Annotated in this window: 51 protein-coding genes (1 of these 51 only partly in view); 27 read left to right on the plus strand and 24 right to left on the minus strand. The window is 61.8% G+C overall.

The genetic code is table 11. The features are described from left to right. Window positions 1-756: the 5' portion of a polyamine ABC transporter substrate-binding protein gene (locus HBH25_RS20705; protein ID WP_168085829.1), read on the minus strand. Its footprint begins 273 nt before the window's first position; only the first 756 of its 1,029 coding nucleotides appear in the window; the start codon lies at window positions 754-756; the stop codon falls past the left edge of the window. Between the two features lie 205 nt (window positions 757-961). Beyond that, a complete protein-coding gene (gene ribBA, locus HBH25_RS20710; RefSeq protein ID WP_168085830.1) occupies window positions 962-2,074 on the minus strand; it encodes a bifunctional 3,4-dihydroxy-2-butanone-4-phosphate synthase/GTP cyclohydrolase II in 1,113 nt (370 codons plus the stop codon). A gap of 73 nt (window positions 2,075-2,147) precedes the next feature. Between ribBA and HBH25_RS20715 the strand changes: the two genes are divergently transcribed. The 3 genes from HBH25_RS20715 to HBH25_RS20725 all read left to right on the plus strand — a co-directional run bounded on the left by HBH25_RS20715 (window position 2,148) and on the right by HBH25_RS20725 (window position 6,073). After that, the gene (locus tag HBH25_RS20715; RefSeq protein ID WP_168085831.1) at window positions 2,148-2,435 is read left to right on the plus strand and encodes a DUF1330 domain-containing protein; all 288 of its coding nucleotides are present in this window, start codon (window positions 2,148-2,150) and stop codon (window positions 2,433-2,435) included. 245 nt (window positions 2,436-2,680) lie between these two features. Continuing rightward, on the plus strand, window positions 2,681-4,735 hold the full coding sequence (locus HBH25_RS20720; RefSeq protein ID WP_168085832.1) for a TonB-dependent siderophore receptor: 2,055 nt from the start codon (window positions 2,681-2,683) through the stop codon (window positions 4,733-4,735). A gap of 168 nt (window positions 4,736-4,903) precedes the next feature. After that, entirely contained in the window at window positions 4,904-6,073 is a 1,170-nt protein-coding gene (locus HBH25_RS20725) for a GGDEF domain-containing protein (RefSeq protein ID WP_168085833.1), read from the plus strand. Here HBH25_RS20725 and HBH25_RS20730 read toward each other — a convergent pair. The 3 genes from HBH25_RS20730 to HBH25_RS20740 are packed head-to-tail and all read right to left on the minus strand — an operon-like array spanning window position 6,068 to window position 9,033. Next, entirely contained in the window at window positions 6,068-6,385 is a 318-nt protein-coding gene (locus tag HBH25_RS20730; protein WP_168085834.1) for an AtuA-related protein, read from the minus strand. The genes HBH25_RS20725 and HBH25_RS20730 overlap by 6 nt on opposite strands. Then, the gene (locus HBH25_RS20735) at window positions 6,385-7,737 is read right to left on the minus strand and encodes an acyclic terpene utilization AtuA family protein (protein ID WP_168085835.1); all 1,353 of its coding nucleotides are present in this window, start codon (window positions 7,735-7,737) and stop codon (window positions 6,385-6,387) included. Before HBH25_RS20735 ends, HBH25_RS20730 begins: the two co-directional genes overlap by 1 nt. Further along, window positions 7,738-9,033, minus strand: a complete 1,296-nt coding sequence (locus tag HBH25_RS20740) for a CitMHS family transporter (protein WP_168085836.1) — start codon at window positions 9,031-9,033, stop codon at window positions 7,738-7,740. 130 nt (window positions 9,034-9,163) lie between these two features. Between HBH25_RS20740 and HBH25_RS20745 the strand changes: the two genes are divergently transcribed. From HBH25_RS20745 to HBH25_RS20760, 4 genes are all read left to right on the plus strand, one after another. Further along, window positions 9,164-10,057, plus strand: a complete 894-nt coding sequence (locus tag HBH25_RS20745; protein WP_168085837.1) for a LysR family transcriptional regulator — start codon at window positions 9,164-9,166, stop codon at window positions 10,055-10,057. A gap of 216 nt (window positions 10,058-10,273) precedes the next feature. Then, complete coding sequence (locus HBH25_RS20750) at window positions 10,274-10,900, plus strand: glutathione S-transferase family protein (RefSeq protein ID WP_168085838.1); 627 nt, start codon at window positions 10,274-10,276, stop codon at window positions 10,898-10,900. Between the two features lie 242 nt (window positions 10,901-11,142). Beyond that, window positions 11,143-12,516 (plus strand): AAA family ATPase, encoded by a 1,374-nt coding sequence (locus tag HBH25_RS20755; protein ID WP_168085839.1) that lies wholly within the window; start codon window positions 11,143-11,145, stop codon window positions 12,514-12,516. Between the two features lie 5 nt (window positions 12,517-12,521). Continuing rightward, the gene (locus HBH25_RS20760; protein WP_324616918.1) at window positions 12,522-13,238 is read left to right on the plus strand and encodes a retron system putative HNH endonuclease; all 717 of its coding nucleotides are present in this window, start codon (window positions 12,522-12,524) and stop codon (window positions 13,236-13,238) included. A gap of 31 nt (window positions 13,239-13,269) precedes the next feature. On the opposite strand, the gene HBH25_RS20765 is transcribed toward HBH25_RS20760, so the two are convergent. Next, window positions 13,270-14,019: an SDR family oxidoreductase gene (locus tag HBH25_RS20765; RefSeq protein WP_168085841.1), complete on the minus strand. Its 750-nt coding sequence runs from the start codon at window positions 14,017-14,019 to the stop codon at window positions 13,270-13,272. Next, the gene (locus HBH25_RS20770; RefSeq protein ID WP_178089084.1) at window positions 14,012-15,208 is read right to left on the minus strand and encodes an MFS transporter; all 1,197 of its coding nucleotides are present in this window, start codon (window positions 15,206-15,208) and stop codon (window positions 14,012-14,014) included. The genes HBH25_RS20765 and HBH25_RS20770 overlap by 8 nt, the downstream gene beginning before the upstream one ends. A gap of 134 nt (window positions 15,209-15,342) precedes the next feature. On the opposite strand from HBH25_RS20770, the gene HBH25_RS20775 reads away from it, so the two are divergent. The 8 genes from HBH25_RS20775 to HBH25_RS20810 all read left to right on the plus strand — a co-directional run bounded on the left by HBH25_RS20775 (window position 15,343) and on the right by HBH25_RS20810 (window position 25,531). Continuing rightward, a complete protein-coding gene (locus tag HBH25_RS20775; protein WP_168085842.1) occupies window positions 15,343-16,230 on the plus strand; it encodes a LysR substrate-binding domain-containing protein in 888 nt (295 codons plus the stop codon). Window positions 16,231-16,643: 413 nt separating this feature from the next. Then, entirely contained in the window at window positions 16,644-17,525 is an 882-nt protein-coding gene (locus HBH25_RS20780) for a nucleoside-specific channel-forming protein Tsx (protein ID WP_168085878.1), read from the plus strand. Window positions 17,526-17,547: 22 nt separating this feature from the next. After that, on the plus strand, window positions 17,548-17,961 hold the full coding sequence (locus HBH25_RS20785; RefSeq protein ID WP_168085843.1) for a cytidine deaminase: 414 nt from the start codon (window positions 17,548-17,550) through the stop codon (window positions 17,959-17,961). A 21-nt stretch (window positions 17,962-17,982) separates the two neighbouring features. Continuing rightward, window positions 17,983-19,248: a NupC/NupG family nucleoside CNT transporter gene (locus HBH25_RS20790; RefSeq protein WP_168085844.1), complete on the plus strand. Its 1,266-nt coding sequence runs from the start codon at window positions 17,983-17,985 to the stop codon at window positions 19,246-19,248. A gap of 31 nt (window positions 19,249-19,279) precedes the next feature. Further along, entirely contained in the window at window positions 19,280-20,605 is a 1,326-nt protein-coding gene (gene deoA / locus HBH25_RS20795) for a thymidine phosphorylase (RefSeq protein WP_168085845.1), read from the plus strand. 14 nt (window positions 20,606-20,619) lie between these two features. Further along, window positions 20,620-21,654 carry a purine-nucleoside phosphorylase gene (locus HBH25_RS20800; protein ID WP_168085846.1) on the plus strand — a complete coding sequence of 345 codons (1,035 nt, stop codon included), beginning with the start codon at window positions 20,620-20,622 and terminating at the stop codon, window positions 21,652-21,654. Between the two features lie 998 nt (window positions 21,655-22,652). Further along, window positions 22,653-24,818, plus strand: coding sequence for a PA5441 family protein (locus HBH25_RS20805; RefSeq protein WP_168085847.1), 2,166 nt, complete (start codon window positions 22,653-22,655; stop codon window positions 24,816-24,818). Continuing rightward, window positions 24,815-25,531: a DUF3142 domain-containing protein gene (locus HBH25_RS20810; protein WP_324616919.1), complete on the plus strand. Its 717-nt coding sequence runs from the start codon at window positions 24,815-24,817 to the stop codon at window positions 25,529-25,531. Before HBH25_RS20805 ends, HBH25_RS20810 begins: the two co-directional genes overlap by 4 nt. Before the next feature lie 69 nt (window positions 25,532-25,600). Here HBH25_RS20810 and HBH25_RS20815 read toward each other — a convergent pair whose 3' ends face one another. The 5 genes from HBH25_RS20815 to ehuB all read right to left on the minus strand — a co-directional run bounded on the left by HBH25_RS20815 (window position 25,601) and on the right by ehuB (window position 30,061). Next, entirely contained in the window at window positions 25,601-26,848 is a 1,248-nt protein-coding gene (locus HBH25_RS20815; RefSeq protein ID WP_168085848.1) for a DUF1835 domain-containing protein, read from the minus strand. 189 nt (window positions 26,849-27,037) lie between these two features. After that, the gene (locus HBH25_RS20820) at window positions 27,038-27,823 is read right to left on the minus strand and encodes an amino acid ABC transporter ATP-binding protein (RefSeq protein ID WP_168085849.1); all 786 of its coding nucleotides are present in this window, start codon (window positions 27,821-27,823) and stop codon (window positions 27,038-27,040) included. After that, complete coding sequence (ehuD, locus tag HBH25_RS20825) at window positions 27,816-28,466, minus strand: ectoine/hydroxyectoine ABC transporter permease subunit EhuD (protein ID WP_168085850.1); 651 nt, start codon at window positions 28,464-28,466, stop codon at window positions 27,816-27,818. The genes HBH25_RS20820 and ehuD overlap by 8 nt, the downstream gene beginning before the upstream one ends. A 10-nt stretch (window positions 28,467-28,476) precedes the next feature. Beyond that, window positions 28,477-29,136, minus strand: a complete 660-nt coding sequence (gene ehuC / locus HBH25_RS20830) for an ectoine/hydroxyectoine ABC transporter permease subunit EhuC (RefSeq protein ID WP_168085851.1) — start codon at window positions 29,134-29,136, stop codon at window positions 28,477-28,479. Window positions 29,137-29,188: 52 nt separating this feature from the next. Then, entirely contained in the window at window positions 29,189-30,061 is an 873-nt protein-coding gene (ehuB, locus tag HBH25_RS20835; RefSeq protein WP_168085852.1) for an ectoine/hydroxyectoine ABC transporter substrate-binding protein EhuB, read from the minus strand. 336 nt (window positions 30,062-30,397) lie between these two features. Here ehuB and HBH25_RS20840 point away from each other — a divergent pair, with 336 nt between their 5' ends. Beyond that, a complete protein-coding gene (locus HBH25_RS20840; protein ID WP_168085880.1) occupies window positions 30,398-32,314 on the plus strand; it encodes a methyl-accepting chemotaxis protein in 1,917 nt (638 codons plus the stop codon). 62 nt (window positions 32,315-32,376) lie between these two features. On the opposite strand, the gene HBH25_RS20845 is transcribed toward HBH25_RS20840, so the two are convergent. The 3 genes from HBH25_RS20845 to HBH25_RS20855 form a co-directional block, all read right to left on the minus strand. Beyond that, the gene (locus HBH25_RS20845; RefSeq protein WP_168085853.1) at window positions 32,377-32,796 is read right to left on the minus strand and encodes an organic hydroperoxide resistance protein; all 420 of its coding nucleotides are present in this window, start codon (window positions 32,794-32,796) and stop codon (window positions 32,377-32,379) included. 152 nt (window positions 32,797-32,948) lie between these two features. Next, window positions 32,949-33,422 carry a MarR family winged helix-turn-helix transcriptional regulator gene (locus HBH25_RS20850; RefSeq protein ID WP_168085854.1) on the minus strand — a complete coding sequence of 158 codons (474 nt, stop codon included), beginning with the start codon at window positions 33,420-33,422 and terminating at the stop codon, window positions 32,949-32,951. Between the two features lie 144 nt (window positions 33,423-33,566). Continuing rightward, window positions 33,567-33,980 (minus strand): response regulator, encoded by a 414-nt coding sequence (locus tag HBH25_RS20855; protein WP_168085855.1) that lies wholly within the window; start codon window positions 33,978-33,980, stop codon window positions 33,567-33,569. A gap of 186 nt (window positions 33,981-34,166) precedes the next feature. On the opposite strand from HBH25_RS20855, the gene HBH25_RS20860 reads away from it, so the two are divergent. The 8 genes from HBH25_RS20860 (at window position 34,167) to HBH25_RS20895 (ending at window position 41,480) form a co-directional block, all read left to right on the plus strand. Further along, complete coding sequence (locus HBH25_RS20860; RefSeq protein ID WP_168085856.1) at window positions 34,167-34,607, plus strand: GNAT family N-acetyltransferase; 441 nt, start codon at window positions 34,167-34,169, stop codon at window positions 34,605-34,607. 582 nt (window positions 34,608-35,189) lie between these two features. Continuing rightward, the gene (locus HBH25_RS20865) at window positions 35,190-35,939 is read left to right on the plus strand and encodes a GNAT family N-acetyltransferase (protein WP_168085857.1); all 750 of its coding nucleotides are present in this window, start codon (window positions 35,190-35,192) and stop codon (window positions 35,937-35,939) included. Window positions 35,940-36,134: 195 nt separating this feature from the next. Then, window positions 36,135-36,911 carry a transporter substrate-binding domain-containing protein gene (locus HBH25_RS20870; protein ID WP_168085858.1) on the plus strand — a complete coding sequence of 259 codons (777 nt, stop codon included), beginning with the start codon at window positions 36,135-36,137 and terminating at the stop codon, window positions 36,909-36,911. 41 nt (window positions 36,912-36,952) lie between these two features. Next, entirely contained in the window at window positions 36,953-37,630 is a 678-nt protein-coding gene (locus tag HBH25_RS20875; protein ID WP_168085859.1) for an amino acid ABC transporter permease, read from the plus strand. Continuing rightward, on the plus strand, window positions 37,627-38,361 hold the full coding sequence (locus HBH25_RS20880; protein ID WP_168085860.1) for an amino acid ABC transporter ATP-binding protein: 735 nt from the start codon (window positions 37,627-37,629) through the stop codon (window positions 38,359-38,361). The genes HBH25_RS20875 and HBH25_RS20880 overlap by 4 nt, the downstream gene beginning before the upstream one ends. Window positions 38,362-38,383: 22 nt before the next feature. Further along, on the plus strand, window positions 38,384-39,643 hold the full coding sequence (locus tag HBH25_RS20885; RefSeq protein WP_168085861.1) for a cysteine desulfurase-like protein: 1,260 nt from the start codon (window positions 38,384-38,386) through the stop codon (window positions 39,641-39,643). 17 nt (window positions 39,644-39,660) lie between these two features. Further along, window positions 39,661-40,533, plus strand: coding sequence for a MurR/RpiR family transcriptional regulator (locus HBH25_RS20890; protein ID WP_168085862.1), 873 nt, complete (start codon window positions 39,661-39,663; stop codon window positions 40,531-40,533). A 50-nt stretch (window positions 40,534-40,583) separates the two neighbouring features. Continuing rightward, window positions 40,584-41,480: an allantoinase PuuE gene (locus tag HBH25_RS20895; protein ID WP_168085863.1), complete on the plus strand. Its 897-nt coding sequence runs from the start codon at window positions 40,584-40,586 to the stop codon at window positions 41,478-41,480. Between the two features lie 132 nt (window positions 41,481-41,612). On the opposite strand, the gene HBH25_RS20900 is transcribed toward HBH25_RS20895, so the two are convergent. The 6 genes from HBH25_RS20900 to HBH25_RS20925 form a co-directional block, all read right to left on the minus strand. Further along, on the minus strand, window positions 41,613-42,017 hold the full coding sequence (locus HBH25_RS20900; RefSeq protein ID WP_168085864.1) for a type II toxin-antitoxin system PemK/MazF family toxin: 405 nt from the start codon (window positions 42,015-42,017) through the stop codon (window positions 41,613-41,615). A gap of 3 nt (window positions 42,018-42,020) precedes the next feature. Then, window positions 42,021-42,311: a hypothetical protein gene (locus tag HBH25_RS20905; protein ID WP_168085865.1), complete on the minus strand. Its 291-nt coding sequence runs from the start codon at window positions 42,309-42,311 to the stop codon at window positions 42,021-42,023. Window positions 42,312-42,441: 130 nt separating this feature from the next. Then, window positions 42,442-43,176: an SDR family oxidoreductase gene (locus HBH25_RS20910; protein ID WP_168085866.1), complete on the minus strand. Its 735-nt coding sequence runs from the start codon at window positions 43,174-43,176 to the stop codon at window positions 42,442-42,444. A gap of 164 nt (window positions 43,177-43,340) precedes the next feature. Beyond that, window positions 43,341-44,000, minus strand: coding sequence for a cytochrome b (locus tag HBH25_RS20915; protein ID WP_229631993.1), 660 nt, complete (start codon window positions 43,998-44,000; stop codon window positions 43,341-43,343). A 16-nt stretch (window positions 44,001-44,016) separates the two neighbouring features. Continuing rightward, complete coding sequence (locus HBH25_RS20920; RefSeq protein WP_168085867.1) at window positions 44,017-45,195, minus strand: trans-sulfuration enzyme family protein; 1,179 nt, start codon at window positions 45,193-45,195, stop codon at window positions 44,017-44,019. Beyond that, complete coding sequence (locus tag HBH25_RS20925; protein ID WP_168085868.1) at window positions 45,192-46,568, minus strand: pyridoxal-phosphate dependent enzyme; 1,377 nt, start codon at window positions 46,566-46,568, stop codon at window positions 45,192-45,194. The genes HBH25_RS20920 and HBH25_RS20925 overlap by 4 nt, the downstream gene beginning before the upstream one ends. A gap of 151 nt (window positions 46,569-46,719) precedes the next feature. Between HBH25_RS20925 and HBH25_RS20930 the strand changes: the two genes are divergently transcribed. After that, entirely contained in the window at window positions 46,720-47,226 is a 507-nt protein-coding gene (locus HBH25_RS20930) for a P-loop nucleotide/nucleoside kinase family protein (RefSeq protein ID WP_168085869.1), read from the plus strand. On the opposite strand, the gene HBH25_RS20935 is transcribed toward HBH25_RS20930, so the two are convergent. Further along, on the minus strand, window positions 47,223-47,741 hold the full coding sequence (locus HBH25_RS20935) for a hypothetical protein (RefSeq protein WP_168085870.1): 519 nt from the start codon (window positions 47,739-47,741) through the stop codon (window positions 47,223-47,225). The genes HBH25_RS20930 and HBH25_RS20935 overlap by 4 nt on opposite strands. Before the next feature lie 268 nt (window positions 47,742-48,009). On the opposite strand from HBH25_RS20935, the gene HBH25_RS20940 reads away from it, so the two are divergent. Then, window positions 48,010-48,669 carry a haloacid dehalogenase type II gene (locus HBH25_RS20940; RefSeq protein WP_168085871.1) on the plus strand — a complete coding sequence of 220 codons (660 nt, stop codon included), beginning with the start codon at window positions 48,010-48,012 and terminating at the stop codon, window positions 48,667-48,669. Window positions 48,670-48,677: 8 nt separating this feature from the next. On the opposite strand, the gene HBH25_RS20945 is transcribed toward HBH25_RS20940, so the two are convergent. Both HBH25_RS20945 and HBH25_RS20950 read right to left on the minus strand, forming a co-directional pair. Then, window positions 48,678-49,817, minus strand: a complete 1,140-nt coding sequence (locus HBH25_RS20945; RefSeq protein ID WP_168085872.1) for a metallophosphoesterase — start codon at window positions 49,815-49,817, stop codon at window positions 48,678-48,680. A 113-nt stretch (window positions 49,818-49,930) separates the two neighbouring features. After that, complete coding sequence (locus tag HBH25_RS20950; RefSeq protein ID WP_168085873.1) at window positions 49,931-51,205, minus strand: MFS transporter; 1,275 nt, start codon at window positions 51,203-51,205, stop codon at window positions 49,931-49,933. A 311-nt stretch (window positions 51,206-51,516) separates the two neighbouring features. On the opposite strand from HBH25_RS20950, the gene HBH25_RS20955 reads away from it, so the two are divergent. Further along, window positions 51,517-52,053, plus strand: a complete 537-nt coding sequence (locus tag HBH25_RS20955; RefSeq protein WP_168085874.1) for a glyoxalase superfamily protein — start codon at window positions 51,517-51,519, stop codon at window positions 52,051-52,053. Window positions 52,054-52,325 lie beyond the last annotated feature (272 nt).

Genomic DNA, 52,325 nt, shown 5'->3' on the forward strand with positions numbered 1-52,325 from the left:
CATTACCAGGTTCTGTTTCCAGCTCACACCCACCGGCGCGCCGTCCTGCTGCAGGGCGTAGACACGGCCGTTCCAGAACTGCCCCAATGTGGCTTCTCCCGAGGCCAGCAACTGCTGGGATTGTGCGCCGCCACCCCACCACACAATGTCGGGCTTGATGGTATCCAGCTTTTTGAACGCACGGTCCAGGTCCAGCGGGTATAGCTGGTGAGCGGGTACGCCATCGGCCAGCAGCGCCAGCTCCAGCACACCTGGGCTTGGCCATTTGTACAAGGCGCGCTTGCCAGGGTATTTCGTGGTGTCGAAGAGGGCGGCCCAGTCCTGAGGTGCTGCAGCGCCGACCTTGCCTTGGTTGTACCCCAGCACGAAGGAGAAGTAAAAGGAGCCTACGCCGCGCTCGGAAACGAAGCGTGGGTCGAGGGTGTCGCGTTGGATCACCGAGAAGTCCAATGGCTCTAGCAACCCCTCAGCGGCCGCACGCAAGGCGAAATCCGCTTCCACGTCCACCACGTCCCACTGCACGTTGCCACTTTCAACCATGGCCTTGAGTTTGCCGTAGTCCGTAGGGCCGTCCATGACCACTTTGATGCCGCTGGCCTTGCTGAACGGCGTGGCCCAGGCGTCGCGCTGGGCATCTTGGGTGCTGCCACCCCAGCTTACGAAACTCAGGGGCTGATCGGCTGCCGTTGCCAGGCCTGCGCCCGAGGCCAGAATGGCCGCAACGTACGTCGCTATTGCTCGTTTTTTCAACACCATTGTGACGCCCTCGCTTTGTTGTCGTTATGCGGGCTGGAGCAGCGCTCCTTCAGCTTCCCGCTGGTGGGGAGCAGTGTCTTTTCGGTCCGGCAGGCCAGGCTGAAACAGGCGTCCACGTGGGCGCCGAAGCACAGAATACGTCGATCGATTCAGCCTGGAATGTCATATTATGGTATTCCAAACTTTGCGCAAGGGGCGTGTGGTGTCATACGGGTGAATAAGGCAAGGTTTCCACCACTTCCAGATCGTAGCCGGCCAGGCCGTTGTATTTGATCGGAGGGCCCAGGTGGCGGACTTTGCCTACGCCCAGATCCTGAAGGATTTGTGCACCGGTGCCCGTTTCTGAATAGCTGCGCACTACGCCAGGCGCATAGCGTTTGGGAGGGCAGGTCAGGTGAGGGACCCGTTCCAGCAGCGCCTGGGAGGACTCGTGGTTAGCCAGTATCACCACAACGCCGTGCCCAGCCTCGGCCACTTTTTGCAGGGCTGCCCACAGGGTCCAATGGGCAGGCCCGGTATACTCGGCACCTACCAGGTCCCGCAGAGGGTCGATCACATGGACCCGAACCAAGGTGGGCTGGGCCTTGACGAGATGACCCATGACCATGGCCATGTGAACGCCCCCGGTAATGCGGTCTTCATAGGTAACCAGGCGGAACTCGCCGTGCACCGTCGCCAGTGCCCGCTCGCCGATCCGGCTCACCGTGTGTTCGGTGCTCAGCCTGTAATTAATCAGCTCGGCAATGCTGCCTACCTTGATACCGTGCTTGGCCGCAAACGCTTGCAGTTCAGGGCGACGGGCCATGCTGCCGTCATCATTCATGACTTCCACGATGACCGAGGCCGGGGTAAAGCCAGCCATGCGGGCCAGGTCGCAACCTGCTTCCGTATGCCCGGCGCGGGTCAGCACCCCGCCATCCCGCGCTCGTAAGGGAAATATATGGCCCGGCTGGACAATGTCCTCGGCCTTCGCGTTCGCGCGTACTGCTGCGGCCACAGTGCGGGCACGGTCTGCGGCGGAAATCCCTGTCGTCACACCTGCGGCGGCTTCGATGGAAACGGTAAAGGCTGTACCAAAGCCGCTGCCATTGTTAGGGACCATCTGCTCAAGGCCCAGGCGCTGACAGTGTTCTTCGGTCAGGGTAAGGCAGATGAGCCCTCGGGCTTCTCGGGCCATGAAGTTGATAGCCTGCGCGTCACAGCAGTCGGCTGCGATCAGCAGGTCGCCTTCGTTTTCCCGGTCTTCGTCATCCACCATCAGCACCATTTTACCGAGGCGGTAATCATCGAGAAGAGTGTCTATGCTGTCGAAAGGCATGGCAGTTCCAGCGTGGCAGAGGGGCTGTCTAATGGTATACCATATTCCAAATTAAACCGCACAGGCGCACCCCATGAAAGGCTATTGGATCGCACAAGTCGACGTGACTGACCCCGAGCAATACAAGGAATACACAACCCGTGGCCCCATTGCCTTTGCCAAATACGGCGGGCGTTTCTTAGCGAGAGGAGGCCGTTCTCAGGCCATGGAAAACGGGCCTGCCGCCCAGCGCGTGGTGGTGATCGAGTTCGACAGCTACGAGCAGGCGGTGGCGTGCTACAACTCGCCTGAGTACCAGGATGCCCTGGGTTACCGCGAAGGGGCAGGGGTGGCGAAGATTGTGGTGGTGGAGGGGGTATAAAGCAGTTAGTGGGACAGCTAATAGGTCCGTGGTATGAATTGACGGGCCTCAGCTTTCAAAGGATTAAATAGGGCAACGGCGCTGCATAGGGCAGATGTGAAAAAAGTGTAAAAATATTCGCTAACGTATCTAGTTCTCATTCACATTTTGTTTCAGAATCGCGGCCTACCTTATCGCCCCTGAGACCCGCGCCCTTGAAACCTTGCCTCCGTGCCACTCTACTGCTTGCAGGTGCCTGCAGCGCCATGCCTATGGCATTCGCTGCCGATGATGACATTGTCACCTTGCCCACCACTCAGGTTCAAGATTCCTCTGCACAGGACGAAACTGAAACCGTGGGCTATCGCGGCGCGCCGTCTTCGAGCACCACCAAGCTGGGGATGACCAAGAAGCAGACCCCTCAGGCCATCACCACCGTTACTCGGCAACAGATGGACGACTTCAAGATCAACGGGATCAAGGACGCTCTGCGTTCGGCGCCGTCGGTCACGGTGGAGCAGAGCGAAAGCGACCGTACCGAGTTCACCTCGCGCGGCTTCGACATCACCACGTTCGAGTACGATGGCGTTGGCATGCCGTTCTCGCAGTTCACCCTGATCGGTGAGCAGGACCTGGCCGAGTATGAGCAGATCGACGTGCTGCACGGCGCCAATGGCTTGATGAGCGGCACCGGTAACCCGTCGGCCACGGTCAACTTTGTGCGCAAGCGCCCAACCCGGGAGTTTCAGGCCCAGGTCGGCACCAGCGTGGGTTCGTGGGACAGCCGCCGGGTAGACGTGGACGTGTCGGGCCCGTTGACCCCAACCGGCAACGTGCGTGGGCGCTTTATCTATGCCCATGACAAAGGCAATTCATGGATGGACCGCTACAGCCACGAACGAAACGTAGCCGCCGGGCTGCTAGCGTTCGACCTGAGCGAGCGCGATACCCTCACCGTGGGCTTCTCCCAGCACAACAGTGATTCCAACGGCAGCACCTGGGGTAACCTGCCCCTGATCGATGACAGTGGCAACCCCATCCACTATAGCAGCCGCAGTTCCAACGTAGGCCAGCCCTGGACCTACTGGAACATGCACACTCAGCGGGTGTTCGCCGAGCTGACCCATGCCTTCGACAATGGCTGGAATGCGACCCTGACGGCAACCGGCATCGCTGAGTACCAGGACACCAACATGTTCTACGTGGCTGGTGTGCAGGATGACGACGCACTGGTGTTTGCGGCGGACACGTCCAGCAAGGCCCACCAAGTGGTCGGCGAGGCCAAAGTGTCGGGCCCGTTCACCCTGTTCGGGCGCGAGCACTCGCTCACGTTGGGCGCCAGCTACGGCCGTACCCACCAGACCGCTCGCGAATTCGATGCTGTAAAGGGCGGCTATTACCACACGTCTTTTGCCGGCATTCTCGCAGGCCAGTCCGCGCACCCCGCGTTCACGTTTACCAGCGACGGCAACACCCAGAACTTCGAAGACTCCCAGAAAAGCCTGTTCGCCGGCACACGTTTCAGCCTCACGGATGACCTGCACTGGATTGTGGGCGCGCGCATGCTCAGCGCCGATGGTTCTGGCCTGAGCTACGGTGCTGCCCATGACACCCGCGAGCACGGCAAGGTCACGCCCTACACCGGCCTGGTGTACGACCTGAACAAGGAATGGGCGGTGTACACCAGTTGGACCAAGATCTTCACCCCCCAATATGTGGTGGGCTTCGACAATGCGCTGCTGGACCCCATGGAGGGCAAGAGCGTAGAGGCAGGCGTGAAAGGCAGCCTGATGGACAACCGGCTGGACCTCACCGCCGCCGTGTTCAAGACCACCCAGCAAAATGTGGGCGAATACGCAGGGTTGTCAGGTGGCCAGAGCGTGTACAACGGCGTGGACTACAAAAGCCACGGCATCGAGCTGGAAGCCTCTGGCGAAGCCTACCCCGGCCTGGACCTGCTGGCCGGCTACACCTATGTGCGCATCGACGACGAAGACGGCGAGCACACCCGCAAGTACGTGCCCACCCACAGCTTCCACGGCCTGGCCAGCTACCGCCTGCCCTGGCTGCCCAAAGCCCACGTAGGTACCCGCGTGAGCTGGCAGAGCGGTATCGAGAACACGGCCAACAGCGACATTCGCCAGAATGCCTATGCCGTAGTGGACTTGCTGACCAGCTACGACATCGACAGCCACTGGAGCACCGCCCTGAACTTCAACAACGTGACCGACCGCAAATACCTGCGCTCGCTCTACAGCCAGACCGCCAGCAGCTATGGCGAGCCGCGCAACCTCACTGCTTCAGTGACCTGGAAGTACTGACGGTACCTGCACCTACCTTGGCCTTTCGTCACAGGGTCCAGGTAGGTGGCCAGGACAAACGCGGAAATACTGGCACATAGACATCTATTCGACGATTACCCCTCTGAAAACCCCGCCTGAACGCTTACACTGCGGCTTTTAAGCCCAACGCTATCAGGCACGCCCTCCATGCTGCTCGACCCCCCAACCCTGTTAACCCTGACTGTTGCCCTGGCGGCTGCCGCTGCGCTGTACCTCGGGCTGGAGTGGCGCACCGTGCGCCAGCCGTCGCTGCTGTTCTGGAGCGCAGGGTTTGCCACCATCACCGTAGGTTCGACCCTGGCGCTGCTGCGCCTCACCGGGCTGCTGACCTTGGGCATCTGGTTTGCCAACGGCCTGCTGGTGGTGGCTCACTGGTTGTTTCTGCTGGGCGTTGCACGGTTCACATGCACGCGTTTATCTCGGGCCTGGTACCTGATCTTTGCGGGCTGGTGCGCCTTGTTGCTGCTCCCCAACGCACCGTGGTGGTCCAAGCTCATGCTGGCGGCCAACTCTTCTCTGGTAGCTGTGCTGATGCTGCGCGCCAGCACACTATTGCGCCCCCACGGCCGCTCTTTGAGTGAAGGGGCCGTGCAACTGCGCTACGTGTTGCTGGGCCATGGTCTGTTCTACGGCCTGAAGGTAATCATTGCCCTTGCGCCCGGCGCCCTGATCGACCTGGCGACCTTTGGGGGCTTGATCATTCAGGTGTCTCTAGTGGAAGGGGCGATGGCGATCATGCTGATCGCTTTGTCCATGACGGGTACCGAGCGCTATCGCCGGGAAACCCGGATGGCCCGAATCGCGGCGCATGACCCACTCACAGGCTTGTACAACCGGCGAGCGCTGGACACGCAGGCGCCCGCGCAACTAACCAAGGCCAGCGATGCCAACCCAGGCGCCATGCTGCTGATCGATATTGACAATTTCAAGCTGGTGAACGACCTGTTCGGCCATGCTGCAGGTGACCGGTTGCTGGTAACACTCAGCCAGTTGATCCGCACGGTATTGCCGGAGGGTGGCCTGGCAGCACGTTTGGGCGGTGATGAATTCATTTTGCTGTGGCAGCAGGCTTCGCTTGAGCAGGTACTGGCCGTGGGCAACCGGTTGCGCGACCAGTTCAACCAGGCCGCGCTGCAGGCCCATGCCACCCCCGCAGCGGTGACCCTGAGCATTGGCGCCAGCCAGTTTCTATCGCCCCCGGCCAGCCTGGCGGCCTTGATCGAAGAGGGCGACACCGCTTTGTATGCGTCCAAGCGAGGCGGGCGAGACACGCTTCGCCTCGCGGGCGCCATCCCTGAGCCTGAACGCTCGCTATAACTTCAGGGCCAGCAACGCCGCGCCCAGGGTTTTGCCGTGGGCGTCCAGCGCCAGGGAACGGGTCACCCCGCCCTTGAGCATGCCCGGCAGCACGAAATTCAGGGCATTGAGCTGGGGCAGCTCGTAGCGTTTCACCTGGGAAGCGGCTGAACCCAGCAGGCCCTTGAAATGTGCGGCCACCACCTCCGCCGTCACCCGCTCCCGGAGCAGGGCGTAATCCTCGGCGCGGTAGGCAATGACCGAGATATTGGACGTATCCCCCTTGTCACCCGTGCGTGCGTGGGCCAGGTCGGCCAGCGTTGATACCTTCATCAGGACACCTCTTCAATCCGTTCCAGCGTCACGGCCGAGCGTGGCAGCAGCAAGGACGCCACCGCCACAACCTGACGCACCTGTTTGCTGGCACCACCGCCGCCGGCTGGGCCATTGGTGTACAACGTTTCCACTTCATTGCCGATCTGCACCGCCTGGTCTTGCGTCGCGCAGCGGGCAGTGACCCGAAGGCGGACTTCGCTGGGTTCGCAGCCACCAGCCAACGTCTCGCCATAGAGGGCATTCATGCCGATCAGGTCTACCCGAACCTCACGCGTAGGCACGCCGATCAAACGAAGCCGCTCCTGGACAATGTCCCCAGCCAGTTGGGCGCGGGCTACGGCATTGGGACCGCCATAGGCCATTTGCCCGTCACCGATCCAGCCATCCAGAAACCCTACTGATACCTTAAGGTACTCAGGCCTGGCCTGGCCCGATGCGCCAAACGCCAGCACCTGGTTCTCACCGGTCTCCCGGAAGTCCACCGCACTGAAATCTGCGCTCACATCCGGTGTGAGGTAGCACGCCGGGTCGTGCACTTCGTACAGCACCTGCTCAGTGCAGGTCGCCCGGTCGATACGCCCGCCACTGCCGTGCACCTTGCCAAGGGTAGCCTGGCCACTGTGCTCGACCTGGGCGATGGGAAAGCCCAGGCGGGCCAGGTCAGGTACGTTCTTGCGGCCAGGGTCGGCAAAATAGCCGCCGGTGATCTGGCCCGCGCATTCCAATAGATGGCCGGTCAAGGTGCCTTGGCCCAGCCTTGCCCAGTCATCCGGCGCCCAGCCAAACTCGAACATCTGTGGCGCCAGGAACAGGGACGGGTCGGCCACACGCCCGGTGATCACGATGTCGGCGTCCGCTGCCAGCGCCTGAACGATGCCGTCGGCACCCAAATAAGCGTTGGCCGAGATCAACCGGTTGCCCAGGTCGGCCAGGCGTTGGCCATTGTCCAGCCTGAGCTCAGGGTCGGCCTGTAATGCGGCCAATACGTCATCACCGCGCAGGGCCACAATACGAAGGCCGGTAAAGCCCAGGTACGTGGCCAGCTCGGCCACAGCCTTGGCCGCCTGGGCCGGGTTGGCCGCGCCCATGTTGGTGATCACCCGCAAGCGGCGCCCGCGCGCGGCCGACCCATGAACGAACGGCAGCACCCGGCGCATGCGCTCCAGTAGCAGGGGGTCGTAGCCGCCTTTGGGGTTGCTCAGCCGGTCCAGCTGGGCGAGGGCGATGGTGCGTTCAGCCAGGCACTCGAACACCAGGTAGTCCAGGTCGCCTTTTTCAGCCAGCTCCACCGCAGGCTCGATACGGTCGCCGGAATAGCCGGCTCCACAGCCAATTCTCAGGGTTTTCATTCAGAACACTCCCAGCAGCAGGGCCGTCAGGGTCATCAGCACTGAGGCGGCGAACAGGAACGGGATGGTAAAGCGCTGGTGGTCGGCCAGGTCGATCTTGCACAGGCCCACCAGCAAGAAGGTAGCCGGGGTGAGCGGGCTGACCGGGAAGCCGGTGGTGTGAACACCCAGCAGGGAGGCCTGCGCCACTTGCAGGGGGCTGATACCTAGCGAACGCCCCACTTCTGCGATCACCGGCATTACCCCGAAGTAGTAGGAATCCGGGTCGAACAACAGGCTCAGTGGCATGGAGATAAAGCCCACCACCGCCGGAATCAGTGAGCCATGGCCCGGCGGTATAGCACTTACCCCCACTTCGGCCATGGCCTTGAGCATGCCGGTACCTTGCATGATGCCGGTGAATACCCCAGCAGCCAGCAGGATACTGGCCATGGTAAGGGCGGTTTTGGCGTGGGCGTCGATGCGCGCACGCTGGGCGTCCACATTGGGGTAGTTCAGGCACAGGGCCAATACCGTTCCCACCATAAACATTACGACCGGGTCCACCCAGCCCGCGATCATCACGGCCATCACCACCACGGTCAGCACCAGGTTCGCCACAAACCGCGTGGGGCGGCGCAAGGCCTCTTCCTCCGAAGTGAGGGTGCGCTGTGGCATTACCTCACTGGCCGGCATCCCGGCACCCAGGCCAAGGCGACGTTCCTCGCGCAGCCCCAAACCCCAGGCGCAGGCGAACACGAACGCAAGCCCTACCAGTTGCACCAGGATCAGCGGCTGGAACAGCTCGCTCACAGGCACATGCAGGGCTGCCGACGAGCGCAGCACAGGCCCTGTCCATGGCAGGAAGTTGACCCCGGCCGCCATGGCTGCCACGCAGGCCAGAATGCGCTTGTCCATGCCCAGGCGGGTGTACAGGGGCAGCATGGCCGGTACGGTCACCAGGAAGGTCACTGCGCCGGAGCCGTCCAGGTGTACCAGCAAGGCCAGCAGGGCGGTACCAAACACAATGCGTGTAGGGCGGGTGCCCACCGTCTTCAGAATGCGGTCGATGATCGGGTCCAGCATGCCGGCATCGGTCATCACGCCGAAAAAGAGGATCGCGAACACGAACATGCCTACCACCGGCGCCACATTCTTGATGCCCGTAATGATAAAGGCGCTGGTCTGAAGGCCGAAGCCAGTAAGCAGGGCGGCAATGATCGGCAGCGCGATCAGGGCCACCAGTGGGGACAGGCGCTTGCTCATCACAGCCACAAGCAGGCAGACAATGGTCACGAGACCGGCGAACGCGAGCATGGCAGCTCTCCGTAAGGCCTTGCGGGCGCTGGGCTACCGAAGGCTGGTTTATTGTTGTGTGCCGAGTATTGGAACGCCACTGCCATGTTGTAAATTGAAATATGCAACCCGGCACGTTCGAGAAAACAAAATGAAAAACGCGCTCCAGTCCATTCGTGCCTTTGTCACCGTGGCTCACGCAGGCCACTTCGCCAAAGCCGCCGCACAGCTTCACCTCTCGCCCTCGGCACTGACCGTGCAGGTTCAACAGCTGGAGCAGTGGCTGGGCGTGGCCCTGCTGGACCGCGGCCCTCGCCACCTGGAGCTGACCGAAGCCGGCCGCCAGAACCTGCCGCACATGGAGCAACTGCTGCTGGACCTGGACAACCTGGTCGCTAGCAACCGTGACCTTGCGGCGCTCAGGCGGGGAACGGTTGAACTGGCGGCCTTGCCCTCGCTGTGTTCCAGCCTGCTGCCCGTGGCCCTCAAGCATTTCGGCCACCTTCACCCCGGCATTGAGGTACGCCTGCGCGATGTGGTCGCGCAGCAAGTGGAAGACCAGGTGCGCGCCGGCAGTGTGGATTTCGGCCTCAGCGTGGCGCCCCGAAGTGCCGCTGGGCTCAGGTTTGAACCGTTGCTCGTGGACCGTATCTGCCTATTGCTGCCGCTGGACCATCCGCTTAACGATGGCCGGCCTCTTACCCTGGCACACCTGGACGCGCAGCCCATGATCCTGACCGGGCGCGATAGCAGTGTGCGCATGCAGGTGGAGCGGTTGTTCGAGGACCGCCACTTGCGGTTGCATCGTCAGATCGAAGCCAACTACATGTCCACGGCCATCGCCTTGGTACAGCAGGGGCTAGGCATGACCCTACTGCCAGAGTCCGCCGTGCAAGGGCACGAAACCCTGGCCTGTATCCCCTTGGAGGAACCGGCGTTGAACCGGTGTATCGGCATTATCACGCGCAGTGAGCGAGCCCTGGGGCCCGCGGCCGAAGCGTTGGCTGAGCTGTTGAGCACTCATGCGGCGGCTGTAGGCGCTTAACCTTGCCGTGCGTAGAAGGGTATAGGACTAGTTACAGCCGAAGGCGGAGGCCGGGCATCTGTGAGCACTGCGGTGCGGCGGCTGTCCAGTTCGCCCGCTGCGCCCGCGCTGCGCGAACGCCCACAGGGGTTTCTGCCGTGCGTGGGCAGGAAGCAGCAACACGGGCTCGGGCTCACGCTGTTCTATGCTTGAGGTTTTCACGCCGGAGTGACCTCCATGTACACACTGTTTGGCGCAAATCGTTCGGGCGCTGTGGCCATCGAGGCGGCGTTGCAGCAGTGTGAGGTTCACTACGAATGGGTAGCTGCCAGTTCATGGGAACAGGGCCCAGGCACGGATTGGCTCAAGCGGGTCAACCCGTTGTGCCAGGTGCCTACACTGCTCACGCCCGAGGGCGAGGTGCTGACGGAAAGTGCCGCCATCCTCATAGGGCTGGGCTTGAAATACCCTGGCTCCGGCCTGCTATCGGCCCATGGCCCCACCCGTGCCCAGCAGATACGCAGCCTGATCTTTATTGCCAGCAACTGTTATTCGGCCATCGGCGTGATCGATTACCCGCAACGGTGGTTACCGGCGGCGGACGAGGCCACCTTGGCCCTGCTGGCAGAAGGCGCACGCCAGCGCCTGCATCAGCAGTGGGCCGTGTTTGGCGACCTGTTTACCAGCGGTGACGGTTGGCAACCTAAAGCACCGGGCGGGCCGGAACTGCTGGCAGCGGTGGTGACCCGATGGAGCGGTACACGGGAGTACTTGGCTAACGTGCGGCCAGCGTTTCTTGAATCGCTGGAAGCCATTGACCGGCATCCTAGCTTGCCGGGTGTGCTGGCGCGGCGTTGGGTGTGAGCACGCGCTGTTTAGTGATGTTGCCAAGATGAAGCCAGCGTTGTTTCATCAGCCTCGGCCGCATCTTTCCTGTCTGGGGTTTCCATAGCTGCGGTTCAATGCATAGGGGTAAGGCACCATGGGTTAGCAACGCGTAACGGACTTTATGTAGCGTTTTCACGTTTTGGCTTTAGTATGCTCTCCATCGCAATTTTCAGGCGCAACCATATGCTGGGTCGAGTCAAAAAACTGGGGAAGGCACTGTGAAACTTCATAAGTTGCGGCTACGAAACTATCGCTGCTTCAGTGAATTTGAAATCGATTTCGACCCAGGCTTGACCATTCTGATCGCCTCGAACGGTGGGGGTAAAACCACTGTGTTGGATGCGGCGCGGGTGGCGTTATGGCCATTCGTAAAGGGGTTTGACCTGGGCAGCCAGACTGGCAAGTCGGCAACGTTGCAGATAGAAGATGTACGGTTGGCCCTGTTTGATAGTGCAAACATGGAGCCCCAGGCGCCTGCGGTGATCGAAGCCTGGGGAAGCCGCTGGGAGAACGATCACATCCATTGGCAGCAAGTACGCGAAAGCGTGAGAAAAGCGACGAATACCCGGGGTGATGAGGGAACCAGAACCCTCACCGCTTATGGCGCATCGTTGCAGGCAAAGGTACGCGCCGATGCCTTCACCGTGCTGCCCATGGTCACCTATCTAGGCACCTCCAGGCTGTGGTTCGAAGGTCGCTTCACTTCAGCCGCGGCGCAGACAACCCTCGACAAGGAAGAGTTCTCGAGAACATCGGGCTATCTCAACTGTTTGTCTTATTCCTCAAGCTTCAAAACCTTCACGGCCTGGTACAGCTGGATATACCGCAGCTACCGCGAGAGCCAGTTGATTGCTCTAGAGCGCGGTAGCAATGCCCTTGAAGCTGGGCAGCGTTTTGAAGACGTGATTGCAGCCGTCAAAACGGCCATTGATACCTTGATAACAGAGCCCACCGGCTGGCGCGGTCTGGAATACAGCGAAAGCCACCAGCAGCAATTGGTCATGCGCCATCCGCAGCAAGGCGTGCTGCCTGTAGACATGCTCAGCGATGGGCTGCGCAACGCAATAGCAATGGTTGCAGATCTAGCCTTCCGAGCCTGCAAACTCAACCCGCACCTTGGTAAACGAGCCCCTTTGGAAACGCCCGGCGTTGCGCTTATCGATGAAGTAGACATGTTTCTGCACCCCTACTGGCAACAGACAATAATAGGCGCGTTGCGCACCGCGTTTCCCATGATGCAGTTCATTGTGACGACTCACAGCCCGCAAGTGCTTAGCACCGTGAAGCGTGAAAACATCCGAGTCATAGGGGAAAATGGCCGAGGTGGAATGATCGCATCACAGCCCTTGGCAATGACGTACGGTGAACCTAGCCACAGAGTGTTACATGCCGTGATGCAGGTAGACCCCCAACCCCCCGTGGACGAGAAACAGGCGTTGCAGCAGCTCACTGAATGGGTTGACAAGGGGCGTTATGATGAAGCGCCTGCAGTTGCTTTGATGAGGCAACTCTTAGAAGCGTTGTCTGAGCACCACCCTCAACTGCAACGGCTGCAAAGAAGCATCAGGCGACAAGAGGCACTGAGAGGGTGAGGTCGGTGCGGAAAACAAGCGCCGGCCCCTTTCAGTTGGCACGGTCACATGCCGAGCCGCCTCTAGATGGCGCGGCTGCCACCAGCCGCTGGAAAAGCTTTGGCTACAAAGCTGAGGTGTTAAGTTGTCTGCTCCAAGAGCAATATGCGCTGTGCTGCTATAGCGAAATTCGAGCATCTGAAGTTGGCTTGGGCTTTCATATAGAACATGTGGAGAACAAATCCCAACGCCCAGCTCGTACTTTTGACTACGCAAACCTTGCCGCAAGCGCATTGAGCAGCGAAAACGACCTTAATGCATTCAAGGCCATGCGCGCTGAGGTATTTGGCGGCCATGCGCTAGGCAAATCCAAGGGTGTGGACATGGCTCGTTTTATTTTCTGTCATCAAGCGGACTGCTCGCGCTTTTTTACCTATCTTTCTGATGGCCGCGTGGTGCCTGCAGATGGTCTTGTAACGGCCGATGTGGACCGGGCCAGGTACACGATAGAACTGCTTAATTTGAACAGCCCCTATCTGCTAACCCTGCGTCAGCAGTGGTGGGAAGAACTTGAAAGCGTCATCGAGGCACACATTACCCACGATATGGACCTTCAGTGCTTGGCCTGCATAGATCTCGTGCCGCGCAATGAAGTGCTGAGTCCATTTTTCAGCATCACGCGTGCAGTATTTGGTAGGGTTGCAGAGGACGTACTGACCCGTTATGCGCCTGAACTGCTTTGAGTTCAGTAACCAAGTCGCTACCCCAATCACTCTACTTCCCCCCCGTCACATCCAAAAATGTCCCTGTAACAAACGAAGCTTCGGCACTGGCCAGCCACAGCACGGCCTGTGCCACTTCTTCAGGCTGGCCACCCCGGCCCATGGGGATGGAGTCCTTCACCCGGTCCACGCGCCCGGGTTCGCCGCCGCTGGCGTGCATGTCGGTGTAGATGTGCCCTGGCCGAATACAGTTCACCCGTATGCCTTCGCGGGCGACCTCTTTGGCCAGGCCGGTGGTAAAGGTTTCCAGGGCCCCTTTGGAAGCGGCGTAGTCCACGTATTCGTTAGGGCTGCCCAGCCGAGCGGCGGCCGAGGAGAGGTTGATGATCGACCCGCCCTGGCCCTGGTGCCGTGTGGACATGCGCTTGACGGCTTGCTGTGCGCACAGCATGGGGCCGATGGCGTTGACGGCGAAGATCCGCTGCATACGGTCGTGGGCCAGGTCTTCGAACCGGGACTGGCGGGCCAGCACCCCTGCATTATTGACCAACACGTCCAGGCGGCCGAAGGCCTGGTCGACGGCCGCGAACAGTGCGTTGATCTCTTCTGGCACGGCGTTGTCGGCGCGCACCGCCAGCGCTCGGCCACCCAAGGCGTGGATATCAGCCACTACACCTTCAGCCGCCGCCGAGTCCGACACATAACTGATCGCCACGTCATACCCGCGTGCGGCGGCGAGCCGGGCGGTGGCGGCGCCAACACCGCGGCTGCCCCCGGTAATCAACATCAGCGGGTTATCCATTTAACGCACTCCTGGTCGTGAACGCCTGCGCGGCCTGTAGCGCTGGGCGCAGCAGCAACACCAGCGGCACAATCACCCCGGCGGTGGCAGCGGTTACCAGCAGGCCGGTGGTCTGGCTGCTGTGGTCGGCGACGGCGCCGTAGAAAATGGGGGCGATACCACCGGCACCGATTACGCTGGTATAGAACACCGCGAACGCCCGGCCCGTATCGCCGTCGCTCAGTTCTGGCACCGTGCCGTAGAGGATAGACGAGGTGCCGTTAAGCACGATACCCAGCAGCGGCAGCACCACCAGTGTGGCAGGCAGCGATGTGTACAACGTGGCCACGATCAACAGGGCCGTTGCGGTTTCTGTGAGCATCACACCGCCCACCACACCCAACCGTTCCCCAAGCCAGCCACAGGTGGCCTTGCCCAGTGCCCCGCCTATGAACAGGAGTGCCAACGCTATGCCCACCGTGGGCGAGCCACCACCTAACCCCTGGATTAGAAAGGGAAGGAACAGCAGGTAACCCATACGGGTGGCGGTATCCAGCGCTCCGATCGCAGACAGCAGCCCAAAGCCGCCCCGGCCACCTGGCGCAGCCCTTCGTTTAGCCACGGGATGCACAGGTGTCGCGGGCGCCAGGGGCACCAACACGGCTGCGACCATCAGCCCCAGCAGTGCCATAAGCCCCAACACCGGGCGCCACGCCATCAGCGGCAGCAATAGCGCCACCGCCGCTGGGACAATGGCCTTGCCCAAGTCCCCCGCGAAATTGTAAAGCCCCAATGGGCGACGTGCGTCTTGGCCGTAGGTATCACTGACCAGCATCGAACCACGCGGGTGCTGGATGCTGGACCCTACCCCTGCGAGAGCCAGCCCAACGCACAGGCCGATGAAGCCCAAGGGCAGCGCCATCATGGCCAGGCCGGCCGCCGCCACCAGGGTAGACAGCACCAGTGCTGCACGGGAGGACACCCTGCGCAGGGCACGGTCGGCCGGAATCTGCAGGCCACCCATGGTGCCATAGTAGAGCGCCCTCACCATTGCCAAGGCTGCGTACGACAAGCCGAATTCAGCCTGCCACAGTGGCAGGAAGGCGTAGAGGCCATCGGTATAGCCGTCATGCAGCGCGTGGGCCAGGCAGGCACCGCCTAAACTGCGCCTTTTGCGAGTGTTATCCGGTGTGGGGGCGGGGGTAGGCAAAGGTGTCCTCCGTGGGATGATCTTGTATGCCGCTTGAGGCCGTCACTGCACGTAAAAGGCTATACCGGTGAGCGACCCTGCACTAGAACCTTTAGAATCACGGGTACCGTTCCTTTTTCTCACGGGTGACTGCCATGCGTGACCTGCCGCCGCTTAATACCTTGCGCGTTTTTGAAGTGGCGGCCCGAGCGGCCAGCTATGCCGAAGCGGGCGCTGAGCTGCGCATTACCCACGGCGCCGTCAGCCGCCAGATCGCTACCCTGGAGCACTGGCTAGGGCATCGCCTGTTCATCAAGGAGGGGCGGCGCATGGTTGCCACACCCATGGCCAAGGTGCTGGCGGAGGAGGTGCGGCTGTCCTTTGATCGCGTTGCCGCAGCGCTGCAAGCCTGTGGTCGCCCCAACGTGCGCCGTCTTCTCAGGGTCAGCGCACCTACCAGCTTTGCCATGCGGTGGCTGATTCCACGCCTTCCAGCCTTCCATGCCGCTAACCCTGAGACCGAAGTGGTGGTCACCACCGTCTCTACGGTGCTGGAAGCGCTGCGCGGTGGCGTGGATGTGGCCATTCGTCGAGGAAGTACGGGGCACCACGCGTGGCCAGGCCACCAAGTGATTCCGGTGCTGCAAGAGGCCGATACCCTCATCATGAGCCCCGCGCTGTTCGCGCAGCGGCCAGTGCTCACACCCGCTGATGTGGAAGGCCATACCTTGCTGGCCACTGAAACCCGCGCAGGCGAGTGGCAGCACTGGCTTGACGCGGCAGGGCTTCACCACCTGGTAAGCCACCCTCGCCAAGTGTTTGACCACTTCTTCATTACCCGTCAGGCCGTGGAGGACGGCTTGGGCATTGGCATCGGCCCTGTGCCGATGCTGGACATCGACCTGGCCAGCGGCAAGTTGGTTGCGCCCCTGCCTCATATACGAGTGGCGCAAACAGGGTATGTGGCAGTAGTGCCTCATCACGGTGATGAATACTGGATCATGGACTTTGTGCAATGGCTTGCTGCCCAGTCACACCCCTGATGCAGAGCGTCTGTGAGTGAGGGAAGATTGAATGGCCAGCGCTCCCAAACCGCGCACGCTGCACAGATCGGGTGCTCTGAAGTGGATCAATTGGTCAGTTTCTGGCATTGTCGGCGCCCAAGCCAATGAATCCAAAGACAATAATCACATGGCATACAACCTGCTAACTCAATGCCCAGCTTTCACTCACCCAGCTGAATATCCGCGCCAGAGAGCGGTTTCAAGGCAGTGAGTGGTCGTTCCCTTCGAGGGAAATCGCCCAGCTACGATGGTGTTTTTCCACCGATATGTATCGGTAGCGAACGGCTGCGCGTGTAGAAAAACTAAAACAGTGAAGGAGCAGGGCAGTGGCGTTGATCAAAGGACGTAAACAAGCAAACGTTTGCCTGGGGCTGGGTTGGGCACTGTGTGCAATGGCTGCCAGTGCAGCAGAGCCGCCTGCCGGTGGCACCGACAGTGCGCAAGGGGAAGGGTTGAGCTACGAAGTGTCACCCCCTGTAGATCAAACCAAGGCCGCCCCCTGGTACAACCAGAACCTGACCTTGATTGGCAGCAAGGACATCAGCTTCGGCCCGCGCCCCAACGATGACATCTACCTGGAGTATGAATACTTCGGCCGCAAAGGGCCGTTCGAGCTCTACGGCTACATCGACGTGCCAAAGATCCTGGGCATCGGCAACAGCCACGACAGCGGCGCCTGGGACAAGGGCTCCCCCCTGTTCATGGAACATGAACCACGCATTTCCATCGACGAGTTGACCGGCCGCAAGCTGGGCTTTGGCCCCTTCAAAGAGTTTTACGTGGCCTTCGACTGGATCTACGACAACGGCCATAATCGCGACGGCCGTGCCAACACGCTGTACAGCGGTTTTGGTACAGACATCGAAACCCATAGCCGGGTGAACCTGTCGGCGAACCTGTATGCACGCCGCCAGTGGGAAAACTATGGCGCGGCGAATGAAAACTCCTGGGATGGCTACCGTGCCCAGCTCAAGTACATCGTCCCTATCGATAAATACGACAATGGCGCCTCGTTGACCTACATCGGTTTCACCAATTTCGATTTCGGTTCCGACCTGCATGACCAGGCCGGCCCGGCCCGAACAGCCAATGCAACTGTGGCCACCAACGTACTGCTGTATTCCTTCACCCACCTGCGCTTCATGGCCGTAGGGCGCTACTTCCATAATGGCGGCAACTGGAAGGATGGCACCGAGCTGGACTTCGGCGACGGCCCGTTCAAAGGGCGTTCCGATGGCTGGGGCTATTACTTCGGCGTGGGCTACCAATTCTGAACCGCATTACAAGAGAAACCCCATGACAGACCAACACGTGCACGACCATCAGCACTTGCTTGATGAAGCTCGGCTGGCGGCGCAAGCCACCTATTCACCGTACTCAAGCTTTCCGGTAGGTGCGGCCCTGCTCACCGCGGAAGGGGACGTGGTTCGAGGCTGCAATGTGGAGAACATCTCGTACGGCCTCACCAATTGTGCCGAACGCAGCGCGCTGTTCAGCGCCCTTTCCCAAGGTGCCTTGCCGCGCACCTTCAAGGCTATGGCGGTGTATGCGCCCAAGGTGCCACTGATCAGCCCCTGCGGGGCCTGTCGCCAGGTGCTGCTGGAATTGATGGCGCCCGATGCCGTGATTGTGTGCCAGGGCAGCGACCCGGCTGCTACGCGTACCTGGACGCTCGACCAGCTGTTGCCCGGCGCGTTCAACGCCTTCTGACCTTTCAACGGAGCCCCTTACATGATCAGCCTGCTAGGCATTGTTGTGCTTGTTCTGATTGCCCTGGCGTTGTCCAGGCGACGCCGTGCCATCCAGTGGCGCACGGTAGGCGGGGCCTTCCTGATTCAGGTGGTCATAGGCGCCTTTGCGCTCTATGTACCCTGGGGGCAGAGTGTGCTGGCCAGCCTGGCCGGGGCGGTGTCATCCCTGCAGTCCTACGCCAACAAAGGCATCGACTTTATGTTCGGGGGGCTGGGTTCGCCGCACATGTTCGAGGTGTTTGGCAGTGGCGGCTTTGTGTTCGCGATCAAGGTGCTGCCGGTGATCGTGTTCTTCGGCAGTTTCATTTCGGTGATGTACTACATCGGCGTGATGGGGTGGATCATCCGTATCGTGGGCGGCTTCTTGCACATCGTGCTGCGCACCAGCCGGGTCGAATCCATGGCGGTGACCTCGGCCGTGTTCATCGGCCAGTCTGAAGTGCCCTTGGTGGTAAGGCCCTTCATTGCCCAAATGACCCGCTCGGAGCTGTTCGCGGTGATGGTGGGCGGGTTTGCGGCAGTGGCGGGTTCAGTGCTGCTGGGCTATGCCGGCCTGGGGGTGGACCTCAAGTACCTCATCGCCGCCTGCTTCATGTCCGCACCTGGTGCCTTGCTGATGGCCAAGCTGATGGAGCCGGAAACCGAAGAGGTGGTGGAAGCCCAGGCACTGGACGTGCTGGACGACAAAGCCAGCAAACCGGCGAATATCGTGGATGCTGCTGCCGAGGGCGCCCAGGTTGGGTTGCGCCTGGCCATGGCCGTGGGCGCGATGCTGCTGGCCTTTATCGGCCTGATCGCCTTGCTCAACGGGCTGTTGGGCTGGGCCGGGGGGTGGGTAGGTTTTCCGCAGCTCACCCTGCAACTGGTGCTGGGCTACCTGCTGGCGCCGGTGGCCTTCATCATCGGTGTGCCGTTGAACGAGTGCGTGCTGGCGGGCGGCTTCATTGGCCAGAAGCTGATCCTCAACGAGTTCGTCGCCTATGCCGACCTGGGCAATTACCTCACCGCAGAGCGGGCAGCCGCGGCCAACGTGCCGCTGCTGTCGGTGCACACCCAAGTGATCGTGACCTTTGCCTTGTGCGGCTTTGCCAACCTGTCGTCCATCGCCATCCAGCTGGCCGGCTTGAGCGGCATTGCGCCTCAGCGCCGGCACGAACTGGCCAAGCTGGGGTTGCGGGCCATGGTCGGTGGCACATTATCGAACCTGATGAGCGCCGCCATCGTGGGCTTTTTCATTTCGCTGTAAACCCTTTCCAAAAACAACAAGGAGGCATGCCATGTGGATGGCGCAGGAAGTGATAGCCCGCAAACGCGATGGCCAAGTGCTGGACGCTGGCGACATCCAGCGTTTCGTAGCAGGGATTGCAGACGGCAGTATCGCGGACGCACAGGTGGGCGCCTTTGCCATGGCAGTGCTGCTCAAAGGCATGGGGTTGCCAGAGCGCATTGCCCTGACCCAAGCCATGCGTGACTCAGGCGACCGGTTGCAGTGGGACCTGCCAGGGCCTGTGGTGGATAAACACTCCACCGGGGGCGTGGGCGACCTGACCAGCCTGGTGCTGGCGCCCCTGCTGGCGGCCTGCGGCTGCTATGTGCCGATGATCTCCGGGCGGGGCCTTGGCCACACCGGTGGCACCCTGGACAAGCTCGAAAGCATTCCTGGCTACGACTGCAACCTGCCCACCGAACGCCTGCGCCAAGTGGTCCGGGACGTGGGCTGTGCCATTGTCGGCCAGACCGCCCAACTGGCCCCGGCAGACAAGCGCCTGTACGCCATTCGTGACGTGACCGCCACGGTGGAATCCATCGACCTGATTACCGCCTCCATTCTGGCCAAGAAGCTGGCGGCCGGGTTGCAGGTACTGGTCATGGACGTAAAGACCGGCAATGGCGCCTTCATGCCCACGACGGCGGCTGCCACGGAGCTGGCACAGAGTATCGTGGAGGTGGCCAATGGTGCCGGAGTAAACACCTGTGCGCTGGTGACCGACATGGGCCAGCCACTGGCCCGTAGTGCCGGTAATGCACTGGAAGTGGCCGAGGCTATCGCCCTGTTGAAAGGTGAGGTGCGCAGCGACCGTTTGTGGCAGGTGACCCTGGCCTTGGCTGAGCAGGCCCTGGTAATGGCGGGCCTGGCGACGGACGGTGCGGCTGCGCGTCAGCAATTACTGGCAGCCTGGCACAGTGGCGCGGCCCTGGAGCGCTTCGCTCGCATGGTGGCGGCACAGGGTGGGCCGCCCGACCTGTGCGACCGCGCCGACACGTATCTGCCGCTGGCCCCTGTGCGTTTTCCCGTCTGGGCTCAGGCCAGCGGCTATGTGGTCAGTATCGATACCCGCATCCTGGGCATGGCCGTAGTGGCCTTGGGCGGTGGCCGGCTACAGGCCAACGCGGCCATTGACTTGGCCGTAGGCTTCAGCGAATTGGCCTTGCCCGGCGACCGGGTCGGCGAGCAACGGCCCTTGGGCTGGGTCCATGCCGCTACCCGAGAGCATGCCGAAGCGGCCGCCAATACCCTGCGTGCCGCCTACCGGCTGGCTTCGGCCCCGGTAGTGCCCAGCCCCCTTATTCATAAACATGTTACTTCGCACACACCTCTCTAAGGAGCAGAGACCCTATGTCACGCGTAAACCACTTTACCCTTGCTGCATGCACTGCACTGGGTGTATTGGCCCATAACGCCCAGGCGGCAGACGCACCGCCCGTGCAGCCCAAGGTGATGCTGATCTCCATGTTCGGCCCTGAAGCCCAGAACTGGATCGACCGCCTCAACCTTACCCGTACCATTGAAGTGCCTGGCTTGTCCGCAGAGTACCCTGCGGTGCATTGCAACGACCAGCAGGTATGCCTGATGACCACCGGCATGGGCCAGACCAATGCGGCAGCCTCCACCTTGGCGCTGGCCCTGGCGCCCCAGTTCGACCTGCGCAAGACGTATTTCCTGGTGGCGGGTATCGCCGGGATCAGCCCCAAGCACGGCACCCTGGGCACCACGGCCTGGGCGCACTACCTGGTCGAGTTCGGCACCCAATGGGAAATCGACTCCCGGGACGCCCCAAAAAGCTGGCCTACCGGCTACATAGGCATCAACACCAAAGGCCCCAACGAAAAGCCGCCTCTGGACTACAAAACCGAAGTGTTCGAACTCAACCCGGCGCTACAGGCCAAGGCGTTTGCGCTGTCGCAACACGTGGCGCTCGGTGAGAGCAAGGAGTCGGCCGCCTGGCGCAAGCACTACCCGCAGGCCCCTGCCAACCAACCGCCGGTGGTGACCCGCTGCGACACACTGGCAGGCAATACCTGGTTCTCGGGCACCCGCCTGAGCGAACGGGCCGAGGTGTGGACCAAACTGCTGACCGACGGCAAGGGTGAGTACTGCACCACCCAGCAGGAAGACAACTCCACGTATGAAGCCTTGCTGCGCGCCAGCCGCATGGGCCGTGCAGATATCAACCGCCTGGCGGTGGTGCGTGCCGGCTCGGACTTCGACCGGCCATACCCCGGCTACAGCGAAGTGGACAACCTGCTCAAGTACGCGGACCAGGGCGGTTTCGTGCCAGCATTGGACAACCTCTACCGCACGGGTGAACCCTTGGTGAAGGACATCGTCCAGAACTGGGCGCAGTGGGAAAAGGGCGTGCCTGCCCTTTAAGCATCACCTCAACCCTGCTTCAGCAGGCCGCCGCTACCCCGCAGCGGCCTGTTCCACAGCAGTGGACTGCCTCCTTGTGGGAGTTCGCGCAGCGGACGAACCTGGGCAGCCGTTACACCGCAGCGGCCTGTTCCCGGTCTGCGCCTTCGGCTACGCTCGGTCCCACAGCAGGTAGCGTGGCCCCCCTGTGGGAGTTCGCGAAGCGCGGGCGCAGCGGACGAACCTTGGCAGCCGCTACACCGCAGCGGCCTGTTCCCGGTCTGCGCCTTCGGCTACGCTCGGTCCCACAGCAGGCAGCGCGTCCCCTTGTGGGAGTTCGCGCAGCGGACGAACTTGGGCAGCCGCTACACCGCAGCGGCCTGTTCCCGGTCTGCGCCTTCGGCTACGCCCGGTCCAACAGCAGGTAGCGTGCCCCCCCCTTGTGGGAGTTCGCGCAGCGGACGAACCTTGGCAGCCGTTACACCGCAGCGGCCTGTTCCCGGTCTGTGCCTTCGGCTACGCCCGGTCCAACAGCAGGTAGCGTGCCCCCCCTTGTGGGAGTTCGCGCAGCGGACGAACTTGGGCAGCCGTTACACCGCAGCGGCCTGTTCCCGGTCTGCGCCTTCGGCTACGCTCGGTCCCACAGCAGGCAGCGTGCCCCCCCTTGTGGGAGTTCGCGCAGCGGACGAACCTTGGCAGCCGTTACACCGCAGCGGCCTGTTCCCGGTCTGCGCCTTCGGCTACGCCCGGTCCAACAGCAGGTAGCGTGCCCCCCCCTGTGGGAGTTCGCGCAGCGGACGAACCTTGGCAGCCGTTACACCGCAGCGGCCTGTTCCCGGTCTGCGCCTTCGGCTACGCTCGGTCCCACAGCAGGCAGCGCGTCCCCTTGTGGGAGTTCGCGCAGCGGACGAACCTGGGCTACCGCTAAACCACAGCGGCCTGTTTCAACAGCAACCAAGCTACTCCTGACTTCTGGCGGCCTGTACCATGGCGGCACGTCGCACACACAAGGACTGTCCATGCGTTTCCGCCCCCTTGCTTCCGTAGCACTCGTGCTCGGCACCGTTGCGCTCAACACTGCTCAGGCCAGCGGTGATGACACCTGTTACCCCAACTGGTCACCGCTCAAACGCGGCCTGGACGTGTGCAATAACTTCCCTTTTCTGAGCCCAGGTAACGATACCCGTGTAAACCTGCGCCTGCTGCTGGCCGACAGCAAGGTGCTGGCCATGGCGCCCAACCCATTGAGCGAGGACGCGGCCTCTGTGGGGTATGGCCCTGTCCCGTTCGAAGTGTCGCGCCTGCAGGCGGCAGACGATGAGCAGACACCGAGCGATGACTCCAGCACTGCCTCGCTCATGGCCCTGTTGCAGGCGTTGGGCATCGAGCGGGAGAACCTGGAGACGGCTGGCGAAACATTCCTTCAGGGAGAGGGCAGCCGCTGCCGCAGCAACACCGACGACAGTGCCCTGGCGTTCTCTGAGCAAGTGGTCGATACCCCCGAGCTGGCCCAGGAAGAGCGCCGCGCCTTGGTCCAGGCAAGGTTGGCCTTGCTTCAGGCCTGTAGTTGGGATCCGCAGCAACAGGCCAAGGTGGTGCCCAGTGATCTGCACACTTCCCAGGCCCAGGCCTTTGCCAGTTATTTGCAGGCTGCGTCGGATTTCTACAGTGGCCGGTTCAACGAGGCCCAGGCAGGGTTCGCTAACCTCAGTACCGCACCCCAGCCCTGGCTCAAGGAAACGGCGGCCTATATGGTGGCGCGCACCCGCCTGAACGCCGCCCAGGCGGACGCATTCGATGAGTACGGCAGCCTCAAGGCGCCGGTCAACCCTGCGCCCTATTCGAATGTGGCACAGGCCCTCAACGATTACCTCACCGCCTACCCTGAAGGCCGTTATGCACCCTCTGCTAGAGGCCTGCTGCGCCGCGTGCATTGGCTATCAGGTGAAAAGGCGGCATTGGCAGCCGACTATGGCTGGCAATTGGCCGTGGCCAAGGGGGCCCAGCGCAGCGTCCCGCTGGAGGCCCTGATTCAGGAAATCGATAACAAGCTGCTGGTGTTGGCAGGCGACACCTTGCCCACGCCGCTGCTGACCGCCGTCAATGATTTGATGCTAATGCGCTCCGACGGTGGGCCACAGCTGACACACGCGCAGTTGATGGCACACAAGGCCGTGCTCGATCAGCACGCCGGGCTGTTTGATTACCTGCAGGCCGCCTTTGCGTTCTACCTGGACAACGCACCCGCCGAGGCCCTCAAACTGTTGCCCACTGAGGTGCCTACCCAACTGGACTACCTTGCCTTCAGCCAGCACACGCTGCGTGCCATGGCCTTGGAGGCCGGCGGCGATTACCCTGCCGCCCAGGCCCTGTGGCTGCAACTGCTGCCATTGGCCACTCAGCCTTTGCAGCGCGAGCACCTGGAACTGGCCTTGGCCATGAACTATGAGCGCAGCGGCCAACTGGGCCGAGTGTTCGCCGCCGGGTCGCCCATCCTGTCGGCGCAAGTGCGCCTTATTCTCCTGGACAAAGTCGCGGACGCCACCTTGCTGCGCCAGCAGGTAGAGCAGGGGATCAGCACGCAGGAAAAAGCCACGGCGTATTTCGCCCTGTTGTACAAAAGCCTGATGCGCGGCCAATACGCCGAGTTCGCCGAGAACCTGAACACCGTGCCGGCTGCCCTGGCCGACGTGAAGCTGGACAGCAGCCTAGGCTACGCCTATGGCCCTGCCCAAACCCTGCAGCTGTTCCAGTGGAACGGCGGTAACGCCCCCGCTGGCTACCGCTGTCCTGGCCTCAAAGCCATCGCTGCCAGCTTGCAGGCCAATGCACAGGACCCGCGAGGCCTTAATTGCCTGGGCGAGTTCGTTCGCCTCAACGGCCTGGATGGCATGCCCCTGGACCAGCGCCCGGAAGCAGACCAGCTGGGCGGCACCGAGCCGGGCTTCAAAGGGCCGGTCTTTTCCCGCCTGGACGGCTACCAGGCTGTGATCGCCGATGCTACTGCGGACCGGGACGACAAGGCCTACGCACTGTACCGCGCTGTTAACTGCTACGGCCCGTCTGGCTACAACGGGTGCGGCGGCACAGAAGTCGAACAGCCTGTGCGCAAAGCCTGGTTCAAGAAGCTCAAAGGCACCTATGGCGGTACGGCGTGGGGTAAATTGCAACAGTACTACTGGTGATACGCATCAGCTGCCTGCTGGGCTGGCTGCTGGCTAGCGTGCCTGCCGTCGCAGCAGTAAACGCCCAGGACCATGAGGCCTTCTGGTTATGGAGTGGCGTGCAGGCGCAGCCTGTGCTGCAGCAGGCACGCACCCTGTACCTGTTGCAGGGGCAGATCAGCGCCCCGCGTGACGCCCAGGCACCTGTGGCCCTGATTGCCCAGGGCATGGCCGTCTCCCGCTTGCCGCAGCCTGACCTGTGGATCGTGTACCGGGCCCATACCTTGCACTGGCCGGAACGGGTGTACACGCAGTTGTTCGGCCAGGTCCGGCGTTGGCAGGCGGTCGGGAACGCAGTCACCGGCATCCAGATCGACTTTGATGCACGCACCCGCTACCTGCACGAGTACGTGGCCTTTCTCAAGGACCTGCGCCAGCGCTTGCCGGCCGAGTTCAAGCTCAGCATTACCGGGTTGATGGACTGGAGCAGCCATGCCGACCCACAGGCAATAGGCGAACTCAAGGGCGTGGTGGATGAAGTCGTGGTGCAGACCTACCAGGGCCGGCACAGCATCCCCGACTACGCCGCCTACCTGCCACGGTTGGCAAGGCTAGGCCTGCCATTCAAGGTAGGGCTGATCCAAGGTGGTGAATGGAGCGGGGCGTCGTACCTTGAGCACAGCCAGAATTTCCTAGGGTACGTGGTGTTCCTGCAAAACCCGCCCAGCCGTTGATCCCAATTTTCCAGGGTTCCCGACCTCCGCCTTCGGCTGCGGCCATTCCCACATCTCAGCGCCCAGGGTTCACCTGCGCCGCTGGGATACCTGGCCTGATGGGCTCACTACCCAGGGCGTGCCCTGGGATGTGAGGTGAACGCCACCTACCCAGCGGTCCGGTGGTGCATGGTCCAGCCAATTGGCCTCACCTTCCAACACACGCTCACCCAGGGTCGTCATGCGAAGGGTGCGTTGTGGCCACTGTGCGCCCGCGCCTTCGACAATCAACGGGCATGGCCCATGGATCATGGGTTGCAGCAGCACATGGAACATGGCGTCGCCCAGTGCAGGCAAAGGGTCATAGCGCATCATTAATTGCTTGAACACCTCGCCGGCGGGTAATTCGGGATGGTCACTCAGTATGCGCAACACCAGCCGCTCCGTCAGGCTCAGGCCATCCGCCTCGCCAGGTAGCTCCTGTAACTGACGCGCCAGTGCCGGTGCCAGCAAGGGCAAGGCAGAATGAGAACCAGCGGCCAGGGCGGCCCAGGCGGTCGGAGCAGGCGCGGTATAGGCAGCCCACGCTTCACGCGCCAGCACCAACGCCTCGGGTTTCACGGCCCGCCGCTGCGGCCATAGCCACGCCAGCACGTCCGGGGCCAGCTGGCCAATGCCGATAAAGCGTTCCACACCGGGCACACAGTGGGTTTCGATCAGTTCCAATCGGCGTGGTAGCACAGGCAGGCTGGCCAGCAGGCGGACGAGGAACAGCTGGTCATAGGCATCACCTTCACACCACAGCACTAGTTCGCTGTGCTCGCCCAATTGCGCCAGGGCAGCACGCTGCAAGGCCTGGCGCTGTTCCACATCTCGCGCTTTCAGGCCAAATGCCCGCTGAATATACGCGGCCCTGGCAGCCCAGTAGTCCTGCTCCGAGCCAGCAGGCACCGGCCCCATGACCATGGGGTCATCAAACATATGGAACGCCCCTGTCAACCCCACCCGGCGCAGGCTGTGCTCAATATCGTTACCGCAACGCCAGTGCTGCACGTTCGCCTCGTCGCTGCTGGAAAACCCAGGGCGGCGCGCCGCGAATGCCACCGCCTCGGTATGAGCGATCAGCTTGGGCCAGCTGGCAAAACCTGCCTCTCGCGCCACCAACCATTGGGTATCAGCCAATTGGTAATCCGGGCCAGGTAGGCCCAGGGCGATCAGCTGTCGCCGTGCTTCGTCTGCCTGGTAGGTGTTCAGCGCTTTGAGCAGACGCTTGGCGCGTTTGCGCAGTGACGGCACGTTTAAACGGCCGTTATGAAAAGAGGGGGTTAACGCAGGCATGCCAACTCCTTGCAAGGCTCGGTCCGCCGACAAGCCGGGAGCTGGAATGAAAAAGGAGGGTAAAGCAGCCTGGGTGACCCCTTCGCGCGGACCGCAGGCGCAGCCAGCGCCCAACGGCAACTGTAGCGGGAAGGGTAGCGCCGGGCAACTGTTCCCAGCTACGCCTATGCTGCAGGGGGCTTGACGCCATTACGTCTCACGCCGCTCCACCACATTCAGAAAACGCCGGGCACGTTCGTTGACAGGGTTGACCAGGATCTGCTCTGGCGTGCCGTCCGCTACGATTTTTCCGGCTTCCATGAACAGCACCCGGTCGGCCACATCCCGGGCGAACTTCATTTCATGGGTCACCAGTAGCAGGGTGGTGTTTTGCTCATGGGCCAGGGTACGGATCACGGCCAGCACCTCGGCCACCAGTTCCGGGTCCAGGGCTGAGGTGACCTCGTCGAACAGCATCACCGCCGGGCGCATCGCCAAGGCACGGGCGATGGCTACGCGTTGCTGCTGGCCGCCGGAGAGTTTGCCTGGGTAGGCATCGGCCTTATGGCCCAGGCCCACCTTTTTCAAGTAGGCCGTGGCCCTGTCATGGGCTTCCTGGGGGCTTACCTTCAGCACCCGCAAGGGCGCTTCCATGATGTTCTCCCGCACGGTGAGGTGGGGGAACAGGTTGAAATGCTGAAACACCATGCCCACTCGGTGAACATGAGGGGAGGCCTTGCTGCCGGGCCAGCGCCAACCACGGCGCTGCTCCGGGACGCTGGCCCCGGCCACCTCGATGCTGCCGTGCTGGTAGCCTTCCAGCCCTTTGATCAGCCGCAGCACCGTGGACTTGCCCGAACCGCTGGGGCCGATCAGCGCCACTTTCTGCCCCTTTGGGATGCTCAGGCTCAGGTGGTCGATCACCCGTGTGGTGCCGAAATCCTTGACCACGTCCTTAAGCACGATCTGTGCAGTTGCGAGGGAAGGGTCAGGCATGGCGGCGATGCTCCAGGTACTTGAACAGCAGGGACGTGGGCACGCTGATCGCCAAAAACATCAGCGCCATCAGCGTATAGGGTTCGGTGTAGCGGTAGCTCATGCCGGCCACCTGCTTGGCGGCCTGAAACAGTTCGGGAATGGTGATCACCGCCAGCAGGGGCGTTTCCTTGAACATACCGATCAGGTAATTGCCCAGCACGGGCAACAGGGGTTTAAAGGCCTGGGGCAGGATCAGCCGGCGCCACGTGGTCGCGCGGTCGAAGTCCAGCGCGCGGGCCGCTTCCCATTGCCCAGGTGGAATGTCCTCAATGGCCCCGCGAAAGGCTTCGGCAATATAAGCCGCGTAATACAGGCCCAGGCCTACCACGCCTGTGGCGAAGGGTGGCAAGGTCAGCCCGGCCAGCGGCAGGGCGAAGAACAGCACATACAGTTGCACCATCAGCGGGGTGCTGCGAAAGAAACTCAAGTACCCGGCGCAGGCGGCCCGAACGGACGTCCATGCCGAGCGTTGCGCGATGGCCAGCAGCAGGCCTAGCACCACCGCGACCACAAAGCCCAGTACCACCACCTGCACGGTGACCAGCAGGCCGCGCAGCAGGTCGGGCGTGATGGACCAGGCGAATGCCCAATCAAATTCCATGGTTTTACCCCTACGTAGTGCGCCAGGCCGTCACCCGCTGCTCGTACCACCGCACCAGACGAGTCAACGGCCAGGCCATCAGAAAGTAGCCTACCAGCACCAGGCACCAGATCAGCGTCTGGTGGCCCAGGGTGGTGATTAACTGGGCACCGGAGAAGGTCAGGTCGGTGAGGGTGATCAACGACACCAGGGAGGTGGTCTTGAGCAGCTCCACCAGCTGGTTGCCCAAGGGCGGCAGCATCACTGGCAGTGCCTGGGGCAGGATGATCCGCCGCAAGGCGACCACCGGCCCGAAGTCCAGCGCACGCACCGCGTCCCGTTGCCCCTGGTGCACATTGACCAGTGCCGAGCGGATGATTTCCGAACCATAGGCTGAAAATGTCAGGCCCAGCCCCAACACCCCGGTGGTCATCGGCGACAGGCTGATATCGAACAGCGGCAGAATGAAGAACAGGTAGAACAGCAGCACCAGCGCTGAAATGCCACGCAGCACCTCCACGTACACGGTGGCCACCCAGCGCAACAGTCGCCAGGGGGACAGGCGCATCAAGGCGACCGTAAAGGCCAGCACCAGTACCAGCGCTTCGGCCGTTACGGTGATTTCCAGTGTGACCAGGGCACCGCTGGCCAGCTGGCGGGCAATGAACAATGCGGTTGTATCGGTAAACATGCCTGTACTCGTGTTGGTCACGGCCGTTGGCGGCGCAGGGGAGGCGGGTGGTTCAGAGGGCGCAGCGTTGCTCGGCGGTGATGTCAGCCGGTGGCAGTTCGTTTTCGGTGTAGCCGTACTTCTGCAGAATTTTCAGCAACTCGCCAGACGCTCGCAGCTTGGCCAGTTCGGCATTGAAGGCCTGGATAAACGCAGGGTCGTTCTTGGGCAGGCCGTAGGCATGGTAATTCCAGGTGGGTTTGCCTTGGGCGTCCGGGATCTGTTCAAAGGGCAGGGCCCGCTCCACGGCAGGGCTGCTGGCCTTCTTCAATAGGCTGATGACCTCCGCGTCCGGGAAATACACCACATCCACCCGGTCGGCCTCCAGCGCCGCCAAGGCTTCGGTGTCCTTGTCGAACAACACCACCTGCGCGGTATCGATCCCGCTGGCTTTGGCCTCCTGCACCTGGTTGCTGCCGGGCTGAGTGGCTAGCCGCGCCTTGCCGTTCTGGGCAACGTCTTTAAGGCTGTGCAGGTTGAGCGGGTTGCCAGCCTTGACGATAAAGGCACCCCCCGAGCGGGTGACCGGGTTGGAGTAGCCAATCACTTTGCAGCGCTGAGGGTTGATAAACAGCCCGGCACCGATCAGGTCGAAGCGCTTGGCCGCCAGCCCTGGCACCAGCGAGCCGAAGTCCGTGATGGGGGTATCCACCTTGCTGATACCCAAGGGGGCCAGCACCGCTTTGAGAATTTCGACATTGGCCCCTGTCACCTGGCCGTCCGTGCCGATATAGGCATAGGGCTGTTCATTGGCGATGCCTGCGGTTAACCCGCCGGTACGGCCTTTCTCCAGCAGGCCAGCCAAGGCCGTGGTTGAAAACAGGCTTGCCAGCAGGCAAGCGGAGCCGGCAAGAGCAGGCAACGAAAAGGCATTCAAGCGGGTCATGAAATAGGCTCTGGGTTGGGCGGGGAACGAAAGGGCAACTATGCGAGAAAGGGGGTGAGGCCTTAGCGATGCCTAATTTAAAGCGATAAGAACTATTTTTTAAATACCTTTAAGGCATATGCATAGAGCGATTAAACGAATGGGAAGGCTATAAGCGATGGAGATGCCGAAGGTAAAGTTTGGCTCAAGCCTACCGATACAGCACAAACGGGAAAAATAACCCAGCGGCGAGCAGGCCTACACGTCTGTACCCAAGGGGTTTACCGACGTCTGTCCTTTGTGAGAACTGCCATGCTTAGAAACGCCCCCTTGAGTACCAAGCTGCTGCTTATCCTGATGTTGCCCCTGTTGGGTTTTCTTGCTTTCGCAGGCTTGTTCGTGGCCGATAAAAGCCAAACGCTCGGTGCCATGAATCGCGCTGTCACGGCCACTGGCCTGGCCCAGAAGTTGAGCGGTGTGGTAACCACGCTTCAGCGTGAGCGGGGCGCCAGTGGTGTGTTCCTGGGCAGTGGCGGTAAATCCATGGTCGACAAGCTTAAGGCTTTCCGCCAGGAAACCGACCAGGCCATGGCCGAGTTGCAAGCGCAGCCTACCGGAGGCCTCGGGTCGCCAGGCAAAGCTTCCGGGGCGCGGGATGAGTTGGCGGCGCTTCGCAGCAAGGTGGATGCCTTGGCGATCAACAGCACAGAGTCTGGTGCCCGCTTCCTGGACCTGATCAAAACGTTGATTGGCTTCTCGTATTCACTGGAAGCCAGCATCAATGACCCCGAGGTATTGCGCGCCCTGGGTTCGCTCAACCAGTTCGTGGACATGAAAGAGCGGGCAGGCCGCGAGCGAGTGCTGTTGGGCCTGGCGTTCAACCAGAACCGTTTCGATGCGCCACTGTTGTCACGTTTCAGCCGTAACATGGGCGAGTTTTCCGGTTACTTCGAAGCGTTCCAACGGTGGTCGCCCGTGGCATTCAAGGACAAGCTCGACGCGGTGCTGCAACTACCTGAATCGCAGGAAGTGGCACGCCTGGAGCGCCTGGGCTTCGATACCCCCTTAGGTGACCCCCTCAACGTAAAACCCGAGGAATGGTTCAGCCTGGCCACCAAACGTATCGACCTGATGGCCAACGTAGAGGCCGAGCTGAGCCAGAACGTGGTAAGCCTTGCCCGTGACGAGCGCTACGCCGCCGAGCGCAGCCTGTATGTGGCGATCGCCACGGTAGTGGTGTTGCTGATCGCGGTGGTGTGGCTGGCCTGGATCATCATGCGCAATATCCGCATCGCCGTCGCCGACGTGAACCGCACGCTGCTCTCCCTGTCCTCGCGGGACCTCACCGCCCGAACGCGCTACACAGGCAAGGATGAGTTCGGCGACATTTCGCGCAACCTGGACAACATGGCCGTGCAGATCGGTGGAATCATCCGGGACATTGGCAGCGCCACGGCTCAAGTGGCCACGGCCGCCGAGCAATCCTCTGCGGTGGCCCTGCAAACCAGCCAGAATGTGTTGCAGCAACGCCAGGGGACCGACCAGGTGGCCACGGCCATCAGCCAGATGAGCGCCACAGTCAAAGACGTGGCCCGCAGCACCACCGATGCCGCCGAAATGTCCCGGCAGGTCAATGCCAGCACGGTGCAGGGCAAGACCGAAATCGACAACACTATCCGTGTGATCAAAGGGCTTGAGGCACAGGCCGAGCAGACGGCGCGCATCCTTAACGACCTGAAGGGGGAGAGCGACGCTATTTCCTCAGTGCTGGACGTGATCCGCGGGGTGGCCGACCAAACCAACCTGCTGGCGCTTAATGCGGCCATCGAAGCCGCCCGTGCCGGTGAGCAGGGCCGTGGTTTTGCCGTGGTAGCCGACGAGGTACGCAACCTGGCGAAGAAGACCCAGGACTCTACCGTGAGCATCCAGACCATGATCGCCAACCTGCAGGCGGGTTCGGACCGTGCCGCGACGTCGATGCAGGACACCCTGAGCAAGGCGCAGGAAGGGGCCAGTAATGTGGACCGGGCCGGGCACCTGCTGGAGGCCATCGCTGAGGGCATTGCCACCATCAGCGACCGCAACCTTCAGGTAGCCTCGGCTGCTGAAGAGCAGAGCCTGGTGGCCGAAGAGATTCACCGCAACATCGATGACATCAGTGCGTTGGTGGTTCAAGTGAGTGCTGGCGCGGAACAGACCGCGGCCACCAGCCGTGAACTGGCCAGGTTGGCCGAGCACCAACAGGGGCTGGTGGGGCAGTTCAAGGCGGGGTAAGGGGATTGCCCGTGCTGGGGTAGAACCACCCCAGCCGTGGCACCGCCTGCATGTGAGGGCTACTAGACCGTTACCTGCAGCCGAACGTCTACATTACCGCGAGTGGCGTTGGAGTAGGGGCACACCTTGTGAGCCGCCTGTGCCAATGCCTCTGCATCGGCCTGTTCCAGGCCTGGCAGGTGAATGTGCAGGTCGATGTCCAGCCCGAAGCCTTCAGGGATCTGGCCGATACCTACCTTGGCGGTGATTGAGGTGTCAGCAGGGACGTTGCGCTTTTGTTGGGCACCGACGAACTTCAAGGCACCGATGAAGCAGGCGGAATAGCCTGCCGCAAACAACTGCTCAGGGTTGGTGGCGCTACCACCCGCGCCGCCTAGTTCTTTGGGCGTGGCCAGTTTCACATCCAACAGGTTGTCGCTGGAGACAGCCCGGCCATCACGGCCACCGGTTGCAGTTGCAGTTGCAGTGTAAAGAACGTTCATGGTGCGGCTCCTGCACAGAGATAAGAAGGGCATATGAAATGCGAGCAAATAAATTGCGCGCTAAACAACTGCTCACAATCTAGCCCTCAAATGCGCTTCTTGCAAGTGCTGGGCAGTGTGCCCGACAGCCGGTCGGTGCACACGTCAGGCGATTACAGGGTGGTTTGCAACCGCCCCCGCAGGTCCAGCAGGCTGCCTTGAAGGGCGTACAATTGCTCTTCACTTACGGCGATCGCTTCCCGCACGCACTCAGGCACGCGCCTGGCTTTCTCTTGCAGGGCCTTGCCTGCCGCAGTGAGGTATAGGTTGACCACACGCTCGTCTTCCTTGCTGCGGGTACGTTTGACGAGGCCTTCTACCTCCAGGCGCTTGAGCACCGGCGTCATGGACCCAGGGTCGGTGAGCAAACGCTGGCTGATGTCAGTAACGGTGGCGCCGTCATGTTCCCATAGCACCAGCATGGCCAGGTACTGAGGGTAGGTGAGGTTGAGGGCATGCAGCAGAGGCTTGTACACCTTGGTCATGGCCAGGGACGTGGAGTACAGGGCAAAGCACAGTTGGTTGTTCAACAGCAGGTTGTCGGTAGCGCCTGCCTCAACCTCGAAGGTGGGATCGTGGACCGCCATGAGGGCTCCTGATTTCAGAGAAGCCCGGAATTTAGCGGATAGGCACAAGGCACGCAATACAGGAAAAGCCGGCGGCTGAATGGAGGAGCTTGGCAGGCTACACGGTCAAGAACGGGGCTTGTAGCGCCAAGGCACCCACAGGGGTCATCGGGGCTTCATCATTTCACGCCAATAGCGGCCATCTTCGACAATACGGCGGGCCACCTGAAGCACGTGGTCGAGCTTGAATGGCTTTTGCAATACGGCGCCTACTGCGCTGCGCTCGTCTTCAAGGGCGTACCCCGTCATGGTCAAAACGGCCAGGTCCGGGTAGCGCTCCACGGCCAGATGGCCTAGTTCGAGACCATCCATGGCGCCGGGCATTCGCACATCGGTCACCATCAGCACGATTCGCTGGCCAGACACTTCCAGCAGCTCCAGAGCGCTCAGCGCATTGTGCGCCACCAAAGGGTTGTAACCGGCGTCTTGAAAGGCTTGGGACATCATCACCGCAACCAGCGGCTCGTCATCGACAATCAGTACGGTATCAGGGACAGCATCAGGGGGTTGACCAGACAAGCATTTACTCCAAATTACAAATGCGCGCGGGCAGAAAAGGATGACAGGGCCTGAGGTGAAAGGATACAGCAGCCAGGCTGCGCAATAGACGGGTTCTCTCCCAGAGGGTTCCATGTCACGCTGTGTCGGACTTTCGTCTTCCTTCACACAATCCTACGGGCGCGTTGCCACCCTTTGGACCTACCTATGCCCTATAACCTGAGGCCCGCAGGTGTCACCGACCTGCCTGCTGTGTACCGTGGCGAATTGAGCTACATACGGCGTTGGGAGCCTGCCCATGAACAGGCCTGGCACCTGGATGTGGAGCGACACCTCACGCGTTGGGTCACCCATATGGAACAGCTGACCATCGCCGAAGCCGACCGCCAGGTGGTTGGCTATGTACTGTGGCTACCCGAGGGCGAACAAGCCGAACTCTGCACCCTGAGCGTGAGTGACCCGTATAGGCGAAGGGGCATCGGCCAGGCCTTGCTGGCCCATTACATGAACAGTTCACGGCAGCAGGGTTACGTGCACCACACCTTGAGCGTACGCGCCGACAACCCGGCCAGGCACTTGTACGAGCAGGCGGGCTTTGTGCAAACAGGCGTGGACGCCCATGGCTACCTTCGCTACCGGCGGGTGTAGCCAGGCACCCCTGCGGTGCGACAGTTGTCCAGTTCGTCCGCTGCGCGAACTCCCACAAGGGGTATGCGGTGCGCGGAAGGGCTATGCCGTGCGTGGTATGGGGTAGGACCGTCGTAGCCGAAGGCGGAGGCCGGGAACCAGGGATCGCTGCATTGTGCGGTGGCTCAGGTTCGTCCGCTGCGCGAACTCCTACAGGAGCTATGCCGTGCGTGGTATGGGGTAGGACCGTCGTAGCCGAAGGCGCAGGCCGGGAACCTGGGATCGCTGCGTTGCGCAGTGGCTCAGGTTCGTCCGCTGCGCGAACTCCTACAGGAGCTATGCCGTGCGTGGTATGGGGTAGGACCGGTCGTAGTCGAAGGCGGAGGCCGGGAACCAGGGATCGCTGCATTGTGCGGTGGCTCAGGTTCGTCCGCTGCGCGAACTCCCACAAGGGCTATGCCGTGCGTGGTATGGGGTAGGACCGTCGTAGCCGAAGGCGGAGGCCGGGAACCTGGGATCGCTGCGTTGCGCGGTGTCCCAGGTTCGTCCGCGCTTCGCGAACGTCCACAGAGATTTCTACCCGCTCCCCTATAAGGCGTGATCATGGACCCCTCGCAAGCCGCTCTGATGCATGCCCTTGAACAAGCCGCATTCGCCGCTTGGCCTGCTGCCTGTTCACAACGCGTGGCTGGCTGGTTGCTTCGCCTGGACGTGGGCTATACCAAGCGCGCCAATTCCCTTAACACTACCCAGGCCGCCCGTGAGCTGAGCGCGACTGACCTGTTGGCCCTTGAACAGGCATTCATCGCCAAGGGGCTGCCGCCGGTGGTCCGTACCACGTCACTGGTGAGCCTTCCTGGTACAGAAGCGTTGCTAGCACAGCGTGGTTACCAGTACAGCGGGGCCTCCTGGGTGCTGCATAGAGCTCTGGCAGCACCGTTTGGAGGTGTGCCGGAAGTACGGCTGGAGGCAGGGGCTGCACCTTGGATGCGGGTGTTCTCCCGGCTGGCCGAGCAACGTACTGATCATGCTGCGGCCCACCTGGCCTTGTTACAGCGCATCACTCACCGCACCGCTTGGGCAACCCTGGGTGAACCCTCGTCGCCAAGCTGTTGTGGGCTAGGGGTTTTGGTGGGGGAGCACCTGGGGTTGTTCGATATCCTCACCGGTGTAGCTAGCCAACGCCAAGGCCTGGCCGAGCACTTGTGCAGGGGGCTGCTGGCGTGGGGGCAGGCACAGGGGGCGCGTGAGGCGTTCCTGCAAGTGGTGAAAACCAATGCGCCTGCCTTGGCACTGTATGAAAAGCTCGGCTTTAACCGGGCCTACGAATATGGCTATTGGGTACAAGCCTGAACTTCGCCGAACCACCTGATGTTCGCTCGCTTGAACATGCACCAAATCAGTGATCTCGCGCACCACGCTGAAGCATTTAATCCATTTAAATTATTTCTTGAATTAAATAGTTCGCAGCCCTAGTCTGGACATCGAAACGCCTGTTCATGCGGTAGGGCGGCCTTCTTCAATGAACGGTTAACCGGGGAGTGACACATGAATATGAAGGTACTGTTGGGCGTAGCGGTGGCCACGGCGTTTTCGGCCTCTGCCTGGGCCGCCGACTGGACGGTGGGCGCCAACGTGGGCAACGTGCCGTGGGAGTTCCAGGACGCCAAGGGCGATATCGTGGGCTTTGAAGTAGACGTGGTGAAAGAGGTCGCCAAGCGCGCCGGCAAAACCGTGGAGTTCGTCAACATCCCGTTCAACGGGCTGTTCAGCGCGGTGCAGTCCAAACGTGCCGATATTGCCATCTCCTCCATCACCATCACCCCCAAGCGCCTGGAGTCCGTGGGCTTCGCCCAGCCGTACTACGACAGCGACCAGTCCCTGACCGTGCTGGCCAAATCCGGCATCGATGGCCTTGGTGGCATGAAAGGGAAGGTGGTAGGCGTGGACACCGGTTCCACAGGGGACATGTGGGTAGGGGCGCACCAGGCTGAGTACGCCTTTGGCGATGTGTCCCGCTACGAAGGCCTGTCACCGGCCATGCTGGACCTGGCGTCCGGCCGTATGGATGGCTACATCAGCGACATTCCGGCCGTGCTGTATTACATCAAGGACAAGCCCCAGTACAAAGTGGTCGCCCGCATTCCAACTGGCGAGAAGTACTCGCTCATGCATGCCAAGGGCTGGGCGTCGGCTGAGCAGGTCAATGACATCATCAGCGCCATGAAGCAGGACGGGGTAATCGCCCAATTGCACAAGAAATGGTTCGGCGCCGACGCTGCCCCGGATTCCAGCACCCTGAAGGTAGTGCCTGTTCTGAAGTAACAGCCGCTGCCTTTACACGCCTACCTCTAACGGGAGCCGCCATGGACCTGCTACAGACGTTCTTCAACTGGGGCGTGTTCACCGATGCCTTGCCGCTGATGCTACGCGGCCTGGGTATAACGGTGCTGCTGGGCGTGGTGAGCATCGTGCTGGGGCTGGTAGGGGGGCTGTTTCTGGCCATGGTACGGCTGTATGCATTCGCGCCCCTGCGCTGGCTGTCACGGGTCTATATCGACGTGCTGCGGTCCATTCCGCTGCTGGTGTTGCTGGTGCTGATCTATTACGCGTTGCCCTTTGTGGGCATCCGGTTGTCGTCATTCGCGGCCGCAGCGGCGGCGTTGTCGCTGGTGTCCTGTGCCTATTCGGCTGAGATTTTTCGCTCCGGCATCGAGGCGATCCCCCGCGGCCAGTTCGAGGCGGCGGCCTCCCAAGGCATGGGCTTTTTCAACACCATGCGCGATGTGATCCTGCCCCAGGCCATGCGCATCGTACTGCCGCCAATGACCAGCAACTGCATCAATGTGATGAAGGACACGGCGCTCGCCTCCGTAGTGGCCATGCCAGACCTGCTCAAGCAAGCGACACAGGCCCAGGCCCTCGCGGCCAACCCCACGCCGCTGGTAGGCGCGGCGGTCATGTACCTCTTGCTGTTGCTACCGCTGGTGCAGATGGTGAGCTGGATCGAGCGGCGCAACACAGCGGGGAGGACAGGCGCATGAGCCCTGTGATCGAAGTTGAACGCATGTCCAAGTTCTACGGCGCGTTCCAGGCCCTGGACAACATCAACCTGAATGTAGAACAGGGCGAGGTGGTGGTTATCCTGGGGCCGTCCGGGTCCGGGAAATCCACGCTGATCCGTTGCATCAACTTGCTGGAGGACTACCAGCAGGGAGATATCCGCGTTAGTAGCCAACGTGTGGAACATGGCAAGCACCTGGCTGGCATTCGGTGTGAAGTGGGCATGGTGTTCCAGAACTTCAACCTGTACCCGCACCTGACCGTCTTGGCGAATGTGGCCTTGGCACCCATAAGAGTACGGCGCCTCTCGCGACACGATGCCCAGGCCCGCGCCCAGCAGCTGCTGGAAAAGGTGGGCATGGGCGCCCATGCCCATAAATACCCCAGCCAATTGTCCGGTGGCCAGCAGCAGCGCGTGGCCATTGCCCGCACCATGGCCATGGAGCCTCGGGTCATTCTGTTCGACGAACCCACCTCGGCACTGGACCCGGAAATGGTCGGCGAGGTGTTGGACGTCATGCAGAACCTGGCGCGCTCTGGCGTGACCATGGTGGTGGTGACCCATGAAATGGGCTTCGCCCGCAAGGTGGCCGACCGGGTGATCTTCATGGAAAGCGGCCGCATCATCGAACAGAACAACCCGCACGCCTTCTTCACGGCCCCGCAAGAGGCCAGAACCCGTGCTTTCCTGCAGGCCATCCTGCACCACTGACTCATGCCTGGAGTGCCCTCTGTTGAACACTTATTCCACTGCCCTGGACATCGATTACGTACGCAGCCAGTTCCCAGCCCTGCGAGGGGGCTACGCCTTCCTGGACAACGCTGGCGGCTCGGCGGTGCTGCGCCCGGTAGCCGAGCGCATCAGCGATTACCTGCTTAACAGCGCGGTGCAGCTGGGGGCCTCCTACAGCGAGTCGGTGGCGGCAGGTGCGCGGGTGATGGAAGCCCGTGAAGCGGTTGCGCGCTTTATCAACGCCCCGTACCCCGAAGAGTGCGTGATGGGGGGCTCTACCACCTTGATGCTGCAGCTGCTGTGCCGAGCCATAGCGCCCTCCATTCACCCTGGCGATGAAATCGTGGTCACCAACTGCGACCACGAAGCCAATATCGGGCCGTGGGTGCGCTTGTGCGAGGAGCGCGGTGCAACCCTGCGCACCTGGTCGGTCGACCCCCATAGCCTGGAGCTGCAACTGGACGACCTTGACCGGCTGCTAGGGCCCAACACCCGCTATGTGGCCATGACCCATGCGTCGAACATTCTGGGCAGCGTCAACCCGGTGGCCGAAGTGGCCCGCCGCGTACAGGCCGTAGGCGGCAAGCTGTGCGTGGATGCCGTAGCCTACGCGCCCCACCGGCTGGTGGATGTTCAGGCCAGCGGCGCCGACTATTACGTGTTCAGTTTCTACAAAACCTTCGGGCCGCACTTTGCCGTGCTCTGGGGCAAGCGCGATCACCTGCTGGCCCTGCCTAGCCTGAACCACTTCTTCATTGGCCAGGACGTGATTCCCTACAAACTGCAACCGGGCAACCTCAACTACGAGCTGTCCTATGGGTGCATCGGCATCAACGATTACTTGATCGATATTGGCAAGCGCCTGGGCGCTACAGGCCCCGACCGACATGTGATGCAGGTGGCCTTCGACGCCTTCGAGCAACAAGAGGACCTGCTCGCCGAAACACTGCTCGCGTTCCTGCGTGAGCAACCGGGGGTGCGCATCATTGGCAAGGCCAGGGTCACGAACGGGGACCGGGTGCCCACCATCAGCTTCGTGGTGGAGGGCGTGCAATCGGAGGCCGTCGTTCGCCATGTCGATGACCAGCGCATGGGCATCCGCTTTGGTGACTTCTACGCTCGCCGATTGATCGAAGACCTGGGCCTGGCGCCCTACGGCGGTGTCGTGCGGGTGTCCATTGCCCACTACAACACGCTCGAAGAGCTGCAGCGCCTGGTGCAGCACCTGGCCCAAGCGCTGGATGCGCTACGCCCTCACTGAACCTGAACGAGTTTTTTATGCCAGTACCCCAAACCCTCGCCGAGTTGCGAGCGCTGATTGTCGAAGGGCAGGACCGCCTGACGGCTCGGCAGCGCGATGCGGCCCACTACCTCACAGACCACCCCCATGAAGTGGCCTTGAACACTGTGGCGGCCTTGGCCAAGCAGTCGGGGATTCCCTCGTCGGCCTTCATCCGCCTGGCCCAGGCCTTGGGGTTCAATGGCTTCAGCGATGTGCAGAAGTTGTTCAAGCAGCCCTTGCAGCAGGCCGGCGGCGGCAGCTTCAAGGAGCGTATACGGCACTACCGGGGCGAACAGCTACTAGAGGACCCCACCGATGTGGGCGCGATGCTGGCGGCGTTCAGCCGTGCCAACATCGTGTCCCTGGAACACTTGGCAGAGGGGCAGCAGGTGGAAGCGCTGGAAGCTTCCATTGCCCTGTTGCAGCAGGCGCGCACCATCTTTGTGGTGGGCATGCGCCGTTCGTTTCCCATGGCCGCCTACCTGAGCTACGCCTTGAGCCGAGTAGGGCGGCGAGCAGTACACATCAGTGGTTTGGGCGGTAGCCTGCGTGAACAGGTGGGCGCGCTGCACCCCGATGACGTATTGGTAGCCATCAGTTTCCCGCCGTACGCCGCTGAAACGGTGCATGCCTGCCAGCAGGCAGTGGCGGCAGGTACGCCCATTGTGGCGTTGACCGACAGCCTGCTCAGCCCGATCGGGCAAAGCGCCTCGGTCATGATCGAAGTCAATGACGCCGAATTGTTAGGTTTCCGCTCACTCACGGCTGCGTTCTGCATTGCCCAGACATTGGCCATGGGCCTGGCGTTTCGGGAGGGCCAAACCCTCGAAGGCCTGGATCATGAAGCCTTGAACCACATCGATTGCTGAGCGTGGCTTGGCAGTCAACTTACCCTCTGTGAACCGCAGGAGACTGTTCCATGACGTTACCCTTACGTGATCTGGTCGGTTATGGTCGGCAGCGCCCACAAGGGACCTGGCCCAACGGTGCACGCCTGGCGATCAGCCTGGTCATCAATTACGAGGAAGGCTCCGAACGGTCCCTGGCCATGGGCGACCCAGACCAGGAAAGCATGACGGAGTGGGGGAGCTATCAATTTCCCGCAGGCGTGCGCAACCTGGCCATGGAGTCCATGTATGAGTACGGGGCACGGGTAGGCATCTGGCGCATTCTGGACATCTTGCAAGCTGCGAACGTGCCCGCCACCTTCCACGCCTGCGCGGTCGCCTTCGAACAGAACCCGGAGGTGGCCAAGGCGGCAGTAGCCCTAGGGCATGAAATCTGCAGCCACGGTTACCGTTGGGAAGAAGTGTTCCGCCTCACCGAGGCCGAGGAACGCGAGCACATTCGGCTGGCGGTAGAGTCCTTCGAGCGCACGTGTGGCCACCGCCCGGTGGGGTGGTACTGCCGGTACGGCGCCAGTGTTCGCACCCGCCGCCTGGTGGCTGAGGAAGGTGGCTTTCTGTATGACTCCGACGCCTACAACGACGATGTACCGTACTTTGTGGACGTGGACGGCCAGCAGCGTTTGGTGGTGCCGTACACCAGCGACGTGAACGACTTCCGCTACTGGAACTCCCCAGGGCTGTCCCAGGCGTCGGATTTTCTGGAGTACATGAAGGAAAGCTTCGAGGTGCTGTACGAAGAGTCGGCCGACGGGCTGCGCATGATGTCCATCGGGCTGCATCCTCGCATGGTAGGGCGGCCGGGCAGGGTGCGCGCCATCAAACGGTTTATCGAGTACGCCCAGGGGCATGAGGGGGTATGGTTCGCCACGCGTGAGCAGATCGCCCGGGCGTGGCTGGCGAGAGGGTAAACGGCATGTTGGCCTGTTATATACAGGCGCAGATGCAGCTCAAGCCCCGCACGGGTCCTTACATGTCGTAAATGAGCACATTGGAAATGTTCAACGCAGCGTAATTGAGTGGCGAGGGTTTTCACACAGACGTCAAGTGACTCGCTTACGCGCGTTGAGCAGCTTTGACATGTAGCTCGGGTGCAAGATACCCAGTTTGGGTAGGGGTGAGTTGATATGAACACCAGGGGCAGGTCGGAACCAATCGGAGTCGAACGGAAGCGCTTCGATTCTTCCTACGTCGAACTTCGTTCGCCCAGTCAGGCCGCTGGCTATAAAGCCGCCATCGGCCGGATCAAGCACGAATTCGCCTGGGTAGAGCTTGTCGGTCTTTTTACTTGTACCGTAGGCCACTTCAATCGCGTGGTCTTCTTCCGATACCCCGATCACAAGGGCCGGACGAGGTTTTGGGCCCGGATTTCCAAGATTTTGAAGCTCTGGAAACTTTGCCCAAACGATATCACCGGGCTCGGGCAGCGGCAGAAAATCGTAGGCCATGCGCTAGAATAACCTTTTGGTAAAGCGTTCCTTTGGAATGTTCGAAGCAGGGCTCGCGGCTTCAATAGCCGCGTGTTGAGCATCGGTTAGGGGGCCGTCATCCAGTTCATACTTAGGCAACGCACGATCAGCCAGTTGTCGCAGAGCGAGGTGAATGACGTCTGTTTTCGTCATGCCGAACTGATGAACCAACAGCTCGACGGTTTCACTGCTAACGCCTGTAGGCGTGTCCTGCTTGCGAAGGCGAAGGTATATGCTTTCGGCTTTCTCTTTGTTTTCGGAAGCGGGTGCCATGGATCATCTCCTACGTGTTAGGCCTGCCAAGTAGACCCCGAAGCATTTTGGATTAGCCCCAAAATGGATATAGCTATTCTATAGCTACTGGCGGCAGTAGGACACCCTCTTCGGTATTCCCAAGTGCTCGTCAATAAGGGCTAGCGGTAGGCCGTACCACGATCTCGCTCACATCGACGTCATCGGGCTGTTCTATGGCGTAAACCAAGGCCCGAGCGATAGCATCGGGGGTGATTGCTACCTGGCGAAACGCTTTCATCGCTTCCCGTGCCTTTTCATCGGAGATTGTGTTCGCCAGCTCCGACTCCACCACGCCTGGGCACACAACGGTCACGCGGACCTTGTCGCTTTCCTGCCTCAGGCCATCGGAAATGGCGCGCACGGCAAACTTGGTAGCGCAGTACACAGCAGCGGTGGGCGATACCGACAGGCCGCCAATGGACGAGATGTTGATCACCTGACCGTGGCCTTGGGCTTCCATCAGCGGCAACACAGCGGCAATCCCATGCAGCACACCTCGCACATTGACATCCAGCATCTGGTTCCATTCGGCGATTTTCAGTGACGACAAAGGAGACAGTGGCATCGCGCCGGCGTTATTGATAATGACGTCTACCTGGCCGAAGGTGTCCTTGGCGAAATCCACGAACGCCTGCACGTCGGCAGCATCGGTCACATCAAGGGCCCTGGCGCGCGCCGATCCGCCTTGGGCTTCGATAGTGGCCACCAGTGCTTGCAGCCGGTCTAGCCTGCGGGCGCCCACTGCAGTATGGGCACCCTTGGCAGCGATGAGCTGGGCAGCCGCTTCGCCAATCCCACTGCTGGCCCCAGTGATCAGTACAACCTTGCCTTTGATATTGGACATCTCACGCGCTCCTGTGGCCGCCAGCCGGGCGGCCTTCATGGTGCCGCCGGTGGTGAATACCTGTGGCGGCAGTGATGCCATTACCGTAGGCGGAACATGTCAGCGTGAGGATGCCCACACCTGCCGAACACTTGCCTGATGCTGTCGAAGGCGTACAGCGCGCATCAAGGTAGGCGCTGAGGCGGCAGCATGCGATCCAGTGTTCCATCGCGGCGCACGGCCACATGCCACACAGTGCCGGCCACATGCAGGGCGATCAGCCCATACACGGCGAACTGGCACCACACATGCACCGTGTCAGCCAGTTTGCCCAGGCCGTCGTGGCGGGCGAAGCCCGGCAGGGAGAGGAGCCGGAAGAAGGGTACATCCTGGCCGTTGCCGGCCATCAGGTAGCCGGTAACCGGCATCACCAGCAGCACCGCGTACAGCAGCGCATGGGTCAGGCCTGCTGCCAGGCGCGTGAGGCGCGCATGGCTGGCCGGATGGGCCGGTGGGGCGTGCCGAAAGCGCCAGGTGAGGCGCAGCAGCACCATGAGGAAAACACTGATGCCCATGGACTCGTGGGCCATGTACCAGAACACCCGCACCGGGCCCGGCGGAAAGTTTTCCGCCACCCACACAAACGGCAGCAGCAGGCACAGGGCCGCAGCGGTAAGCCAATGCAGGGCCTGGGCCAGGCCGGTGTAGCGTTCCATAGGCATCAGGGCCTCCGTGGGTAGCAGGGGTTCCCGGCCTCCGCCTTCGGCTTCGGCCAGTCCTACAGCGATGGAATGGCGCCAGCCTCTGTAGGCGCTGGCGATAGCCGGCGAACCTTGTTCAAGCATCACGCGGCAGGTTCCGTTAGATCACCGCCAGGGCCTGGGCCAGGTCCGCCCTCAGGTCCTCGACTGCCTCAACCCCCACGGACAGCCGCACCAGGCCGTCTCCAATGCCCAGCTTCGCCCTGTTTTCAGCCGGGATGCTGGCGTGGGTCATGATGGCTGGGTGCTCGATCAAGCTTTCCACACCGCCTAGGCTTTCGGCCAGGGCGAACAGTTGTACCTTTTCAAGGAAGCGGCGGGCGCCGGCCAGGTCGGTGTTCAGGTCCAGGGAAATCATGCCGCCGAACCCACGCATTTGTGTGCGTGCCAAAGCGTGCTGGGGGTGGGATGGCAGGCCAGGGTAGTACACGCGGGCCACCTGTGGCTGCTGCTCCAGCCACTGGGCCAGGTCCAGGGCGTTGCTGCAATGGCGCTCCATGCGCAGGGCCAAGGTTTTCACGCCCCGTAAGGTCAGGAAGGCGTCGAAGGGGCCGGCGATGGCGCCCACCGAGTTCTGCAAAAAGCCCAAGCGCTCGGCAAGGTCCGGGTTATCCCCTACCACCGCGATGCCACCGATCACGTCGGAGTGGCCGTTCAGGTACTTGGTGGCTGAATGCACCACAATGTCGAAGCCCAGTGCCAATGGCTGCTGAATCCAAGGGCTGGCGAAGGTGTTGTCGGCCACACAAAGGATGCCCCGGTCCCTACACACCCGTGCGATGGCGGCCAGGTCTGTCAGGCGCAGCAAGGGGTTGCTGGGCGTTTCGACCCAGATCATGCGGGTGTCGTCCTGCAAGGCCGCTTCGAAGGCGGCAGGGTCGGTCATGTCCACGAAGGTGAAGCGGTGGCCGGCACTGCGGCGGCGTACACGGTCGAACAGGCGGAAGGTACCACCATACAGGTCATCCCCCGAGAGCACATGGCTGCCGGCATCCAGCAGTTCCAGCACGGACGAGATCGCCGCCAGGCCGGACGCGAAGGCGAAGGCCTGGGTGCCGCCTTCCAGGTCGGCCACGCAGCGCTCAAGGGCAAAACGCGTAGGGTTGTGGGAGCGGCCGTAGTCCAGGCCCTTATGCACGCCCGGGCTTTGCTGGAGGTAAGTGGAGTTGGCGTAGATGGGCGGCATCAGCGCGCCCGTGGTGGGGTCCGGGCTTTGCCCGGCATGGATCACTCGGGTGGCGAACGCCTGTGAAGGCGCGCGGTTATCAGGTTGGCTCATGGCAGGGATTTCCGTAAATGGTTAAGCAGGTCGACGCGGGTAATCAGCCCATGGAAACCGGACGCGTCGGCAATGATCGCCACCATGCCCTTGTCCAGTTCCTGTTGCAATGCCAACAGGCTGGCGCCCGGGGCCAGGGTTTCGAGAGTGTCCGTCATCACGCTGGCCACCGTGGTGTGGAAACTGGCGGGGTCCTGGTGCATGCCCAAGAGAATATCGGACTCGTCGATCACGCCAACCAAGTGCTGGCCGTCCGCTAACACGGGCAGCTGTGACACGTCGGCCAGGCGCATGCGCTGGAAGGCGGTGAGCAGCGTGTCATCTGGGGCCACGCTGATCACGCGACCGTCTTCGAAGCGGCGGGCGATCAGGTCACGCAGGTCGTTGTAGCGGGTGCGTTTGAGCAGGCCCTGGTCGGTCATCCACTGGTCGTTGTACACCTTGGACAGGTAACGGGTACCGGTATCGCATACGAAGGTCACCACCCGCCTGGGGGTGGTCTGCGCCCGGCAGTACTGCAAAGCCGCAGCCAGCAGGGTGCCCGTGGAGGAGCCACCGAGTATGCCCTCGGCCTTTAATAGCTGCCGAGCGTGGTCGAAGCTAACCTCGTCACTGATCGAATACGCCTGGCGCACGCTGGAAAGGTCGGCGAACGAGGGAATGAAATCCTCACCAATGCCTTCCACCGCCCAGGAACCGGCCTCGGGCAGGGTGCCGCTGCGGCTGTATTCGGCCACCACTGAGCCTTCCGGGTCGGCCAGTACCATGGCCAGGTCCGGCTGCACCCGTTTGAAGAAGCGGGTAAGGCCAGTCAAGGTGCCGGCCGAGCCTACACCCACGATGATGGCATCCAGGTCATGCTGGGTCTGGGCCCAGATTTCCGGTGCGGTGCTGGTTTCATGGGCCAGCGGGTTGGCGGGGTTGTTGAACTGGTCAGCGAAGAAGGCGCCGGGAATGTCCGCCGCCAGCCGTGCGGCCATGTCCTGGTAATACTCGGGGTGGCCTTTGCCCACGTCCGAGCGGGTGATGTGCACCTCGGCACCCATGGCCTTGAGGTGCAGCACTTTTTCGGTGGACATCTTGTCTGGCACCACCAGCACCACGCGGTAACCTTTGGCACGCCCTACCAGGGCCAAGCCCAGGCCGGTATTGCCAGCGGTGGCCTCCACAATGGTGCCACCGGGTTGCAAGCGGCCGTCGCGCTCTGCGGCGTCAATCATGGCCAGGCCCACGCGGTCCTTGATGGAGCCACCGGGGTTTTGGGATTCAAGCTTCAGGTACAGCGTGCACAGGCCGGTGTCGATACGGCTCACGCGGACCAAAGGTGTGTTGCCAATCAATTCGAGAATGGCAGGGCGGGGCGGAACGGGCATGGCGGCTCCTTGGAGGTGTCGGGTAAAGGCACGTACAGGCCCGCGCCTTTTCACACGTGAGTCTAGATGCACGGTGGGAAGGTGCCCGAATTTGCACAGGCCAGGCTTTACCTCTACGGTGCAGAAGCTTTTATTCACCCAGAGGCACGTCATGCTTGTTGTCTTCAGCGGCCTTCCCGGCACCGGCAAAACCACCCTTGCCATGCAACTCGCCCGGCAAACGGGCGCGGTGTACCTGCGCATCGATACCATCGAACAAGCCATTCGCGATTCAGGGGATTTCCACCAGCCCGTAGGGCGCAGCGGCTACCGGGTGGCCACTGCGCTGGCCCTCACGCACCTGCGGCTGGGGCACCGTGTAATTGCCGATGGCGTCAACCCCGTCGCCGAAAGCCGTACAGCCTGGCACGACGCTGCGTCGAGCGCAGATGCGGTGCTGCTGGATATCGAGGTGGTCTGCTCCAACACGCATGAACATCGCCGCCGGGTACAGGCGAGAGCCTCTGATATTCCGGGGCTGAACCCGCCTACTTGGCAGTCGGTGGTGGAGCATGAGTATGAGCCCTGTGTGGAGCCTGTGCTGCGTATCGACACAGGCTGTGTATCGGCCGAAGAGGCCGTGGCGCTGATTGTGGAGCGCATAGGCCTGGCAGCCTAGTCCCTAAACCTGAGGCCTACCTGAGCATGGCAGTTTCGTAATTCGATACTGCCTGGTGCATAGGGGCGGCAGAGGCGCGTTTTCATGCTGGTTGGTTGCGCCACAATGGTCACCGGCACACGCTTAGTAGGGGGGCTTTCAGTTGCTGGGATGGGTTCCTTGGCAAAGGTGACCACATTGTCCGCACCCCGAGGGGTGAAATTCTGGTCGTTGAAGACGGTTTGCCGGGGTGCATTCAGGGGCGTGCCTGAAACCCGAGGCACCTGGCGCAGCGAGGTGGGCTCGTTGTACAAGGGCAATGGTTCACTGGCCTGGCTGATGCTGCCTGTTACGACCTCTGGCCCAAGGTTGTGATAGCGGCCTTCAAGGCCGACGGCGGATGGGCGATGTACCCAGTGGACGGCTCCAAACGTAGCCAAGCCCATCACTACCAAACACAGTGCCAGGCCAGCACGTTCATGTGTGGCGCGTTTTCGTGTAATGCGTACGGGCGCATCGCTGATGTCGGCGTTCATCCTTGTCCCTGTTCGACGATAAAGTTTAGCCAGCGCGCGTTCCCATGTGTGAAAGCCCATGTGCGAAAGCCAATGTGTGAAGGAAGTACCGCAGAGCCTTCGGCCATTACTGAGGGCTATTATATGGCCGTTATACTTCAGCGGTTGCGGGCGATTGTCCTTATTCATTCCCCACCTGGCACTTGCGGCTGAACTCCCAGCGCGCCGGCCCTTCCATTGCACACTTAGGCCCACTGGCCACGTGACTGAAATAAGAAGGAAAGGTGACATGCTCAAACACATCGTCTTTGACGTAAACGAAACACTCCTGGACATGGCAGCCCTGGACCCGCTGTTCGAGCAGGTGTTCGGGCATAGTGATTTGCGCACGGAATGGTTCCTTACGCTGCAAACGTGCTGGATGACCAACACCATCACCCGGCAGTACCAGCCGTTTGGCGAGCTGGCACAGGCAGCCTTGAGAATGGTTGGCGCGGGCCATGAGGTAGACGTGAGCGACCTGCAGTGCCAGGCGTTGGCCGAAGCGCTTAAAACGCTTCCCGCCCACCAGGATGTACGCCCGGCCTTGCAGCGCCTGAAGCAAGAGGGCTTTGTACTGATCGCCCTGAGCAACGGTGCTCTCGAAGCGCTGCGCCAGCAGCTCGAATCCGCCCAGCTTACCGGCTACTTCGACCACATTATGGCGGGCAGCGAAATCGAACAGTTCAAGCCCGCGGTGCACACCTACCAAATGGTTGCGCAGCGGCTAAGCCTGTCGACTGATCAGCTGCTGATGGTGGCGGCCCATGCCTGGGACCTCGCCGGGGCGGCCCATGCAGGCTGCCGCACAGCCTTTGTGGAGCGCTCGGGGAAGGTGCTGAACCCGGTTGGCGTCAAGCCCGACCTGACGGGGGCAGGGCTTGGCGCTATTGTCGATCAGCTCGCATAGCTGCCGACTTATGTATCCGTTGGAGCAACAGGATTTGCCCGCCGCAAAGTGATACGGGTCAGCTCCGACGGCACACCCAGGCGCAGGGCGAAACCAGGCCAGAGCGCTGTGCCGTTGTTGACATACAACTGCATGTCGCCCACCTGATAGAACCCTGACACAAAGCCTTCGTTTGCCCCGGCAATGATCCGGTCCAGGATCCTGATCATCCCCCCATGGGTATGCCCGGACAGCTGCAGCGCAACGCCTTGGCGAGCCGCCTGGCGGGCATTGCGTGGCTGATGGTCCAGCAGAATGATCGGTGCCTTAGCGGGTACACCCGCCAGGGCCTGAGCCAGGTCCGGGCCAGGCAGGCCGGCGCGGGGGGCGCTCAGGTCGGTTACACCGGCCACCACCAATTGCGCATCACCCCGTGCGATTACGGCATGGCTATTGGACAGGCGCTTCATGCCCAGCGACACGAAGTATCGCATCCACCCCTCATTGTCGAAGAAGTACTCATGGTTGCCGGGTATCACGTACACCCCGTCTGGCGCACGCAGGTCGCGCAGCGGCTCGATATCGTTACGGCGAGCGTCAATAGGGCCGTCGATCAGGTCGCCGGTGATCAGGACCACGTCCACGCCAAGTGCGTTGGAGCGGCGCACCACTTCACGGGTCCAGGGCGCATCGAACAGGCGGCTGATGTGCATGTCCGTGAGTTGCAGCAGCGTATAGCCCTCGAACGCGGGCGGCAGGTCACGGATAGCGACCGTAATGTCCTTAAGCGGCGGCACCCGAGCGGCCTGGTGCACACCCAGTGCGGCCAGCAGCACGGCCACGGTGCCGATGCCGTAGCGCACCAGCGGCGGGATGGTGAGCCACTGCCGACGTACCAGCATGGTCAGCACCGTCCCTAGGTCTACCACCAGTTGCAGCACCGCCAGTAGCACAATGGCCCCGAAGGCCCAGTTGAAGAACAGCACCCATGCCCGTGGAAATTCCGGCGAGAACACGCTGCCGGAGGAGAACTTGGCGTACAGGTGATACTGGGAGGCGAGCAGAAGCAACAGTGCCGCCGCCAGCCTGGCAGCTAGTGGCCAGGGCAGTGGGTAGATGAAGCGGGCAATCACATACAGGCAGGGGGTGCTGAACATAAGGTGGAACATGGGGTGGCTCCTGGGTGAAGGTCGCTTGGCCTGTCCGGGGAGCAAACCCAGGCAGCGTGAGGGTGCCTGGGTTGAGAGGTGTGAATGGCCGTTACGTTCCACACGGTGCAGGCTTATCCCGCCTGGGCGGCTTCTTCCTCGGCGGCATGGGCCTGCACTGCGTGGGCCAGGTCTTCGGTCACACGTAACTCAACGCCTGTGGCCGAGTACTGTGCGGCCGCGGCGAAGGGAGCTGAAGCCACCGGCACCGGGTGGGCGCTACGGCGCCACACGAAGAACGCCACCATGGCCAGGTTGATCACCGCAAAGGCCCAGAACAGCCCGGAAGGGCCGGCCCAGGTCATGATGGGTGAAATGGCCATGGGGCTGACGGCCGACCCCAGGGAGTTGATGAGCAGCAGGCCTTGGATCATCCGCACCAGTGCGCCGTCCGGTGCACTGTCCGCCGCATGGCTGACCGCTACTGGGTACACCGCGAACACGCCGCCACCGAGCAGGAACATCACCAGCAGCATGGGCCAGCCACCTGGGCTCACTACCACGGCAGCCACCGACAGTACGGCACAGGCCGCGCCTAATATGATCAGCACCGTCTGGCGGTCTCTGCGGTCCGACCAGCGCCCTACCGGGTATTGCAGCACCATGGCACCAAAGATCACCGCTGCCATCATGTGCCCAACGTCCGTGACGTTCAGGCCTATGTTCTGCAAATACAGCGGTAGCAAGGTGTACACCGCCGCGATGGCCACGCCGGAACCAAAGCACCCCATCACGCTAGTGGGGGTGATTTGCAGCAGTTTGCCCGGTGGCAACGGCTCAGCGCGCTCCACCAGCGGCGTGACCCTGGGCAGCATCACGATGGGTATCAGGGACAGCGAGGCCAGCATGGCCGCAATGGTAAAGGGCACTGCGTCCCCTGCGCCCATGACGGTGCCCAGGCTCAGTTGCCCCAGCAGCCCCGCGCTGTACAGCGCGATCATGTAGATGGCCAGCAGGCGCCCACGGATCTTGGGGTCGGCTACCAGCAGCAGCCAGCTTTCCACCACCAGGTACACGCCCACGATGGCCCAGCCATTGACCAGGCGGAGGGCGGACCAGATCCACGGATCGCTACACAGGCCCTGAAGAGAAATGGTGACTGCGATCAAAGCGGCAAAGCAGCTGTAGGCCCGGATGTGGCCAATACGGGAAATCAGGCGCTCGTTAAACACCGAGCCCAGGCTCAGGCCGATGAAATACGCCGACGACACCACCCCCACCATGGTGGCGGAGAAGCCCATGGCATCGAGCCGCAGCGTGGTCAGCGAAGACATCAGCGCGCTGCTGATACTCATGATGAACAAGCCCAACAGCGGTGCCAGCGCCATGGACAACAATTGCACAGACATAACGATCTCAGTGGTAGAACAGGTGGGTAGGTGTTGCTGGCGGGGGCTTTATTGAAGTTGTGCGGCAGGCAACGCAGGGCGCGCATGGTAGCGGGCAGGAAGGGCGTATTAAAGGGGGTGGCGGGGATTTTTATTACCGCTCTGTCGACGATATCGCACCACCTGCTATCCTCGCCGCAGGCTGATGCTGCCTGCCGCTCGCATCCATCAGGAAAGGTGAAAGCATAGGTTGTACACCCTCCTCTTTTATCTCTTGGGTATCGAGGCATTGGCAATGCGGGCACCAGAAAGCCTCGGTCACAGGAGCTGTTATGTTTTCAATCGAACAAGCCAAGCAGATGGCCAAGGCGCTGCGCACGTCACTGGCCGCGCACGGTCATGGAATCACCCACAGCGAAGCCCTGGAAACCGTCGCTAATCAACTGGGCCACAAGGACTGGAATACCGCCTCGGCCCGCCTTCTCCCTGAGCCGGGGGAGCTAGCCATCCGCTTTGAACGCGCCGTCCCGATACTTCGCATTTTCGACGAGGCCAAAGCGCGTGAGTTCTACCTGGGCTTTCTGGGGTTCAGCGTGGTGTTCGAACACCGTTTCGAGGCTGACCTGCCGCTCTATATGGGCATTGAGCGAAAGGGCCTTCACCTCCACCTTTCCGAACACCACGGCGATGCCAGCCCGGGCTCGACCGTGTTTGTGCCCATGCAGAACATTGCGTTACTGCGCGATGAATTGCAGGAAAAGCGATACGGATACGGCCGGCCGGAGATTACCGAACAAGGGTGGGGGCAGGTGCTGGAAACCTATGACCCCTTTGGCAACCGTATCCGGTTTTGCGAATTGGCTGAGTAGGCGCCTAGCTTGCCAGCACTTGGTTTGGCCTGGGCACCTTACGATGCCATTCGCCGGCAAGCCGGCTCCCACAGGGATGAGGCGCTGGTATGCCTTTCCCTGTGGGGCCTGGCTTGCCAGCGCTTGGTTTGGCCTGGGCACCTTGCGGTGCCATTCGCCGGCAAGCCGGCTCCCACAGGTGTTGAGGCGCTGGTATGCCTTTCCCTGTGGGGCCTGGCTTGCCAGCGCTTGGTTTGGCCTGGGCACCTTGCGGTGCCATTCGCCGGCAAGCC

This window comes from Pseudomonas quercus (assembly GCF_012033695.1).
Lineage (GTDB): Bacteria > Pseudomonadota > Gammaproteobacteria > Pseudomonadales > Pseudomonadaceae > Aquipseudomonas > Aquipseudomonas quercus.

What these genes read in the sequence shown, in the direction of transcription:
- HBH25_RS20775 (WP_168085842.1), top strand. Translation starts at nt 15,343, where the DNA reads ATGCGTGACCTGCCGCCGCTTAATACCTTGCGCGTTTTTGAAGTGGCG.
- HBH25_RS20840 (WP_168085880.1), top strand. Translation starts at nt 30,398, where the DNA reads ATGTTGCCCCTGTTGGGTTTTCTTGCTTTCGCAGGCTTGTTCGTGGCC.
- ehuB (WP_168085852.1), bottom strand. Translation starts at nt 30,061, where the DNA reads ATGACCCGCTTGAATGCCTTTTCGTTGCCTGCTCTTGCCGGCTCCGCT.
- HBH25_RS20845 (WP_168085853.1), bottom strand. Translation starts at nt 32,796, where the DNA reads ATGAACGTTCTTTACACTGCAACTGCAACTGCAACCGGTGGCCGTGAT.
- HBH25_RS20955 (WP_168085874.1), top strand. Translation starts at nt 51,517, where the DNA reads ATGTTTTCAATCGAACAAGCCAAGCAGATGGCCAAGGCGCTGCGCACG.
- HBH25_RS20865 (WP_168085857.1), top strand. Translation starts at nt 35,190, where the DNA reads ATGGACCCCTCGCAAGCCGCTCTGATGCATGCCCTTGAACAAGCCGCA.
- HBH25_RS20860 (WP_168085856.1), top strand. Translation starts at nt 34,167, where the DNA reads ATGCCCTATAACCTGAGGCCCGCAGGTGTCACCGACCTGCCTGCTGTG.
- HBH25_RS20880 (WP_168085860.1), top strand. Translation starts at nt 37,627, where the DNA reads ATGAGCCCTGTGATCGAAGTTGAACGCATGTCCAAGTTCTACGGCGCG.
- deoA (WP_168085845.1), top strand. Translation starts at nt 19,280, where the DNA reads ATGTGGATGGCGCAGGAAGTGATAGCCCGCAAACGCGATGGCCAAGTG.
- HBH25_RS20935 (WP_168085870.1), bottom strand. Translation starts at nt 47,741, where the DNA reads ATGAACGCCGACATCAGCGATGCGCCCGTACGCATTACACGAAAACGC.
- HBH25_RS20850 (WP_168085854.1), bottom strand. Translation starts at nt 33,422, where the DNA reads ATGGCGGTCCACGATCCCACCTTCGAGGTTGAGGCAGGCGCTACCGAC.
- ribBA (WP_168085830.1), bottom strand. Translation starts at nt 2,074, where the DNA reads ATGCCTTTCGACAGCATAGACACTCTTCTCGATGATTACCGCCTCGGT.
- HBH25_RS20870 (WP_168085858.1), top strand. Translation starts at nt 36,135, where the DNA reads ATGAATATGAAGGTACTGTTGGGCGTAGCGGTGGCCACGGCGTTTTCG.
- HBH25_RS20740 (WP_168085836.1), bottom strand. Translation starts at nt 9,033, where the DNA reads ATGCTCGCGTTCGCCGGTCTCGTGACCATTGTCTGCCTGCTTGTGGCT.
- HBH25_RS20945 (WP_168085872.1), bottom strand. Translation starts at nt 49,817, where the DNA reads ATGTTCCACCTTATGTTCAGCACCCCCTGCCTGTATGTGATTGCCCGC.
- HBH25_RS20905 (WP_168085865.1), bottom strand. Translation starts at nt 42,311, where the DNA reads ATGGCACCCGCTTCCGAAAACAAAGAGAAAGCCGAAAGCATATACCTT.
- HBH25_RS20730 (WP_168085834.1), bottom strand. Translation starts at nt 6,385, where the DNA reads ATGAAGGTATCAACGCTGGCCGACCTGGCCCACGCACGCACGGGTGAC.
- HBH25_RS20785 (WP_168085843.1), top strand. Translation starts at nt 17,548, where the DNA reads ATGACAGACCAACACGTGCACGACCATCAGCACTTGCTTGATGAAGCT.
- HBH25_RS20765 (WP_168085841.1), bottom strand. Translation starts at nt 14,019, where the DNA reads ATGGATAACCCGCTGATGTTGATTACCGGGGGCAGCCGCGGTGTTGGC.
- HBH25_RS20890 (WP_168085862.1), top strand. Translation starts at nt 39,661, where the DNA reads ATGCCAGTACCCCAAACCCTCGCCGAGTTGCGAGCGCTGATTGTCGAA.
- HBH25_RS20920 (WP_168085867.1), bottom strand. Translation starts at nt 45,195, where the DNA reads ATGAGCCAACCTGATAACCGCGCGCCTTCACAGGCGTTCGCCACCCGA.
- HBH25_RS20910 (WP_168085866.1), bottom strand. Translation starts at nt 43,176, where the DNA reads ATGTCCAATATCAAAGGCAAGGTTGTACTGATCACTGGGGCCAGCAGT.
- HBH25_RS20800 (WP_168085846.1), top strand. Translation starts at nt 20,620, where the DNA reads ATGTCACGCGTAAACCACTTTACCCTTGCTGCATGCACTGCACTGGGT.
- HBH25_RS20790 (WP_168085844.1), top strand. Translation starts at nt 17,983, where the DNA reads ATGATCAGCCTGCTAGGCATTGTTGTGCTTGTTCTGATTGCCCTGGCG.
- HBH25_RS20950 (WP_168085873.1), bottom strand. Translation starts at nt 51,205, where the DNA reads ATGTCTGTGCAATTGTTGTCCATGGCGCTGGCACCGCTGTTGGGCTTG.
- HBH25_RS20915 (WP_229631993.1), bottom strand. Translation starts at nt 44,000, where the DNA reads ATGCTTGAACAAGGTTCGCCGGCTATCGCCAGCGCCTACAGAGGCTGG.
- HBH25_RS20940 (WP_168085871.1), top strand. Translation starts at nt 48,010, where the DNA reads ATGCTCAAACACATCGTCTTTGACGTAAACGAAACACTCCTGGACATG.
- HBH25_RS20735 (WP_168085835.1), bottom strand. Translation starts at nt 7,737, where the DNA reads ATGAAAACCCTGAGAATTGGCTGTGGAGCCGGCTATTCCGGCGACCGT.
- HBH25_RS20900 (WP_168085864.1), bottom strand. Translation starts at nt 42,017, where the DNA reads ATGGCCTACGATTTTCTGCCGCTGCCCGAGCCCGGTGATATCGTTTGG.
- HBH25_RS20750 (WP_168085838.1), top strand. Translation starts at nt 10,274, where the DNA reads ATGTACACACTGTTTGGCGCAAATCGTTCGGGCGCTGTGGCCATCGAG.
- HBH25_RS20715 (WP_168085831.1), top strand. Translation starts at nt 2,148, where the DNA reads ATGAAAGGCTATTGGATCGCACAAGTCGACGTGACTGACCCCGAGCAA.
- HBH25_RS20720 (WP_168085832.1), top strand. Translation starts at nt 2,681, where the DNA reads ATGCCTATGGCATTCGCTGCCGATGATGACATTGTCACCTTGCCCACC.
- HBH25_RS20745 (WP_168085837.1), top strand. Translation starts at nt 9,164, where the DNA reads ATGAAAAACGCGCTCCAGTCCATTCGTGCCTTTGTCACCGTGGCTCAC.
- ehuC (WP_168085851.1), bottom strand. Translation starts at nt 29,136, where the DNA reads ATGTTTACCGATACAACCGCATTGTTCATTGCCCGCCAGCTGGCCAGC.
- HBH25_RS20930 (WP_168085869.1), top strand. Translation starts at nt 46,720, where the DNA reads ATGCTTGTTGTCTTCAGCGGCCTTCCCGGCACCGGCAAAACCACCCTT.
- HBH25_RS20815 (WP_168085848.1), bottom strand. Translation starts at nt 26,848, where the DNA reads ATGCCTGCGTTAACCCCCTCTTTTCATAACGGCCGTTTAAACGTGCCG.
- HBH25_RS20780 (WP_168085878.1), top strand. Translation starts at nt 16,644, where the DNA reads ATGGCTGCCAGTGCAGCAGAGCCGCCTGCCGGTGGCACCGACAGTGCG.
- HBH25_RS20820 (WP_168085849.1), bottom strand. Translation starts at nt 27,823, where the DNA reads ATGCCTGACCCTTCCCTCGCAACTGCACAGATCGTGCTTAAGGACGTG.
- HBH25_RS20895 (WP_168085863.1), top strand. Translation starts at nt 40,584, where the DNA reads ATGACGTTACCCTTACGTGATCTGGTCGGTTATGGTCGGCAGCGCCCA.
- ehuD (WP_168085850.1), bottom strand. Translation starts at nt 28,466, where the DNA reads ATGGAATTTGATTGGGCATTCGCCTGGTCCATCACGCCCGACCTGCTG.
- HBH25_RS20725 (WP_168085833.1), top strand. Translation starts at nt 4,904, where the DNA reads ATGCTGCTCGACCCCCCAACCCTGTTAACCCTGACTGTTGCCCTGGCG.
- HBH25_RS20805 (WP_168085847.1), top strand. Translation starts at nt 22,653, where the DNA reads ATGCGTTTCCGCCCCCTTGCTTCCGTAGCACTCGTGCTCGGCACCGTT.
- HBH25_RS20925 (WP_168085868.1), bottom strand. Translation starts at nt 46,568, where the DNA reads ATGCCCGTTCCGCCCCGCCCTGCCATTCTCGAATTGATTGGCAACACA.
- HBH25_RS20875 (WP_168085859.1), top strand. Translation starts at nt 36,953, where the DNA reads ATGGACCTGCTACAGACGTTCTTCAACTGGGGCGTGTTCACCGATGCC.